The 57,671-nt window shown below is 50.1% G+C and carries 53 protein-coding genes and 2 pseudogenes (2 of these 55 only partly in view); 15 read left to right on the top strand and 40 right to left on the bottom strand.

Features of this window, described 5'->3' with window-relative positions; all coding sequences use genetic code 11:
* The 4 genes from bioA to LQ901_RS05905 all read left to right on the top strand — a co-directional run.
* Window positions 1–373, top strand: partial view of an adenosylmethionine--8-amino-7-oxononanoate transaminase gene (gene bioA, locus LQ901_RS05920; protein ID WP_233672387.1) — the 3' end only. 926 nt of this gene lie to the left of the window's left edge; the window shows 373 of its 1,299 coding nt (coding positions 927–1,299); its start codon lies off the left edge, out of view; its stop codon occupies window positions 371–373.
* Window positions 374–1,235: 862 nt separating this feature from the next.
* Complete coding sequence (locus LQ901_RS05915; protein WP_233672039.1) at window positions 1,236–3,218, top strand: SDR family oxidoreductase; 1,983 nt, start codon at window positions 1,236–1,238, stop codon at window positions 3,216–3,218.
* Between the two features lie 91 nt (window positions 3,219–3,309).
* A complete protein-coding gene (locus LQ901_RS05910) occupies window positions 3,310–3,810 on the top strand; it encodes a DUF2505 domain-containing protein (protein ID WP_039044754.1) in 501 nt (166 codons plus the stop codon).
* Between the two features lie 2 nt (window positions 3,811–3,812).
* Window positions 3,813–4,493 (top strand): TetR/AcrR family transcriptional regulator, encoded by a 681-nt coding sequence (locus LQ901_RS05905; RefSeq protein ID WP_233672038.1) that lies wholly within the window; start codon window positions 3,813–3,815, stop codon window positions 4,491–4,493.
* On the opposite strand, the gene LQ901_RS05900 is transcribed toward LQ901_RS05905, so the two are convergent.
* The 5 genes from LQ901_RS05900 to LQ901_RS05880 form a co-directional block, all read right to left on the bottom strand.
* Window positions 4,445–5,392 carry an alpha/beta hydrolase gene (locus LQ901_RS05900; protein WP_064977764.1) on the bottom strand — a complete coding sequence of 316 codons (948 nt, stop codon included), beginning with the start codon at window positions 5,390–5,392 and terminating at the stop codon, window positions 4,445–4,447. The two genes, LQ901_RS05905 and LQ901_RS05900, sit on opposite strands and share 49 nt — an antisense overlap.
* Before the next feature lie 24 nt (window positions 5,393–5,416).
* Entirely contained in the window at window positions 5,417–6,847 is a 1,431-nt protein-coding gene (locus LQ901_RS05895; RefSeq protein ID WP_010863679.1) for a wax ester/triacylglycerol synthase family O-acyltransferase, read from the bottom strand.
* 300 nt (window positions 6,848–7,147) lie between these two features.
* A complete protein-coding gene (locus LQ901_RS05890; RefSeq protein WP_010863680.1) occupies window positions 7,148–7,507 on the bottom strand; it encodes a phasin family protein in 360 nt (119 codons plus the stop codon).
* Window positions 7,508–7,559: 52 nt separating this feature from the next.
* Window positions 7,560–8,075 carry a phasin family protein gene (locus LQ901_RS05885; protein ID WP_112866191.1) on the bottom strand — a complete coding sequence of 172 codons (516 nt, stop codon included), beginning with the start codon at window positions 8,073–8,075 and terminating at the stop codon, window positions 7,560–7,562.
* Window positions 8,076–8,336: 261 nt separating this feature from the next.
* The gene (locus tag LQ901_RS05880; protein ID WP_036769771.1) at window positions 8,337–8,618 is read right to left on the bottom strand and encodes a polyhydroxyalkanoic acid system family protein; all 282 of its coding nucleotides are present in this window, start codon (window positions 8,616–8,618) and stop codon (window positions 8,337–8,339) included.
* A gap of 195 nt (window positions 8,619–8,813) precedes the next feature.
* On the opposite strand from LQ901_RS05880, the gene LQ901_RS05875 reads away from it, so the two are divergent.
* Window positions 8,814–9,626 carry an SDR family oxidoreductase gene (locus LQ901_RS05875; protein ID WP_233672037.1) on the top strand — a complete coding sequence of 271 codons (813 nt, stop codon included), beginning with the start codon at window positions 8,814–8,816 and terminating at the stop codon, window positions 9,624–9,626.
* Between the two features lie 89 nt (window positions 9,627–9,715).
* On the opposite strand, the gene LQ901_RS05870 is transcribed toward LQ901_RS05875, so the two are convergent.
* From LQ901_RS05870 to LQ901_RS05855, 4 genes are all read right to left on the bottom strand, one after another.
* On the bottom strand, window positions 9,716–10,138 hold the full coding sequence (locus LQ901_RS05870; RefSeq protein WP_010863684.1) for a Myosin-1: 423 nt from the start codon (window positions 10,136–10,138) through the stop codon (window positions 9,716–9,718).
* 515 nt (window positions 10,139–10,653) lie between these two features.
* Window positions 10,654–11,121 carry an anaerobic ribonucleoside-triphosphate reductase-activating protein gene (gene nrdG / locus LQ901_RS05865; RefSeq protein ID WP_152137002.1) on the bottom strand — a complete coding sequence of 156 codons (468 nt, stop codon included), beginning with the start codon at window positions 11,119–11,121 and terminating at the stop codon, window positions 10,654–10,656.
* Between the two features lie 219 nt (window positions 11,122–11,340).
* Window positions 11,341–13,461 carry an anaerobic ribonucleoside-triphosphate reductase gene (gene nrdD / locus LQ901_RS05860; protein WP_233672036.1) on the bottom strand — a complete coding sequence of 707 codons (2,121 nt, stop codon included), beginning with the start codon at window positions 13,459–13,461 and terminating at the stop codon, window positions 11,341–11,343.
* A gap of 702 nt (window positions 13,462–14,163) precedes the next feature.
* A complete protein-coding gene (locus LQ901_RS05855; RefSeq protein WP_152137003.1) occupies window positions 14,164–14,781 on the bottom strand; it encodes a rhomboid family intramembrane serine protease in 618 nt (205 codons plus the stop codon).
* 216 nt (window positions 14,782–14,997) lie between these two features.
* On the opposite strand from LQ901_RS05855, the gene LQ901_RS05850 reads away from it, so the two are divergent.
* Together LQ901_RS05850 and tatA are read left to right on the top strand one after the other, a co-directional pair.
* Entirely contained in the window at window positions 14,998–16,911 is a 1,914-nt protein-coding gene (locus LQ901_RS05850) for a methyl-accepting chemotaxis protein (protein ID WP_178088373.1), read from the top strand.
* Window positions 16,912–17,100: 189 nt separating this feature from the next.
* Entirely contained in the window at window positions 17,101–17,325 is a 225-nt protein-coding gene (gene tatA, locus LQ901_RS05845) for a twin-arginine translocase TatA/TatE family subunit (RefSeq protein WP_039044757.1), read from the top strand.
* A 454-nt stretch (window positions 17,326–17,779) separates the two neighbouring features.
* Here the strand turns inward: tatA and hypE are convergent, their stop codons facing one another.
* From hypE to hypF, 15 genes and pseudogenes are all read right to left on the bottom strand, one after another.
* Window positions 17,780–18,805 carry a hydrogenase expression/formation protein HypE gene (gene hypE, locus LQ901_RS05840; RefSeq protein WP_152136241.1) on the bottom strand — a complete coding sequence of 342 codons (1,026 nt, stop codon included), beginning with the start codon at window positions 18,803–18,805 and terminating at the stop codon, window positions 17,780–17,782.
* Window positions 18,806–18,850: 45 nt separating this feature from the next.
* A complete protein-coding gene (hypD, locus tag LQ901_RS05835; protein WP_152136292.1) occupies window positions 18,851–19,963 on the bottom strand; it encodes a hydrogenase formation protein HypD in 1,113 nt (370 codons plus the stop codon).
* 5 nt (window positions 19,964–19,968) lie between these two features.
* Entirely contained in the window at window positions 19,969–20,271 is a 303-nt protein-coding gene (hybG, locus tag LQ901_RS05830; protein WP_233672035.1) for a hydrogenase maturation factor HybG, read from the bottom strand.
* Window positions 20,262–21,551: a hydrogenase nickel incorporation protein HypB gene (gene hypB / locus LQ901_RS05825; protein ID WP_233672034.1), complete on the bottom strand. Its 1,290-nt coding sequence runs from the start codon at window positions 21,549–21,551 to the stop codon at window positions 20,262–20,264. The genes hybG and hypB overlap by 10 nt, the downstream gene beginning before the upstream one ends.
* Before the next feature lie 2 nt (window positions 21,552–21,553).
* Complete coding sequence (gene hypA / locus LQ901_RS05820; protein ID WP_010863695.1) at window positions 21,554–21,895, bottom strand: hydrogenase maturation nickel metallochaperone HypA; 342 nt, start codon at window positions 21,893–21,895, stop codon at window positions 21,554–21,556.
* A gap of 114 nt (window positions 21,896–22,009) precedes the next feature.
* Window positions 22,010–23,146 (bottom strand): hypothetical protein, encoded by a 1,137-nt coding sequence (locus LQ901_RS05815; protein ID WP_152137005.1) that lies wholly within the window; start codon window positions 23,144–23,146, stop codon window positions 22,010–22,012.
* A 20-nt stretch (window positions 23,147–23,166) separates the two neighbouring features.
* Window positions 23,167–23,784: a hydrogenase-2 assembly chaperone gene (gene hybE / locus LQ901_RS05810; RefSeq protein WP_152137006.1), complete on the bottom strand. Its 618-nt coding sequence runs from the start codon at window positions 23,782–23,784 to the stop codon at window positions 23,167–23,169.
* Complete coding sequence (locus LQ901_RS05805) at window positions 23,781–24,071, bottom strand: HypC/HybG/HupF family hydrogenase formation chaperone (RefSeq protein ID WP_064977776.1); 291 nt, start codon at window positions 24,069–24,071, stop codon at window positions 23,781–23,783. Before LQ901_RS05805 ends, hybE begins: the two co-directional genes overlap by 4 nt.
* 92 nt (window positions 24,072–24,163) lie before the next feature.
* Window positions 24,164–24,646: pseudogene (locus LQ901_RS05800) on the bottom strand (HyaD/HybD family hydrogenase maturation endopeptidase); the annotation flags it as partial.
* On the bottom strand, window positions 24,646–26,349 hold the full coding sequence (gene hybC / locus LQ901_RS05795; RefSeq protein WP_039044763.1) for a hydrogenase 2 large subunit: 1,704 nt from the start codon (window positions 26,347–26,349) through the stop codon (window positions 24,646–24,648). The gene hybC and the pseudogene LQ901_RS05800, both read right to left, overlap by 1 nt.
* On the bottom strand, window positions 26,346–27,539 hold the full coding sequence (hybB, locus tag LQ901_RS05790; protein ID WP_010863701.1) for a Ni/Fe-hydrogenase cytochrome b subunit: 1,194 nt from the start codon (window positions 27,537–27,539) through the stop codon (window positions 26,346–26,348). The genes hybC and hybB overlap by 4 nt, the downstream gene beginning before the upstream one ends.
* Window positions 27,526–28,548: a hydrogenase 2 operon protein HybA gene (gene hybA, locus LQ901_RS05785; protein WP_010863702.1), complete on the bottom strand. Its 1,023-nt coding sequence runs from the start codon at window positions 28,546–28,548 to the stop codon at window positions 27,526–27,528. Before hybA ends, hybB begins: the two co-directional genes overlap by 14 nt.
* Before the next feature lie 4 nt (window positions 28,549–28,552).
* The gene (gene hybO, locus LQ901_RS05780) at window positions 28,553–29,698 is read right to left on the bottom strand and encodes a hydrogenase 2 small subunit (protein ID WP_010863703.1); all 1,146 of its coding nucleotides are present in this window, start codon (window positions 29,696–29,698) and stop codon (window positions 28,553–28,555) included.
* 235 nt (window positions 29,699–29,933) lie between these two features.
* A complete protein-coding gene (locus tag LQ901_RS16760; protein ID WP_255698529.1) occupies window positions 29,934–31,139 on the bottom strand; it encodes a hypothetical protein in 1,206 nt (401 codons plus the stop codon).
* A gap of 222 nt (window positions 31,140–31,361) precedes the next feature.
* Window positions 31,362–32,777 (bottom strand): annotated as a pseudogene (gene hypF / locus LQ901_RS16755) (carbamoyltransferase HypF); the annotation flags it as partial.
* 372 nt (window positions 32,778–33,149) lie between these two features.
* Here hypF and LQ901_RS05770 point away from each other — a divergent pair.
* The 5 genes from LQ901_RS05770 (at window position 33,150) to LQ901_RS05750 (ending at window position 35,793) form a co-directional block, all read left to right on the top strand.
* Window positions 33,150–33,335 carry a hypothetical protein gene (locus LQ901_RS05770; RefSeq protein ID WP_010863705.1) on the top strand — a complete coding sequence of 62 codons (186 nt, stop codon included), beginning with the start codon at window positions 33,150–33,152 and terminating at the stop codon, window positions 33,333–33,335.
* Between the two features lie 273 nt (window positions 33,336–33,608).
* Window positions 33,609–33,818, top strand: coding sequence for a hypothetical protein (locus LQ901_RS05765; RefSeq protein ID WP_010863706.1), 210 nt, complete (start codon window positions 33,609–33,611; stop codon window positions 33,816–33,818).
* A gap of 206 nt (window positions 33,819–34,024) precedes the next feature.
* On the top strand, window positions 34,025–34,528 hold the full coding sequence (locus LQ901_RS05760) for a YbhB/YbcL family Raf kinase inhibitor-like protein (RefSeq protein ID WP_064977778.1): 504 nt from the start codon (window positions 34,025–34,027) through the stop codon (window positions 34,526–34,528).
* Window positions 34,529–34,596: 68 nt separating this feature from the next.
* Window positions 34,597–34,848 (top strand): hypothetical protein, encoded by a 252-nt coding sequence (locus LQ901_RS05755; RefSeq protein WP_010863708.1) that lies wholly within the window; start codon window positions 34,597–34,599, stop codon window positions 34,846–34,848.
* 273 nt (window positions 34,849–35,121) lie between these two features.
* Window positions 35,122–35,793, top strand: a complete 672-nt coding sequence (locus tag LQ901_RS05750; RefSeq protein WP_010863709.1) for a YfdX family protein — start codon at window positions 35,122–35,124, stop codon at window positions 35,791–35,793.
* A 195-nt stretch (window positions 35,794–35,988) separates the two neighbouring features.
* On the opposite strand, the gene LQ901_RS05745 is transcribed toward LQ901_RS05750, so the two are convergent.
* From LQ901_RS05745 to LQ901_RS05735, 3 genes are all read right to left on the bottom strand, one after another.
* Window positions 35,989–36,249, bottom strand: a complete 261-nt coding sequence (locus tag LQ901_RS05745) for a hypothetical protein (protein ID WP_064977779.1) — start codon at window positions 36,247–36,249, stop codon at window positions 35,989–35,991.
* A gap of 217 nt (window positions 36,250–36,466) precedes the next feature.
* On the bottom strand, window positions 36,467–36,748 hold the full coding sequence (ppiC, locus tag LQ901_RS05740; protein ID WP_010863710.1) for a peptidylprolyl isomerase PpiC: 282 nt from the start codon (window positions 36,746–36,748) through the stop codon (window positions 36,467–36,469).
* Between the two features lie 208 nt (window positions 36,749–36,956).
* Entirely contained in the window at window positions 36,957–37,307 is a 351-nt protein-coding gene (locus tag LQ901_RS05735) for a YcgJ family protein (RefSeq protein WP_152136238.1), read from the bottom strand.
* 229 nt (window positions 37,308–37,536) lie between these two features.
* On the opposite strand from LQ901_RS05735, the gene LQ901_RS05730 reads away from it, so the two are divergent.
* Complete coding sequence (locus LQ901_RS05730) at window positions 37,537–37,731, top strand: hypothetical protein (RefSeq protein WP_047706874.1); 195 nt, start codon at window positions 37,537–37,539, stop codon at window positions 37,729–37,731.
* Between the two features lie 341 nt (window positions 37,732–38,072).
* Window positions 38,073–39,713 (top strand): methyl-accepting chemotaxis protein, encoded by a 1,641-nt coding sequence (locus LQ901_RS05725; protein ID WP_152136237.1) that lies wholly within the window; start codon window positions 38,073–38,075, stop codon window positions 39,711–39,713.
* A 102-nt stretch (window positions 39,714–39,815) separates the two neighbouring features.
* Here LQ901_RS05725 and LQ901_RS05720 read toward each other — a convergent pair whose 3' ends face one another.
* From LQ901_RS05720 to LQ901_RS05705, 3 genes are all read right to left on the bottom strand, one after another.
* Window positions 39,816–41,351, bottom strand: coding sequence for an EAL domain-containing protein (locus tag LQ901_RS05720; RefSeq protein ID WP_233672386.1), 1,536 nt, complete (start codon window positions 41,349–41,351; stop codon window positions 39,816–39,818).
* Between the two features lie 350 nt (window positions 41,352–41,701).
* Window positions 41,702–43,150, bottom strand: a complete 1,449-nt coding sequence (locus LQ901_RS16825) for a chitinase (RefSeq protein ID WP_010863714.1) — start codon at window positions 43,148–43,150, stop codon at window positions 41,702–41,704.
* A 269-nt stretch (window positions 43,151–43,419) separates the two neighbouring features.
* Entirely contained in the window at window positions 43,420–44,067 is a 648-nt protein-coding gene (locus LQ901_RS05705; RefSeq protein ID WP_152137009.1) for a CatB-related O-acetyltransferase, read from the bottom strand.
* A gap of 290 nt (window positions 44,068–44,357) precedes the next feature.
* On the opposite strand from LQ901_RS05705, the gene LQ901_RS05700 reads away from it, so the two are divergent.
* Window positions 44,358–44,834: an ecotin gene (locus LQ901_RS05700; RefSeq protein WP_039044769.1), complete on the top strand. Its 477-nt coding sequence runs from the start codon at window positions 44,358–44,360 to the stop codon at window positions 44,832–44,834.
* Between the two features lie 129 nt (window positions 44,835–44,963).
* Here LQ901_RS05700 and treC read toward each other — a convergent pair whose 3' ends face one another.
* The 10 genes from treC to LQ901_RS05650 form a co-directional block, all read right to left on the bottom strand.
* Complete coding sequence (gene treC / locus LQ901_RS05695; protein WP_152137010.1) at window positions 44,964–46,676, bottom strand: alpha,alpha-phosphotrehalase; 1,713 nt, start codon at window positions 46,674–46,676, stop codon at window positions 44,964–44,966.
* A gap of 75 nt (window positions 46,677–46,751) precedes the next feature.
* Entirely contained in the window at window positions 46,752–48,176 is a 1,425-nt protein-coding gene (treB, locus tag LQ901_RS05690) for a PTS trehalose transporter subunit IIBC (RefSeq protein WP_064977786.1), read from the bottom strand.
* A gap of 164 nt (window positions 48,177–48,340) precedes the next feature.
* Window positions 48,341–49,288 (bottom strand): trehalose operon repressor TreR, encoded by a 948-nt coding sequence (gene treR, locus LQ901_RS05685; RefSeq protein WP_064977787.1) that lies wholly within the window; start codon window positions 49,286–49,288, stop codon window positions 48,341–48,343.
* A 136-nt stretch (window positions 49,289–49,424) separates the two neighbouring features.
* Window positions 49,425–50,147, bottom strand: a complete 723-nt coding sequence (locus LQ901_RS05680; RefSeq protein ID WP_064977788.1) for a class I SAM-dependent methyltransferase — start codon at window positions 50,145–50,147, stop codon at window positions 49,425–49,427.
* A gap of 154 nt (window positions 50,148–50,301) precedes the next feature.
* The gene (locus LQ901_RS05675; RefSeq protein WP_152136232.1) at window positions 50,302–50,658 is read right to left on the bottom strand and encodes a hypothetical protein; all 357 of its coding nucleotides are present in this window, start codon (window positions 50,656–50,658) and stop codon (window positions 50,302–50,304) included.
* A 458-nt stretch (window positions 50,659–51,116) separates the two neighbouring features.
* Complete coding sequence (locus tag LQ901_RS05670) at window positions 51,117–52,772, bottom strand: FUSC family protein (protein ID WP_064977790.1); 1,656 nt, start codon at window positions 52,770–52,772, stop codon at window positions 51,117–51,119.
* 11 nt (window positions 52,773–52,783) lie between these two features.
* Window positions 52,784–53,773: an HlyD family secretion protein gene (locus tag LQ901_RS05665; protein ID WP_064977791.1), complete on the bottom strand. Its 990-nt coding sequence runs from the start codon at window positions 53,771–53,773 to the stop codon at window positions 52,784–52,786.
* A 9-nt stretch (window positions 53,774–53,782) separates the two neighbouring features.
* Window positions 53,783–53,959, bottom strand: a complete 177-nt coding sequence (locus LQ901_RS05660) for a DUF1656 domain-containing protein (protein ID WP_230400770.1) — start codon at window positions 53,957–53,959, stop codon at window positions 53,783–53,785.
* Between the two features lie 425 nt (window positions 53,960–54,384).
* Complete coding sequence (locus LQ901_RS05655; protein ID WP_064977792.1) at window positions 54,385–55,407, bottom strand: Gfo/Idh/MocA family protein; 1,023 nt, start codon at window positions 55,405–55,407, stop codon at window positions 54,385–54,387.
* Between the two features lie 251 nt (window positions 55,408–55,658).
* Window positions 55,659–57,671 carry the 3' portion of a cation-transporting P-type ATPase gene (locus tag LQ901_RS05650; protein ID WP_064978476.1) on the bottom strand. The gene runs 672 nt beyond the window's last position, so the window shows 2,013 of its 2,685 coding nt (coding positions 673–2,685); its start codon lies off the right edge, out of view; its stop codon occupies window positions 55,659–55,661.

Below are 57,671 nucleotides of genomic sequence, written 5' to 3'. Positions count from 1 at the left end.
TTGTTTCATGCACGGGCCAACCTTTATGGCTAACCCGCTCGCCTGCGCCGTTGCATCGGCAAGTCTGGCGTTACTGACCAGCGGCAGCTGGCAAGCGGATGTGCAGCGTATCGAAGCGGTGATCAAGGCCGATTTGCAGCCGTTAAGCACACATCATGCGGTTGCGGATGTGCGAGTGCTCGGCGCGATCGGTGTGGTGGAGATGCGCCAACCGGTGAACATGGCGCGGTTACAGGCCGAATTTGTGCGCCTCGGGGTGTGGATCCGTCCGTTTGGGCGCTTAATCTATGTGATGCCACCCTACATGTCACCGACAGAAGATGTGCACCGTTTAACTGCGGCTATACATGCGGTGATTGAGCAAGGCCTCTGAGGCCATCAACCGCAAGCCCTTTTTCTACAGCAGCAAATACGGCACGTATCTAATACGTAGCAGTATTCGCTGTTTACAGTTGTTAACCACTTGAAATTTCGGTCTTAAAACTTAGCCTTTAAAATAGAAGAGTTGATATCGAGGCGTTTGAGGTTTAACCGTGAGTACTTCGGTTGCTTGGGTATTGATGTTTAGATATTGGGGGTCTTGTAGCACGCAATATATAGCATCACATATTTATCCCCGCTTATGCTCGGCTCGAATTAAAAATAAAGCTCACACAACTGACTGAAATGCATGTTTATTTCACTTTCACTACCAATAACACCAGCACATATTCTTTTTAATTATAACACTCTCAGCGATTAATTTTAAATCGCACATTTATAGAATGTAATGCGCGCATTTCCCCTCGGGTTCATTTATCAGATCTTAAGTCTTTCACTTTCGTTTTACGCATATGCACGCAAGGCATATTCATACAGAATAATTCGCTTTAAAAAATCCGTTTTAGCAAAAACAACAGGTCATACCAGCTTACTGACGTGTATTTATTCTAAAAACAACAATTACAAGATAACTATTTCAGACTCATCACTTTATGTCGCTGTTTAAAATATCTTTTTCGCATTTCTTGACGGCTATCAATTGCCTTTATTCTAGAATGCGATGTAACATCAAAATAACATCAGCATTCCTGAATATTATTTTTGGTGGCTGACTGTTATGCCGGTAAAGAGGTATTCAGGCGTTCTGAATCTTCCCACACAACCTGCTCAGACAGGTCATAACAGCCCGGTCATGCTGAGTAATTAATGGAAGGACTTCCATTCAAATAGCCTGGTATTCTAAGGAGAGAAGCATGGGTTACTTTATTACCGGCGCTACAGGTTTTATCGGCCGTTTTTTGCTGGAAAAACTTGCTCACCGTAACGGTAATTTATATTGTCTGGTGCGTTCGGAAGCGGCAGCAGAAAAATTACAGCAAACCGCCGCTAATCTGAATATCGCCCCTGAACGCATCCACGCGGTCTATGGCGATATCACTGAGCCACTCTTGGGTTTGAGCGCCGAACAGGTGCAAGTGCTGCAGGGAAAAATCACCCATTTCTTCCATCTCGCTGCGCTGTACGATCTAGATGCCAAAACCGAAGTTCAGATTGACGCCAATGTGGCCGGCACTCGTAACGCAATTGCCTGCGCCGAGAAACTCAAAGCCGGTTGCTTCCACCATACCAGTTCGATTGCTGCGGCTGGCCTGTACCGTGGCTGCTTTGATGAAACCATGTTTGATCAAGCCGAACATCTAGACTCACCCTATTTTCTGACCAAACATCTGGCCGAGCGAGCTGTGCGCGAAGAGTGCCGTATTCCGTGGCGAATTTATCGCCCTGGGATTGTGGTTGGCCACTCCAAAACCGGTGAAGCAGACCGCGTTAACGGGCCCTATTTCTTCTTCAAGTTCTTGCAGCGGATCCGCAATGCCCTGCCCAGCTGGATGCCGTTACTCGGCATCGAAGGCGGACGCATCAATATTGTGCCGGTCGATTTCGTGGTTAATGCCATGGATCATCTGGCGCACCTGCCAGACTTAGACGGCCAATGTTTCCACCTGACCGACAGCCGCCCATTCCGCACCGGTGAAGTGCTGAATATTTTCTCCGAAGCCGGACACGGGCCGAAAATGGTGCTGCGTTTTAACTCGCGCCTGTTCAATCTGATCCCCGGTCATCTGATGGGGATGCTGTGTAACTATCCACCCGTACAGCGCATTAGCCATTTGCTGCTGGCGGAGTACGGCATTCCTGCCTCGGCGTTATCGCTGATTAACTACCCAACCCGCTTCGATAACCGCCGTACACAAAAGCTGCTGGAGCCTGCGGGGATCCGATGTCCTTCTCTGGATAGCTACGCACCGCAAATCTGGGATTATTGGGAGCGTAACCTCGACCCCGATCTGTTTATCGACCAAATTCTGCACGAACAGCTGCACAACAAAGTGGTGCTGCTCACCGGCGGTAGCTCAGGAATTGGTTTGGCAACCGCCATTCGGTTAGCGCCAACCGGAGCCCATCTATTACTGGTGGCACGTAAAGCCGAACAGTTAGAGGAAGCTCGTGCCGCCGTAGAGCAAGCGGGTGGCCGCGCGACTTGCTATATCTGCGATTTGTCCGATTCTGCCGCCTGTGATGTGCTGATCCAGCGTATTCACGAAGAGCATCATAAAGTGGATGTGCTGATTAACAACGCGGGACGTTCGATTCGTCGCTCAGTGGCCGACTCTTATGATCGTTTCCACGATTTTGAGCGCACCATGGCGATTAACTACTTTGGTGCGCTCCGTTTGATTCTCGGCTGCCTGCCGAAAATGGATGAGCAGCGCAATGGCCACATTATCAACATTTCCTCGATTGGCGTACTGACCAACTCGCCGCGCTTTAGTGCTTATGTGGCATCGAAAGCGGCGCTGGAGTCGTTCTGCCGCTGCGCAGCATCCGAGTATTCCGATCGTGGAGTGCGTTTTACCACCATTAACATGCCACTGGTGAAAACGCCGATGATTGCGCCAACACGGATTTACGACACCGTGCCGACCCTCACGCCAGAAGATGCGGCCAACATGGTGGTCGATGCCATCGTACACAAGCCAAAACGCATCGCGACCAAACTGGGCATTTTTGGCGCGGTCATCCACTCGCTGTCGCCGCGGATGGCGGAAGTGATCATGAACATCGCGTTTCGCATGTTCCCAGATTCTGCCGATAAAGGCGGCGAATTGCCCGATAAAAATCAGCAACAAGAGATGATCGCCTTTGCCGCTATGCTACGTGGTATTCATTTCTGATGGCCGGGAAACCGGCCTTCAAAGGACCTGAACAGACTGAGTAAAACAACAATCAGTAAAAAACTCTCTGTAAAACAATAAGGAACAGAACATGAAACTGAACGAAACCCATGTTTATGCCTGCTCACCAGAACAGCTACTGCCATACTTTACTGATCCCGAGCGTGTCGTCGCCAAATATCAGGGGCTGAAAGCAGACAAAGTACGCGTCATGGACCACGAAGTTGACGGTGACAGTGTCACTATCGCCACCAGCCGTGACATGAAAAACAACGCCCCAGCAATGCTGCGTAGCGTGCTGGGGGACAGCAATCGCCTACAGCAATATGAACAGTGGCAACTGCAGGAAAACCATTACCAGTGCCGCATCAAAGTAGAGTTAGTGGGAATTCCGGTTTCCATCGAAGGCACCTTGCTGATCACGCCAACTGCCGAAGGCTGTCAGAACCAAATTGCGCTGGATATCAGCTGTGGGATCCCATTTATTGGCGGCAAAGTCACCGACTATATCGTGCGCGATTGCCGTGCCTTGATGCAATCTGAATATCGCTATCTGCAACAGCAGATCAGTGCTGATATCACCACGGCCTGATTATGGGGACTCGTGAGCGCATTTTGGATCACAGTCTGCTGCTGTTCAACCAGCGCGGTGTTGCTTGGGTGACTACCCTCGATATCGCTACGGAAATGAACATCAGCCCCGGTAATCTCTATTACCATTACCACGGCAAAGAAGAGCTGGTGTTGCCACTGTTAGCTGAATTTCAGTTGGCCATTGATCGGCTCAATCGCAACATCAGTAGCGATGTGCAAACGCTGGATGACTGCCTCCCCTTGCTTTACACGTTGCTTGGGGTGTGCCGTCATTACCGCTTTATCTTGCGGGACCAAAACTTTTTTCTGCAAGAGGGTGCTGGCGTATCGGCTCACTTACCGCGCAAATGGCGACGCGTTCTGCGCAGTTTGCAGGAGTTTAGTCATCATTTGATTGCACGATTTGGCCCATATTTACACGAGGATGAACAGCAATTATTGGCGGATAATCTGGTGTTGATGGGGCTAAGTTGGTTGTGTTTTGAGCCGCATCTGACTCATCACACCGTCACCGACATGAGCAAAAACGCCCAGCCAGAAGCCCGCAGCCCAGCACAGAGCGAATGGTTAGCGGAAGATGAAGAGATGCTGATTCAAACTGGGATCAGACGGCTGACCGCCGTGCTGACCCCTTATCTTTCTTTGTCAGCCGCTCGCGCATGCTCGGCAGACGCTCGTTGAAGGTGTGCGGCAGCAAATGCCGCGCACCGATTCATCGCCTCTTGAGACTCAGGTAGCAACTGAAATAGCGGGAACACATGCGGCATTCCCGGCCAAACGGTTAAATCCACCACCCCACGCTGTTCACGCACGCGCGCCGCTACGCGCACTGAGTCATCCATCAATATTTCCAGTGAGCCGACATGAATCATCATCGGTGCTAACTGATGCAAATCAGCATACACCGGCGAAATCAGCGGCTCACAAGGCAATTTTCCCTGCAAATAGCTATTTCGCATCAGCAATAACGAGCCTAAATCGAAAAATGGGTCTTCGTTACGCATGAAAAACGCCGAAGGGCTATTAAGCGCCATATCAGTTGCGGGTGAGAACAAGATCCCACACGCCGGCTGCGCCATATTGTGCTCACGAATTTGCAGCAAGGTAGTCAGCACCAAATTTCCGCCCGCGGAATCCCCGGCCAAAATAATTTGGGATGGCAAAATCCCCTGCTCAAGCAAGCCGCGGTAAACCTGAAAACAGTCTTCAACTGCTGCCGGATAAGGAAACTCGGGGGATAAGCGGTAATCCACCATGATGCCGCGCGCATGGCAGACTTCCGCCAGTTTACCGAGTAACGAGAAATGCAATGCCGAGGCTTTCAGACAAAAACCGCCACCGTGGAAAAACAGCAACACGGTTTGCCCGACCGGCTGACCAGTGGTGATCCAGTCACAAGGCACCCCGTTAATGGTATCAGGGATCGCCTCTAACGAGGCTGGACTAGACACATAATGGCTCATGTTATCTAGCCCACTGATCACCGCCCGCAGCTCGGCCACGTTATCGCAGCGTTGCAGGCGGGCACGCATTGCCTGTGCCAGCAGTTTATTCAGCGCTTTCGAACTCCAGCTTGGCATGTTCACTCCTTGGTGAGCGGTTTATCACTCGACAGGAAACTCCACCGCCTTTTGCCGGACCACTTTGGCCACTTCACTTAAGGTCGCCTGCTCCAGCGCCGCCAGCGATTCTTTCAGGTATTGCCCAATCACATCAAAGCCCGGTAGCGAACGCCGGCAACACACGAAGCCAAAATTGAGATGACCGGCATAACTGAGCAAGGTGATGTTCAGGGTTTGCCCCGGTAACAGCAGCGACAGCGGATAGACATCCTCCACCTTGGCACCGCAGAAATAGAGGGTTTCCTTCACCCCTGGCACGTTAGAGATCAGCATGTTGGTGGCAGGCGGCAAGTAGTGATTGAGCCCTAACCGGCCTGACAGCAACGAGAGCGCATTGACCAAAATCGCATACTGATAATAAGCGTCTGGGTGCAGCTCTAAGGCCTGATACTTGATGCCTTCGGTCGAGTTACGCACGGAGTGCAAACGGCGCAGCGGCGGATCATCACTGCGCCCCATCTCGACCAATCCGAGGGTCATTTTATTGGTGACACCCGTTTCATTACCGGCACCATGTCGCAAATTGAGCGGCATCAATGCCACCAGCGGTTTTTGCTCTTTCCAGTTATGCGCCTGCAGATAACGATGCAGCGCCATATCGCACACCGTCAGCACCACATCATTCATGGTAACGCCGGTGAGTTTGGCAATTTGGTTAAAGCGATGCTGCGGTAAACTAACCAAAGTCACCCGCCGAGCCCGCTCTGGACTGAGGTTAAACGGCGTATGCGGCGCGGTAAACGGCATTTTCAGCCCCAATCCGCTGCCGGCATTGGCGCGTAAAAATCCGGAGCACAGCTTGAGCAACCCCAGTGATGCTTTGGATTGCTTCAGCCATAAATCAGGGTTAAGCAGGCTTTGCAACAGCGCCTGTTTATGTTGCTGACGTTCGGTGACATCCGGTTGTTCGGTAGTCGCCCAGAACGGAACAAATTCAGTTTGTGTCGGATCAGTTTGACAGCTACGCATAAACAATTTGGACGCACGAACACCGTCGGCCAACGAATGATGCAGCTTGAACAGTACCGCCACTTTGCCATCTTTCAGGCCATCAATAATCCAGACTTCCCATAAGGGACGACTGCGATCCAGCACGTAGCTATGTATACGGGATACCAGCTCCAACAGCTGATAATGATCGCCGGGCTCAGGCAAGCTGGAGCGCCGGATATGGTAGGACAGATCCACATATTTCGCGGCCTGCCAACGGGGTAAGTGTGTCAGCCCCAGATCTAAAACCCGGTCAAACGGGCTTTGCACCGGCCCACCACGTAGCATTGATTGGTGAAGATGAGCCGCATAATCCGATTGTTCAGCCGGAGGGCTGACAATCATCAGACCTGAAATGTGCAAGGGCGTAGTATTGTTTTCAAACACGACAAAACCCAAGTCGAGTAATGAGAGTGTCGCCATGAAAAAGCCTCCTTTACTGCCTGTACTGCGCGTACTGCTGTAGTCCTGTAGATGACTGGGTTTTCGCCCTGTAGGCTCGTACCTGAGCCGCTACCCTTTCACGTCTTGTACTTTGATACTTCTCTTAGTGCTAATTTTAGTGCTTTTGTTGGTGCTTAGTGTGCTGATGAGCAGCATGTGTGGCGCGACATTAACCTTGAATAACCTTGAATAAATGGGTATTTAACCCACTAAAACCACGTTCAGGTTAAACCGCTGTCACGCCACCAATCATGCGTCGATCAGGCTGGAACATCGGCATTATTTACGCGCCGCCGCCAGTTTCTCTACACGCTCGGTCAATGCCGCCAGTTTGTCATCCAAAGATGTTAACTGGGCAGGATCAACCCCGCTCAGACGGGTAAACAGATTCTGTACCCGCTGTTCGACCGCCACACTGCTGGCGAGCGTGTCATCCACTTGCTGGCGTGTTTTCTGCTCAACATCACGCCCTAAATCGACCAACTTCTCAAACATGCTTTCGGCTTTACCGTCCAGAGACTGCGCCTCCTGTAAGCTCATGCTGTAAACGCCCAGCCCAGCTAACCAGATATTACGGGCCAACAGGTCATCCTCAGCATCAGACTCAGCCGGAGCATTGTGTGCAACATAGTGTTCCATGATAACCTCCTGTGCAGAACCTGCGCCGGGCAGGCCGGTACACGCTCAGACCTTATTTCACCGGGGTTTCTGGTACTTTACCAACTACGCGCTTGGCTGCCGCCGTTTTAGCATCAGCATGCTCTTCTTTCACGGTCTCTTTCACTGCCTCTTTGGCTGGCTCTTTCTCCGCTTTCACATCAGCGGTTTCCTGCGCAGCCTGCTGAGCTTCCAGCGCGGCGATCACTTCAGTCAGACGATCCAATTTCTCTTCCATACCTTGCAGTACAGACACTTCCAGACCGGTAAAACGCTGCACTTGGTAATGCAGTTGCTGCTGCATCGCACTGCGAGTTTGCTCTGCGGTTTTCTCCACACGCTCTTTGGTCTGAGCTTCAACTTCGCGGCCGCGGAAAACCAGCTCGTCAAACATGCAACGCCCTTTCTCAGACAGCGACGTGACTTCTTGCATGCTCTTCGCATAGGCACCTAAACCTGCCAGCCAGATTTTACGGGCAACCGCTTCCTGCTCATTGGCATTGCCTGCTTCGTCTTTGGCAAAACCGATATTTAAAATACGCTTTAACATACACGCCTCCTAATGACTGCCTTTATTCCCGTTGTACTGGTCAGAGCTCTTGCTCTGATTTAAGCGTACGCAAGTCAATTAGAAGAAACATTCTAAACAGGCCGAAAAAGCATGATCTGCATCAAAATATGTCGCATTCATCGTCAGATGAAAAATATTGGCGAAATTACAGTGAAAAACGTGAAATCAAGAGCCGTTTTAACCATTTCGCCAATATTGATAGCGCAGAGCTTAGCGTTAATGAACCTCGCATTAACCAACCTAGCGCGAATTAAAACAGGCCTCTAATTGCTGCTCTATCCCACGTTGAATGCTGTCAGCAAACGGTAAATAAAACAGCCCCAAGCGAATATTGATCACAACCGAATCATCGGACAACTTGAGGTAACCCGATGCGCCCGGATGACGAAATATCAGATCCTGCTCACGCCATTGCCAGCTAATCTGATATTTACCGGCAATTTCTTCGGCCACGGTCTGGCTGATATTTCTGGCTTTTTCCATCCCCAGGCTATGTGTTCTTTTTATGTATATAGCACTCATTTTATTCCTTCATGAGTTATATCAGATTAATTATGGTGGACTTTATATAAACAAGGTAATCGTTTTTTGACTAAGATTGATATTAACACTATAAAAGTTTAACTGAAGACGCGAGACTGAGAATACACGTCAGGATCAATATTTTAATATTGGTGTCGGCTGAATCGAGACATCCTTTTTCAAAAGGAGAAAGGTATGGATATTCGCAATAAGGTGGTGTTAATCACAGGGGCAGCGCGCGGCTTAGGGTTACTGTTTGCCCGTAAAGCAGCCGCCCACGGCGCAAAACTGGTGCTGTGGGATATCAATGAGGCCGCCCTTAACGCGACCGCCGATGATTTTGCTGCAGAAGGCCACACTGTACTGCATCATGTGGTGGATGTGAGTAATCTCAATGCGATACAAGCATCGGCGCAAGATGTGATTAACCAATTTGGTGGCGTTGATATTCTGTTCAACAATGCGGGGATCATTGTCGGTAAACCATTCTGGGAGCACTCGCACCGCGAAATTAACCAAACCTTGGCGATCAACACCAATGCCTTGATGCATATCTGCCGTGAGTTTCTATCCGGCATGCTCGAAAAAGGCGAAGGCCGGATCGTCAATATTGCCTCTGCGGCTGGGATGGTTTCCAATCCGAAAATGTCTGTGTATTGCGGCAGTAAGTGGGCGGTGATTGGTTGGTCAGATTCGGTGCGACTAGAGCTGGAAATGGCTGGCTACCGCAATATCAAAGTCACGACCGTAACCCCAAGCTATATCGATACCGGAATGTTTGCCGGTGTGAAAGCGCCACTGCTCACTCCGATTCAAAAGCCGGAGGCAGTGGTCGAGAAAGTGTGGGCCGGCATGCTGCGCGGTGATGCGTTTGTCCGCACGCCGGGTATTGTTAACCTGTTGCCGGTGATCAAAGGTCTGTTGCCACGGGCAGCGTTTGACCTTATCTGTGGACATGGCATGGGGATTTACCGCAGCATGGATAAATTCTCCGGCCATAAAACCTGATAATAGCCCGCCAACGCAAGCCAGCTACTCACAGGGGATAACGTCTCTCCTGTGAGTCACTGTGCTCATTATATTCTTCCGACTCGACCTTACTCTTCCAGCTCAACGCTGCTGACGGGGAGCCAACCGCTTTCGCCCAACTGGTTTTCCGCCCAGTACCAGCCATCACATTCGGCCAAAATAAACAGGCGCTCGCAGCAAGTGGTGGTCAGTTCACGGGCAAAATAGTCGACCGTGGTTGATGATATGCCCTCACTTTCCGGTTGTGGGTACAGGAAACTGTCGTGGATCCACCCTTCTTCACCGGTTTCAACGGCGCGCACGCGCCACCACTGAATCGACTGTGGATCTGGATACAGACAGAACACGGCTTCATCGGCGGTCAAGCGCAGCGGTTGTGGATCACGAAGTAAATGCGGCACCGTTACGCGCGCGGATAAACGTTGTCCGGTCAGTGACATATCGGTACCGGTGTATGACGGTGTGACTCTGTTTGGTGTGGCCAAGTCCATCTTTCTCTCCTCCATCATGTCTGCCGAGAGCGCACAAATCCGCGCGCCTAAAAGTCGGCGAAGAGCCTATCCCAGTCAATGTCACTCGCACTGCCAGCTTCATTAGCAACTTGATTAGCTACCAACACGAACACCCCGTTCGTGAGAATTTCGACCATTCGGTCAACGCTAAAATGACAAGTAAAATCGCCCTAATGGGATAGCCTCTAAGACTAATCATCACTGGGATTATCGCTACCCGCTGTACATAAAGCATCCAGCGGCTAGGCATTCCGGCAAGAAAAAGACAAAATTGGAACTGGTATCAAAAGGTGGGGCGTCGGAGGGTGCAACAGAGAAAGTAGAGGGCACAGAGCACGGTAAGAACAGAGGCGGGTTAAGATACGCCCAACCTCTGCTTTAGTCATGAAGACGAGCACGCTTAGAACCGGCGGCAAGCTATAAGCGCCGCACGCCCGTTATTGATAAGCGTGATCGATGTTTGCTATATCACGCTAATGCCGGCTTTAGGCAGATTACAATTTGAAGCGGTGAATAATCTGGTTGGCACTGCCACGCCAGACCAAACCAGGATCAGCTTGCTCTTGCACGAACTTACCATCAACCAAAGCATCGATATACGGGATCACCGCTTGCTGCTCGGGAGTTAATTCTGCCAGCGTGTAACCGGTCCACAGCCAGATATCTTTACCCAGACACTCCGCTTTCACCCGCTTAACCAGCGCCAAAATTGCCGAGACGTTGGCCGGATGCAATGGGTCACCACCCGACAATGACAAACCACGACGACGAATACGCGGATCGTTCAGATCGGCGATGATCTGATCTTCCATCGCCTGCGTAAACGGATGACCAGAATCCGTGCGCCAAGTTGATTGGTTGTAGCAACCGCGACACTGGTGCTCACAGCCAGACACAAACAGCGTGCAGCGAGTGCCTGGGCCGTTAACCACGTCCACGGGATAATATTGATGGTAGTTCACGTTACTCTTTTAACCTTTGCCGATTGAATTTGCCGTTGATGCCCAGCGCTCGGCACTGTTGGCGGCCTTCCGATGGCAAAAATAACACCGGGATACCCTGCCCAACGGGCAATGCATCACCGGTGTTGATATTGAATTGACCACTACGACAATTTTTACTGCTTTTTCCGCTATCGCCGTTTTTGGCGATAGAAGGAGTGTGTCGCGGCAGTCTGTCGATTACAGGTGCTTAACCCGACGCTTCACTTCTTCTTGCTTGCCGTGGTTGAACGGACGCGCATCAGGGCTGCCCAAATAACCACACACGCGGCGAGTTACAGACACTTTGGTCGGCTCATGGTTGCCACAGCGTGGGCAGGTAAAGCCCTTACTGGTACATTCAAACTCACCGGTGAAACCACACTCGTAGCACTCATCGATTGGCGTGTTGGTACCGTAATACGGTACGCGGCTATAGCTGTAATCCCACACATCTTCCAACGCTTCAACGTTGTGCTGCATGTTCGGATATTCTCCGTAGCAAATAAAACCGCCGTTGGCGATGGCCGGATATGGCATTTCAAAATCCAGCTTGTCGTACGGGTTCACCTGCTTTTCGACATCCAAGTGGAAGCTGTTAGTGTAGTAACCTTTGTCAGTCACGCCATCCACCACGCCGAAATCTTTGGTGTCAATTTTACAGAAACGGCTGCACAGGTTCTCACTCGGGGTGCTGTACAGGCTAAAGCCGTAGCCCGTTTCTTTTTTCCATGCATCAGTGGCATCACGCAGACGCTGTACGATAGCGATGGCTTTGGCGCGCAGCGCTTCGGAGTCGTACACGTGGGTTTCGGTGCCATACAGCGCATTAATAGTTTCATGCAGACCGATATAACCCAAAGACACCGAAGCACGACCGTTTTTGAAGATCTCGCTAACGCTGTCATCGGCCTTCAGGCGTACGCCACATGCCCCTTCCATATACAGGATTGGTGCAACACGGGCTTTAACCCCTTCCAGACGGCTGATGCGAGTCTGCAGTGCTTTTTTCGCCAGATCCAGACGATCATCCAACAGACTGAAGAACGCCTCTTCGTCATTACCCGCCTCCAACGCAATGCGCGGCAGGTTCAGACTGACCACACCCAAGTTGTTACGACCATCATGGATCAGCTCGCCATCTTCTTCATAAGTACCGAGGAAGCTACGGCAACCCATTGGGGTCTTAAACGAACCGGTGACTTTCACAACTTGATCGTAGTTCAGGATATCTGGGTACATGCGCTTCGTTGCACACTCCAGCGCCAACTGCTTGATATCGTAGTTTGGATCGCCTTTTTTGTGGTTCAGGCCATCTTTTACCGCAAACACCAGTTTCGGGAACACCGCCGTCTTGCACTTTTTGCCCAGACCGGCAATTCGGTTTTTCAGGATCGACTGCTGGATCAAGCGGGATTCCCAAGAGGTGCCCAGACCAAAACCGAAAGTCACAAACGGCGTTTGACCGTTCGCGGTGTGCAGCGTGTTGACTTCATACTCCAGAGATTGGAATGCGTCATAACACTCTTTTTCGGTACGCGCTGAGGCAAAGGCTTCTGGATCAGTAATACCCCACTCAACCGCAACAGCATGATGCTTGTCATAGCTAGCTTTGACATACGGTGCCAGAATTTCATCGATACGGTTGATGGTAGTACCACCATAAATATGGCTCGCTACCTGCGCGATGATCTGCGCGGTTACCGCCGTGGCGGTAGAAATCGATTTTGGCGTATCAATCTCGGCGTTACCCATCTTGAAGCCGTGGGTCAGCATGCCTTTGAGATCGATCAGCATACAGTTGAACATTGGGAAGAACGGGGAGTAATCCAGATCGTGGTAATGCAGCTCGCCACGCTCGTGCGCCTGCGCCACATCACGCGGCAGCAAATGTTGCAGGGCGTAATGTTTTGCAACAATCCCCGCCAGCAAATCACGCTGAGTTGGGATCACCTTGCTGTCTTTGTTAGCGTTTTCGTTCAGCAGCGCGGCGTTGCTCTGCTCAATCAGGCCACGAATTTCGTTGTTCAGACGGCTGGATTTCTCACGCGCGATATCGCGATCATGGCGATACTCAATGTAGGCACGAGCCACCGCTTTATGGGGACCGGACATCAGTTGGTTTTCAACCACATTCTGGATGGTCCGAATGTCAACTTCGGTCATACCTTGCAGGGAATCTTCTACAGCTTGTGCAACGGCTTCAGCATAAGCGGGTTCCATAGCCTCCACAGTGCGAGCAGCACTGAGAACAGCATTCTTAATCAAATTTCCGTCGAACGGTACACGGCACCCGTCACGCTTAATCACAACCGGCTTCACTGAGATTCCTCCGCTAGGCGCTATCACTAACCAAACCACTAAATATTGATTGTATGATAGCACGACATACAAGATGTGGTGTATTAGGCGAGATCAGCCACAATATTGTATTGATCTAGATCAAGTTTTTTCAGCGACCGATTCTTTCACATTCAAATTATCGATCCCTGTCTGAAAGTTCTTTCGGCGCCCTTATCAGATTCAAATTCTCTTGTTAACTGCTTTCTTAAGAAAAAAACACTGATTACTTTTTCACCAGCGCGAAGGCAAAACAGGCATAAAAAAACCCGCCAATAAGGCGGGTTGACTGATGAGAAAATTAACGTTGTATGAACTTACTTAGCCGCATCACTGTGCTCTTCGTGCGGATGACGTTTTTCCCGTTTTTCAGCTCTGCGTTCTTGTAGAGTTTTCTGCGGCTTTTTCTTCTGTTCGTGACTCATAATAACTCTCCAATGTTGTGGTACGCCTTCTATTTACGCCCTCTTCACTGAGGAAAGCAACCGAACAGCAGACTCGCTATGGCAACTAAAGCTTACGTTTGCCGGAAAGTATGTATGAGTTAAATTCCGTTACATCTACATACATTTAGGCCACTTTACAACACAGTGCACGTAGCGTTTGCTTCCCCGATTTTTCCCTCCTTTCTATACACAGACACAACAATAATTCATGATTTAGCGTACACCTCAAGTGTAGGTGTTACTGCACCGCACGCGCTTCACTCTCACGCTTTTTATGCCTGCGCGCACAAAAGTAGGCATACAAACCACCTACCAGTGCACCGGATAGATGCCCTTCAACGCTGACATGCCATTGCCCAGACAGTTGACCAGGAATTAGCCCTTGCCACATCACGGCGTACAGCACCAATACCACGGCCCCAATAGCCAAGGCTTTAAAGCTGCGATGCATTAAGGCATACACCAGCAGATAGGACCACAAACCGTAAATCACACCGCTCAAGCCAATATGGTAAGCCGGACGACCAATACACCAGAGCAACAGGCCACTACCAAACCAAACCACCAACAGCAACAAGATGTATTCGCGGCTGCCGTAACGGCTGGCCAGCCATGAAAGCAGTGTAAACGGCAGCAGATTCGCCCACAGGTGAGCCCAAGAGCCATGCAGAAGCGGTGCGAGCAGCAGTGGCATGAATAACGGCTCACTGCGCGGTAGCAGGCCATAGCGGGTTAATGCACCTGCGCCTAAGTAGTTAAACATAAACAGCACGATACAAAGCACATCAATAATCAGGATCAGCCCGATTACCGGTGGTATTTTTTTCAACCAAGACTGTTCTTTGATCTCCTGCATCCGCGTTACCTCTCACAGTTAATTATTCAGCGATTTAGATTCGGTAACCTGCAGATTTTATTGAACATCATGCAAAAATATCATCAGTGCATATCGTTAGATCACAGGTTATTGTCATATAAAATTTATCAGTTTTATAAATTTGGAATCGCGTCGACATAAGGTAGATGTAAAAAAGTATGAATTTTCCCGCTACCCTTAATCGAGATGTACTCCATGCTTTTCAGTATAAAAAATATTCCCTTTCGGATCTCCGTTATCCTACCGGCAGCATTAGTCGGGCTACTTACCGTCAGTATGATTGTCGGTTTTTTTAGTTACCAGTCCCACCAGCAAACTATCTTGACCGCGCAAATCGAGCAGGATGAAAAAACTAACCAGCAATCTATCGATCTGAACATTAAAATTTGGCAAGCCCGTCTGGCGCTGTTGAACTCGATTGCCAAACTGCGCGATCTGAATGCCGCTAAAAATGCTGAAAATGCGTTAGATGCCATGCTGAAATCTGCTGACCAATATCAACCGGTCACCGATGCCGGCTACAAACTGAAAAGCGTGCTGAGCGATTACAACAAAGCGGCGCGCAGCATGGTGCAATATCACTATACGATTGATGATCAGGTGCGTTACGGCGTCACCGGCTCAGGGGCCAAATTCGATGATTATCTGGTGTATGTCTCTTCCGCCCAGTTTGGCCATGAGTATCGTAATATTTTGATTGATGCGATGACCGATATCGCCAAAACGCGGATCTATTTCAACTCTTTCCAAACAGGTCTGCGTGTTGGTGAATTGGATAAATCCATCAACTTCCTGACCTCTGCCCTGAAAAAACTGACGCCATACAGCCGCTACGATAAACGAACCGAAGAGATCGTGACGCTGGCAACCCGCTATGAAACCGCCCTGAAAAATATCCGTAATGGCATTGATGCTTATATGCAAGCGGACAAGGATACCGACAGCCTAGGCGCGGAGATCAACCAGAATCTGGTTGCGATGTCGCAGTTTATTGGTGAGCGCGGCTACATGGTCGCCGAGAAGAATCTGGAGCAGCAGCAGAGCATGTCACTGCTCCGTCTGGTACTGGTGACGTTGTTCAGCGTGATCGGTGTTGCGCTGGCGTGGCTGGTCAGCAGTCAGCTGACGCAACAACTGCAACAGCTATTAGCAACGGCGCACAAAATCTCTAGCAAGAATCTGGCGGAGCCGCACATCGACAAAAGCCGCAATGAACTGGGCATGTTAGCGCGTGAAATCGAGCAGATGCGTTTGAATCTGCACCATATCATCACCGATATCGCCACCAGCACTTCGCAGCTCAGTAGCGCCGCTGAAGAAGTGAGCGCGGTATCTTTGCAGTCCAACTCTGGGATGCAAAATCAGCAAGATCAACTGGGACAACTGGCCACCGCCATGAACCAGATGCAATCGACGGCCAATGATATGTCGCGCAATGCCGAAGAAGCGGCGAATGCGGTGAAAAATGCTGCCTCAGAAGCGGAATCGGGCCGTAATATCATCAAAGCGACCATCGAAACTATCGAGCAAGTGTCTGTGGATGTTCAGCAAGCCGGTCAAGTCGTGCATGAGCTGGAACAAGAAAGCTCGCGCATCGGTGTGGTGATTGATGTGATCCGCGGAATTGCCGATCAGACCAACTTGCTGGCGCTGAATGCGGCCATCGAAGCGGCGCGTGCCGGTGAACAAGGTCGTGGCTTTGCGGTGGTTGCTGATGAAGTGCGTACTCTCGCCCATCGCACCCAAGAGTCCACCACCGAGATCAATGCGATCATTGAAAATCTGCAGCAAAAAGCCAACGCCGCGGAAAGCGCAATGGTCACCAGCTCAACGCGGATGAATGAAGGCGTGATGCAGGTGCAAAACTCTGGCAATATCATTAATCGGATGAGCGAAAATATTCTGCTCATTAATGACATGAACACCCAAATTGCCAGCGCCACGGAAGAGCAAAATGCCGTATCTGAAGGGCTGAATATTAATATCAGCAATATTAATGACGTCAGCTTTGAGATTGTGGAAGGATCGAATCAAACCGCTAAAGCCTGTGAAGATTTAAGTGCCTTGGCCAATAATCTGCAGAAACTGACCCTGCAATTTAGAATTTAATGCTACCTGCTTAAAATCTAAATTAGGTGGTCGTTATTTTATTGCGCAGGTAACAGCACGATAAAAATTAACGACCACCTTTTTCACGCCATTAAAGATATGAAACAATTGGCAGTCTAAAAAGGGTTTGCGGTAACGATTCATTCGTGGCTATTATCGGGACGGTTTATTTAACCGGAGATAATAATCATGGGATTAAGCGGAATCGGAATTCAGGAGCTCTTACTGATCGGCCTGATTGTCGTATTGGTGTTCGGCACCAAAAACCTGCGTAATGTGGGTCGTGATCTGGGCGGTGCGGTACGCGATTTCAAACGTGCACTGAGTGGTCAGAACGAGAACAGCGCACATATGGAGATGCCAGGGTTAAACGAGCAAAAACCTGCCTCACCGGATAATAAATCTTCCTCTTGAACGTTATGTTCTCTCCATCATTGTCGGTATCACGGTGATGGCAATTGCCACCATTTGATAATGAGCCGCAATCACTGCAGCGCCAGTATTATTGATAACTATTATTAATAACTACTGACGCTATTTACTTTAGCGTTATATCTAGTTGATTCTCTTCGCCCTATCCATTTCCGTTTTACTTTTTTCGCTGTTATCCTTCCTCTGTTTTATTTGTCTTACAGCTTCCTCTCCCTTTTGATATTGCTCTATCTTGATATCTATCTTGAAATTTCTTTTGTTTGTTTTTTAGGGATTTCACTTTGCGTTACCGAGTAAACAAGTCATGAACGAATTGCGTACATGAAAAAGCCGCCGTTTTATCACAAACAGCGGCTTATCCCTTTATCTCTATTTTTTATCTCTGCTTTCGCTTTGTTTTAGTTTTACTTTAGCGTTTTCTTTAACTGTTAGGACGTTAGCAAATACGCGGTAATGGCTCGCTGTGCGGCAAATCGAGCAGACGCGCTGCGCCAAACGCACCCATTACTTTCACTTGCCGATTTTCGGTAACTGAGCCAATACAGGTGGCATGACGACCCAACGGATGGGCACGCAAGCACTCCAGCACAGCTTCTTCGGCCTCTTCGGCCACAATCAGCACCAGTTTCCCTTCATTGGCAAAATTGAGCGGATCGAGCCCCAACAGCTCGCAGACGCCGCGCACCACCGGTTGTACCGGTAATACCGATTCGGCAATCATCATGCCGCAATCGCTGGCTTGGGCAAACTCGTGCAACACCGCAGTCACGCCGCCACGGGTCGCATCGCGCAAGGTACGAACCCCCGCGATCGGATGCAGCGCGGCAATCATGCCATTGAGCGGCGCACAATCACTTTGCAGATCGGCATCCAGCCCCATTTGCTCACGCAAATTCAAGATGGTGGCACCGTGGTCGCCCAAAGTACCGCTCACAATAATTCGATCGCCAACGCGAATTTGGTCACAGCCCCACTGCACCGATGGAGGGATCACGCCAATACCCGCGGTATTGATGAAAATCTTATCGGCAGCGCCACGATGCACCACTTTGGTATCGCCCGTGACAATCTGTACGCCCGCTTCTGCAGCAGCAGCGGCCATCGAGCGAACCACACGCTCTAAATCTGTCAGTGGCAGCCCCTCTTCGAGAATAAAGCCACAAGAGAGGTATTTCGGGATAGCGCCGCCGACGGCAACATCGTTCACCGTACCACAGACGGCCAGTTTACCGATGTCTCCCCCGGGGAAGAAAATCGGGTCGACCACGAAGCTGTCAGTGCTGAACGCTAGCCGATCGCCGGTTGCGGCCAGTTCAGCGAGCGGGATCCGCGCCTGATCTTCTTGGCGTGTGAGCATCGGGTTAGCAAAAGCCTGCATAAACAGATCGCGGATCAGGGTTTGCATCGCTTCGCCACCACTGCCGTGAGCCAGTGTTACCACGTCTTGGCGCTGTGTACTCATGGTTATCTCGATTTGTTGTTTATCACTTAAAAAAGGTTCTGATTATCATGCCTGACGGCGGTATTGGTAGTAGGCGGCGCACGCCCCTTCCGAAGACACCATCAGCGCACCAAATGCGTTTTGTGGATTACAACCGCTGCCAAACAGTGGGCAATCTGCCGGTTTGCATCGGCCAGTCAGCACATCGCCACAACGGGCGCGTGGGTCATCAGCGGCCGCGCCAACCTGTGGCTGGAAGATCCGCTCGGCATCAAAATCGGCGTAGGCGTCACTTAACATCACGCCAGAGTGCTCAATTTCCCCCAGACCCCGCCACTCGCTGCTTGGGCGCAGGATAAAGACGTCATCCATCGCGCCAAGCGCCAGATTGTTGCCTGCGTCTGGCACGATACGTCGGTATTGGTTATCGACCCGCGCCACGCCTTCAGCCACTTGCTCCACCAGCATTAAGATCGACTGCAAGATATCTAACGGCTCAAAACCGGTGATCACCAACGGTTTAGCGAACTCATCGCAAATAAAACGGTACGGCTCGGCACCGATCACCATGCTGACATGGCCCGGCGCGAGGAAGCCATCAATGCGCACGTCCGGTTGTTGCAGCAAAGTTCGCAACGTCGGGATGATGGTGATGTGCTGGCAGAAGATGCTGAAGTTACTCAATCCCTCTCGACGTGCTTGCTGCACTGTCAGCGCGGTACTTGGCATGGTAGTTTCAAAGCCGAGAGCAAAAAAGACCACGTGCTTATGGGGATTATCGCGTGCGATAGCCAATGCATCGAGTGGCGAATACACGATACGGATATCCGCGCCACGGGTTTTGGCGTCGCGCAGTGCACCACGCCGCCCAGGGACGCGCATGGCATCGCCGAAGGTGCAGAAAATCACGTTATCGCGCTCGGCGATATCGATACAAGCATCAATACGCGCCATCGGCAGCACGCACACCGGACAGCCCGGCCCGTGCACAAACTCGATGCTGTCAGGCAGGATCTGATCCAAACCGAACTTGAAGATGGCATGGGTATGGCCGCCGCACACTTCCATCAGTTGCAGCGGCTTTTGTGCATTGTAAGGCAGCGTTTGCATTACGCTCTGAATGCGCGCCAGCAAACTGGTTGCCAGCGCCGGATCGCGAAATTCATCGACAAACTTCATCGCATTCATGACGCGCTCTCCGCTTTCTGCGCTGCTTGACCATTCAGCGCACCAAAGTCATCCACTTCGTGACCGAGCGCCTGCATGCTGTGCAGCGCATCGAGGGTCGCCTGCGCCTCTTGCTCATCGAGCAAACTCATGGCAAACCCCACATGCACCAATACCCACTGACCAATCAGATCAGCCGGAGCGCCGGTACATACCAGCGCAGCATTCACTTCACGTTTGACGCCGCACACATCCACCACGGCGGTCACGCTAACTTCATCACGAATGGCGACAATTTGCCCCGGAATGCCTAGGCACATACCTGCTCCTCCAGCCAGCCCAGCCATTCGTCCATGCCGTCACCGCTACGCGCGGAAACTTGAATCACGCGGATATCCGGATTGACACGACGCGCATTGGCAATACAAGCATCCACATCAAAGGTCAGATAAGGCAGCAGATCGGTTTTATTCAGCAGCATCAGAGACGCCGCAGCAAACATATCAGGGTATTTCAGCGGCTTGTCTTCCCCTTCGGTCACCGACAAAATCGCCACTTTATGGCGCTCGCCAAGATCAAAGCTGGATGGACACACCAGATTACCGACGTTCTCGATAAACAAAATGCTGCCAGACTCGGGCGCTAAACGCTCGGAAGCATCACGCACCATTTGCGCATCCAGATGACAGCCTTTGCCAGTATTAACCTGAATCGCACGCACACCGGTGGCGCGGATACGCTCAGCGTCATTACTGGTCTGCTGGTCACCTTCAATCACGGCGCACGGACGCTGCCCTTGCAAGCGGCGCAAGGTTTCCGTCAGCAATGTGGTTTTACCGGAGCCTGGGCTAGACACCAGATTCAGCGCCAGAATTTGCTGCGCGGCGAAATCTTCGCGATTGTGAGCTGCGATATGGTTGTTTTTGCCCAGAATATCTAATTCGATTTGCAGCATGCGGCGCTGGCTCATCCCCGGAGCATGGGCGCCGGCAAGACCGTGGCCATAATGCATGTCATCCCGCTCACCTTGCGGCTGCAGTGCTGGCTCTTCTGCTTCAACAGGTGCAGCATGATGATGGTGGGCGTGCTGATGGTCATGATGGTCATGATGGTCATGATGGTCATGATGGTCATGATGGTCATGATGGTCATGATGGTCATGATGGTCATGATGGTCAGCCAGTGTGACGTTGTCACCTCTTACCGGAAAGTGATAATGGTAATGGTGGTGCACATCGCCGTTATGGTGATAATGATGGTGGACAACAACACTGCCCGCATTACCACTTAGCTCACCGACCGCTGGCACGGCACTGGCTGCGGAGCTATGCGCGTGATGCACGTGCGAGTGGTGATCGTGGTGGTGCCCATGTGAATGATCATGACCGTGAGAATGCTCATGTGAATGAGCATGGGTATGACCATGACCGTGAGAATGCTCATGTGAATGAGCATGGGTATGACCATGATGGTGGCTATGACTATGTTTATGAGCATGCCCGTGCCCATGATCATGGTGATGAACATGAGAATGATGCTGTCCGTGTGCATCCCCTTCAATCCGGACTTCGCCTTCGGCGCAACCGCATGTCGTACACATGGTTATTCCACCTCTATTTCCTGAATTCGTAATGTTTCACCGTCATCCACACGCAGACGGTATCCCTGACAATGCGGACACGCCTCGCCGCGCTGATTGATCACCACGGTCTGACAGCAGTCCCAGCACCATGCCTGTGCCGGTTTGACCCGCACGTGCAGTTTACACCCTTCCGCCAGCGTGTTACGGCTAACGGCGTCAAAACAAAAGGTCAGCGCAGAAATTTCGACACACGCCAGTGCGCCGACCTCCAGCCACACGGCAGTCACACGCCGCACGCCATTTTGCGCGGCTTGCTGCTCAATTACCTGCATCGCACTTTCGCATAGCGCCATTTCATGCATGTCAGTTCTGCCTGTTTCCGATGAGTCTGCGCTGGCCGCGATTCATCGCACGACCAGCGTTAATGTTCTCGATTAAATGCGTCAATTCACAATGACGCTTTTGATTTTGTTGCCTCATGCTGTCGTATCTTTCTGTACCTCAATGGGTTCACAGACGATCTCAAAGCCAACACAAGGATCTATCGCGCGCAGCAACAATTCTGTTGCGCGTAGGGCTTGTTGCCGATCGTCGGCCGTTTGGCCATTCAGCGCCTGCTCCAGTAGTCCACCGCGGGCAAAATAACGATCGGTGGGCGCATCAATTTCCCAGCGAGCAATCTGCCAACGCGCAAATTTCGGATCGTCGTCACTGGCGGCATTCTGCACCGTGATGCGATGAGACAAACTGCCGCGCGACGCCATCGCGTGGCCACTTACTCGCCATGTACTCGGCGACATATCCGATGATTCGCCCTTCTCGCACGTAGCCGTTTGGTCTACGCCAGAGAGAACAACTTGCTCCGCCGGCTCCGCAATCAAACGCGCCATTTCCAGCCAGCGCGCGGTTAAACGGGCGGCGATGCCATTACCATAACGGCCAATCAATGCCTGAATCAGGGGATGTGCGTATTGGCGACCAAATGCCCCGCTTTCCGGCTGCGAGCAGCTTGACTGCGCGCCAAACGAAAGCAACGGCAGATAGCGGTGCAGTAATGCCGGATAGGGCGCGGTGGAGTGTTGCAACCACGCCATCCAATCCTCAAAAGAAGCCAACGAGCAAAATGCCTCGGCGCTCAAGCCACACAGATGAGTAAATGCGGTTTCCCAACCTTGTCGATCGGGGTGACGTAAGACGCGGGTATCAGCCAAAAAGGGCATCGCATCGCCATCAAGCGCTAACAGTTGCCAGTTTTGCCACGCATGTTCACGCATCCATTCAGCCGCCAGCTGTTCAGTTGACGGACTTTGTATCTGCGCCGGAAGTAAAACGAGGGATGGTTGCGCTAACGCGGCAAAGGCTTGCGCGGCGGCTGTTTGCTGCGCAATCGGACACAACGAGAGCAAATGTGGCAGACGCTGCCACGCCGTTTCGATAGGCAAACCAGCCAGTGCGCGCCCAGCATCTGGCCGCACGCAGCTGACCTGCGCCGCCAGCGCTACACGCCCTTGCGCCAGTGGTGATAGTTGCAATTGCACACGCACACCGCCGGTAAACGGCAGTGTGTTTGCTGTTGGTTGCACGGTAATGGGCTTAGGTTGTTGATCCGGCATCACTCAAGTCCACTTACTGCTTACTGAGGCTGCGGCTCTGCGGCGTAGCGACGGCCACTGAGCAAGGCGCGACGCGACAAATTCTGCGGCGCATTCACATCCGTCACCGGAATAGCCAAGACCTGACGGGAAACATCCGTTGCCAGTTGCAGAGCTTGATCAGCAGACATAGCAGGATCCAGCGGCGACATCAGCGAGCAGGACAAATACTGCCCGATAGCCTCAATTTCACTGACGTGAAATACCGCATTGCCAAACGGTAGACGCAAGCCCAAACGTTCACCCAGCGGGCGCGAATCCCAGACTTGGTCAGGCCCCGGTAATACCAGAATGCTCAGCATCCAAGGCGTTAGCATGACCCCAACCCACTGCCCTTCGTAGCACTGAAAACCCAGCGCGCGAACCGGCACTTGTGCGCGGAAAAAAGGCAGCGTCTGCATCTCGCCTTGTGCAATCTCGCTGAACGTCTGCTCCAACAACTCTGCCGGATTGGTGGCAAAACCCAGCCACTCACGTGCAGGAGTTGGCGCTGGAGTCACTGGCGCTACATCAGGAAACAAACCCAGTTCTTGATTCAAATCGATATCACTGAGTCCGAACGCTTGCGCTTCTTGGCGCAGCAAGGTGTCGAGATTCATTTCGACACCTCCGAATAGCGCATGGCGGAGGGCAAATCGGCATCTGCAATCAAATCATCCGGCAGATCGCCATTTAACAGCGCCTGCATCGCCGACAGCGATGCTTCAGCATCTTCGGCGCTCATGCGACTCGCCGCAAAACCGCCGACTTGAACCAACAAGTAATCGCCAACGTTGACCGGTTCATCCAGCAACAGCAGGCTCACTTCTCGCTGCTGGCCGAAACTGTCCACACAGGCCAGTTGACCATTCACGGATAACACCCGGCTGGGAATACCGATACACATCAGAGAACTCCTTGTCTGTCTGATTGACTATCTACCTGACAGTCTGAAAAAGCTTCAGAATCAATCAGCTGTTGGTTACGGTTAAGCGGAACATCTTTAGGTGTTACTGTAACCCCACTCTCCGCCAATGCCCCGCACAAACCCATCACAACCTGATCCAGTTTGTTACTAACCGTGTCGGTGAGGCCAATGCGTGGCTCGACAGACTCCGGCACCACCCCGATCAGAGTCAGACGTTGCGGAAACTCGTCGGTCAGTTTGAGGGCTGACAACACATCGGACAGCCCCAACTGATGCGGAGAAATTTTGCGACTAAACAGTGTCGGCACCTCTTCACCGCGCAGCGTCACCACCGTGCCCGGCGCATCACCAGTCAGCACGGCATCGGCAATGATCAGGTGTTCACGATCGGCCATATCCCCAATCAGCTCCATGCCACAGGTGCCGCCATCCAACACATCAACCTGCGGCGGCAGATGGAAGCGCTGCTCCAGCGCTTCCACCGCCCGGACACCAATGGCTTCATCCGACAACAACAAATTGCCGATGCCAAGCACCAGTACCGGATTTTGCATCACAGCACCTTCACTTCGGTCACTTGCTGGCCGCGGGTATCCACAATGTGTACCGCACAAGACATGCAAGGGTCAAACGAGTGCACCGTGCGCACCACTTCCAGTGGTTTTTCCGGATCAGCCACCGGTGTGCCTACCAGCGCCGCTTCATACGGCCCCGGCTCGTCATTTTGGTTGCGTGGACCGGAGTTCCAAGTGGAAGGTACGACCGCCTGATAGTTAGCAATTTTGCCGTTTTTAATCACAATCCAGTGCGACAGCATGCCGCGTGGCGCTTCTTCAAAACCCACACCGCGCAGCTCAGTATCAGCCGGAATATTAGGTTTGATATAGGCCACGTAATCACCGCGACCGATGTTGTCGATCAGCGCTTGCCACTGGTGCGCCAGCGTGTCTTTCATCACCGCACAGCGTACTGCACGCGCCAACACGCGGCCCATAGTGGACGGCATCTCTTGCGGCGTCAGAGTGTTACCACTGAGTTTCTGATACAGACCCAGCACAGTATCCATATGCTGTTTGGTGCCTTCATGACCAGCAGCCAGCATACAGAGCACGTTCGCCAGCGGCCCCACTTCCACGGTTTCGCCGTAGAACGTTGGCGCTTTCACCCACGAATATTTACCGTCTTCGTTCCAGCCGGTGTAGTTCGGCCGCGTCTTGCCCTGCCACGGGTGCAGAGGTTCGTTATCGCGATACCAGGCATGCTTGCTACTTTCGGCGATCCCGTCGATCAGGAACTGATCTTTATGCGAATCAATGGCGCGGAAGGTGCTCATGTCGCCATTTTTAATGTAACCGCCCGGCAGCAGGAAACTGCCGCCTTGGTTATCGGTCGGCAATTCTGGCACTGACAGATAGTTGGTCACCCCACGGCCCGATTGCAGCCATTCTGGGTAGAAGCTGGCGATAATCGCCGCATCCGGCATGTAGACCTGCTCGATAAAGCCGTTTAAGCGATCGATAAAGGTCTTCAGGTACATCAGGCGTTCCATGTTCAGCACGCCGATACCATCCAGATTAATTGGGTTGGCAACACCACCTACGGCCAAGTTTTGGATATGCGGGCTCTTACCGCCCAGCAAAGCCACCACGCGGCTCGCATCGCGCTGATACTCCAACGCCTGCATGTAGTGCGCCACCGCAATCAGGTTAACTTCTGGCGGCAACTTCATGGTTGGGTGACCCCAGTAACCGTTGGCGAAAATCCCCAACTGGCCACTGTCCACCAGCGCGCGGATCTTGTTCTGTACCTTGGTCAGCTCTTGTGGGCTGTTCAGCTGCCAGCTCGATACGCCGTTCAGCATTTGCGAAGCCTTCACCGGATCGGCTTGCAGCGCCGAGGTGATATCCACCCAATCCAGCGCCGACAGCTGATAAAAGTGCACCACGTGGTCATGAATGTTACTGGCCGCCAGAATAATGTTGCGGATGTACTGCGCGTTCACTGGCACATTCAAGTTCAATGCACTTTCCACCGCTCGCACCGAACCAATGGCGTGGATGTTGGTACACACCCCGCAGATCCGCTGCATAATCATCCACGCATCGCGCGGATCACGGCCTTGCACAATCTCTTCCATGCCACGCCACATGGTGCCGGATGACCAAGCTTTCACCACTTTGCCGTTGGCAATTTCACAGTCAATACGCAGGTGGCCTTCAATCCGAGTAACCGGATCGATAGTAATACGCTGGCTCATTCTTTACCTCGAACATCATGGCTGGCCTGATAATCCTGGTGTACACGCTCAAGTGACGGCAGGACTGGCAAAATACGGATTAACAACAGGTAGGCGCACACTTCAATGGCGATAAAGCCCACCGAAATCAAAATTTCTTCCGTGGTTGGGAAATAGTGGTATCCCTCACCCGGATTGAATGCGATCAGGGAATAATTCAACCGCCACAGCGCTGAACCGAGCAGCATGCTAAGCGCGCCCAAAAACAGCAGACGAGAATCATTACGGGTGGTATCCCAATGGAACACCAGTAACGGGAAAATCATCAGGGCAATTTCAGCCCAGAACAGCAGCGCATAGTGATCAAACTGACCGAGATAATTCACTTTGCCGTTGATGACAATCTCCGCAAACCGCAGCGCGATAAACAAGATCAGGAAAATATCGATCACTTTGGTCAAGCGATAGAACAGCGCCTTTTCATTCGGCCCTTTCCCCGCTAAGCCTGCCTGCACCAATGAGCCTTCAAACACCACGATGGAAAAACCCATGATGAAGGCGGTCAACAGTGAGAACACCGGCAGCATTTCATAGCTTTGCCATAGCGGATGGATCTTATGGCCGGCAGCAATCATCAATGAACCCATGGAGGACTGGTGCATAGTCGGCAGCAGCGCACCGAGTGCGATAATGGCAAACATGATTTTGTTCAGCCATTTCAGCTGCACTTTCCAACCAAAGCGCTCTAACACCGCAGGCGCGAACTCCAACACCAGAACCCCGATATACACCGTCATACAGGCAGCGGTTTCAAACAACACCGAGTTCACGTTGAAGTGACCGGGGATGTAGAAATACGGCAGGTTCCAGTAACGGCCCACGTCAATGGTGATCGACAGGCCACCCAAGGCATAACCGAACAAACTGGCCAGCAGTGCCGGTCGCACCAACGGGTGATATTCCCCGCGGTTAAACACATACACCGCCCACGCCAGCGCCCAGCCGCCACAGGCAAAGCCGGTACCGATCAACAGGTCAAAGGAGATCCACAAGCCCCACGGATAACCGCCGTTCAATCCAGACACGGAGGCTAAGCCCAAAAACAGACGCTTGAGGATAATTACCCCACACAGAACAGCAAACGGGGCAAAGAACAGCACCGGCCAGCTGACCAGACGCCCACCCAGTGGTTTAGCATCAGCGTGTGCCATGATCATCATCCTTCTTATCGGTTTCTTCGCGATGATGAGTTTTATGCTCATCATGATGCTCGGATTTTTTGGTACTGCGGCGGGTCAACATGGCCAAACCAGCAAACGCGGCGATCGGCAACACCATCCCTTTGTACAACGTATGTTGTACTGTTTCAGAGCGAGAGCCGGTGGAGCGTTCATCGAGCTTCGGCAAGTTCAGGTTTTCGTATGGCACTGCGGCCAACGTCAGCACCTGCGTGCCACCGCCTTCTTTTTCGCCGTAGACATGGTCTTGGTAATGCGGGATCGCTTTTTCATAGCGATCATTGCTGTTCACTGTCTGGCGCGGATAGGCATACATCTCGCCCGCTTTCATCGCCAAACGCTTTTTAGCTTCCGCCAGCAGCTCTTCACGGGTACCAAAGATCACCGCGCCCGCCGGACACACTTCCACGCAGCCCGGCAGCAAACCTTGATTCAAACGCTCAACGCCGTTTTGGTTGCACAGCTGACACTTGTGAATTTGGCCTAACGGATCGTCGTACTGGAATTTCGGTACACTAAACGGACAGGCAATCATGCAATAACGACAACCGGTGCACACGCTCGGGTCGTAATGGACAATGCCGGTTTTCGGATCTTTACGCAGCGCCTGCACCGGACACACCGATACGCAGTTCGGGTCAACACAATGCATGCACTGCTTTTTGATGTAGGCATAGCCGTTTTCGACTTGGTCTTTGTGCTTACCATCACCGCTGCTCCACACCTGAATGATGTTATTGGTGTAGGCATCGAGCTTGTCATTGTTCGACCACGTCTGTTCCCCTTTCGGGTTCAGCTCAGAATGGTTGACCTCCTGACACTTGTACACGCAGGCCTGACAGCCCACGCACAAGGTGGAGTCATACAGCATCCCCAGTGAACCGGGGATCGGTTTAAGATTTTCCCGCGCCACGGCACAAGGGGAAAGCCCGCCAGCCACCGCGCCCGCAGCAGCCAGCTTGAGGAAATTACGTCTATCCACGGCATCACTCCTTGTGTGAGTCTGCGTCGTGCTGCCGCGCTTCTGCTTCGCGTTTTTGTCGCTGCTGGCGACCCAGCTCACGCACAGTCATCAAACTAACACCCGCGACCAAACCGGCCACGCCACCGATGATCCCCGCCGCCGTTGGTGAAACATCCCCACCTTGGCGGTTATTCAGATCCGGTTTTTGTGAACGCGGAGTCTGGTTTTCCACGTTTGCCAGTTGGTGAATGCCTTTGGTAAAGCCCACTCCCTGCTCATTACAGCCGTAGCAAGGGTGACCAATACCGACCGGCCAGATACCGCCGCCGATGTCACAAAACTCCAACGTCGAGCAATTACCGTAGGTTTCTGGACCTTTACAGCCAAGGTGATACAAGCACCAGCCATTACGATGGCCTTCGTCGCCAAACTCTTTGGCAAAACGGCCAGCATCAAAGTGTGGACGACGCTCGCAGTGTTCGTGGATCAAACGGCCATAGGCAAACGTTGGTCGACCTTCCGCATCCAACTTCGGTGCCGAGTTGAAGGTGATCAGGTGTACCACCGTGGCCAAGAAGTTCTGCGGATTCGGTGGGCAGCCCGGAATATTAATCACTGGCTTGCCACCCAGCGCCTCAGACAGGCTCACTGCGCCGGTTGGGTTGCCGCCGGTGACAGGCACCCCGCCCCATGAGGCACACGAGCCAATGGCGATCACTGCCGCGGCATTTTCCGCAGCCTCACGGATATGCTGCACAATCGGCTTACCCGCCACCATGCAGTACACACCATCATCTTTCAGTGGAATCGAGCCATCGACCACCAGCACATAACGGCCTTTGTATTTCTCCATCGCGTGGTGTTTGTTTTCTTCCACCTGATGGCCGAAAGCCGCCGACAATACCTCGTGATACTCCAACGAAATGGTATCCAGCAGCAGGTTTTCCAGTGTCGGGTGCGTGGCACGCAGCAGCGACTCCGTACAACCGGTACACTCTTGTGCGCCAATCCAAATAACGGGAGGACGTGCAGGGTCAGAGACCGCCGCGGCAATTTTAGTAGCGGCATTTGCCGACAGCCCCATACTGGCCGCCAGACCCGTACACAGCTTCATAAAATCACGACGACTCACACCCAAACGGTCAAGAAACGAATTATTCATAGCCATTGCTTTTGGTTCTTTTTTAATTATACCAATTTGATGAAAAGTTTAATTTCCCTCTTTTCATCCCCGTTTTGGCAACCGCGGTAATAGTATTAACAGCGGATAGATCAGACATTTGATCCATATCAATGATTTGTAACACGAAGAATTATTTTTTAATTTATTTGAATAGACACGTTTCAGCCTGAGCGACATGAAAAGAAAGGAATAAAAATATTCACCGTTTTTTTACCTTAACTCAGAGTGGATTTAATATTCTCGCTGCCGCAATCACGGCTTGACCTAAAGATAACCCACCATCTCCAGCAGGAATAATTCGCGGAGTCAATACCTCCAAATGGTTTAATTTTTTTAACAGCAATACGCGTAAAAGGCGGTTGTGTAATACGCCGCCGGACAATACGACCTTCGCGATACCTAACCGAGATGCATAATAATTAACCATCTCTGCTAAGCCATTGGCTAATACCACGTGAAAAGCAAAGGCTTTATCACTATCCGTCGCGCGGTAATTCAACCAAGAATGCCAAAATGCGGCTAAATCCAGTGATGATTTGGGTAAGTCTTTCGCTTGCGGGAAATAATTAACAGGACGAATGTCAACGATTCCCTTACTATTTTTATCATCACTATATTTGTGTGATGATATTGATTGTTCCGTACCCACAACGTTTAATTGATTGCGTGCCGAGCGCGCCTCACTGAACAATAACGGCATCTGCAGAGGGAAATCATGGTCAAGCGCCGATGACAAAAAGTCACCTTGCTCATGCTCCTGCGCTAAGGCTTGCCATGCCAGAGACTCCAAGCGGCACGCGGCCTCTCCTTCAAACGAAACCGCATCGGTACAGATCCCCAATGCAGCCGCAACCGCATCAAACAAGCGACCACACGATGAAGCCGGAGGACAATTAATCTCTCGCTCGATCGCATGACACAATAAACCGGTGGCATAGGGCTGTAATATTTTACCCAATTCGGTATTTTGCCAATCCGGCACTGCCGCATGACATTGAGCTAACAAATTACGCCACGGTTCACGCGCCGCTTTATCACCACCGGGTAATGGCGTGGCAGGAATACCACCTAAATGAACAAACGTTGTATAATCTGCCAGCAAACATTCCCCACCCCATAACGCATTATTTTCTCCCATACCGATCCCATCTAATGCCAGACCCAGTATCGGAGAATGATTTCGCGCTAATCCATATTCTGCCATCACAGCAGCAATATGTGCGTGGTGGTGCATAACCGGAATAATTTTCTTTGCACTGTATAATTTTTCCGCATTACGACGACTGAAATAACCGGAATGAGAATCGGTCGCAATAATTTGCGGTACAACATTATAAATCTCACAGAAAAATGCTGTTGAGCGATTTACTTGTTGCGCCAAATCCGGATCGGATAAATCACCAAAGTGCGGACTTAATACCGCCATACTTTTCGGCCATGATTTATTTTCAATATTGCTATCTATATCACTCGCCATATCAGCAGCGATATGATTGCCGATATTGTTGCCAATTTTACTTTTAGTCTCGCTGACACCCGAATTGCGTAACTCGGTATTTACATGTGCCAGGTTTACACGTGTCAGGGTCAGTGACTCAGGACTTATTTTATTATCATCCTGATTTATCGCTATTGACTCAGCCATATTAGCGGGGATCAAACAAAAGGTATTTTTCAGATCCGCGCCGGTAGCCAAAATCGCCGGTAGCGGAGCAAAGCCATCCGGCAGTAGTAACGGATCGGGCACATATCCGCGCGCCCGACGCAGCATCTCAGTGCCCTCAGGAGTGGCGCGCAGCAACGAATCATCGGCGCGCTGCACGATGTCGCGGTTATGCAGCAACCACCCATCAGCGATATGACGCAAATCCTGCAGAGCTTCGGCATTACTCAGCGCCGGTGGCTTGCCAGACGCATTACCGGACGTCATCACCAACGGACGCCCTACTGCATCCAGCAGCAGATGTTGCAACGGGCTCGACGGCAGCATCACCCCCACTTCGCCTAAGTGCGGCGCAATATTGTCAGCCAGCGGTGTGGGTTCGGCGTCAGAAAACCTCTCCGCGCACAGCTCATCTGCGCTCGCGCGCTTTGGCACCAGCACGATCGGTGCAGCCGCGGAGGTTAGCGCTGACACCGCATGCTCACGACAGCGCAAAGCCGCCAATTCCGGTTCTAACTCCAACAGCGCAAAGCGCGGTTGCTCAGCGGAAAAATCCGCGCACACATCAAGCCAGTCTAGCGATGGCAACATCACCGCCAGCGGTTTACCCGGGCGATGCTTACGCATTCGCAAACGCGCGACAGCCTCAGCATTGGTCGCATCACAAGCTAAGTGAAAACCGCCCAATCCGCGCACCGCGACGATCTCGCCACGCAATAACGCCTGCGCTGCCTGCACAATCACCGGCTGCGAATCGGTATGGCCTTGCGCAAACAGGTCGTCAATTCGAGGCAAAGAAAGTGACTCATCAAAAAAGGACGCATCAACCCAGCGAATTTGCGGCCCACACTGTGGACACGCATTGGGCTGGGCGTGAAAACGCCGATCAGCCGGATCGTCATACTCACGCTGACAAATAGGACACATCGGGAACGCCGCCATCGCGGTAAACGGACGGTCATACGGCATACTGCGGATGATGGTAAAACGTGGGCCGCAATGGGTACAATTGATGAACGGGTAGCCAAACCGACGATCTGCTGGGTCGCGCATCTCCGCCAGGCATGCCGGACAAGTCGCAGCATCAGGGACGATTTGCGTCGCCATTTGCCCACCGGCGGTGGCGGTAATGGTGAAAGTCTGCGGCACGCTACTCGGCTGCCATGCCGCCACTTCCAACGCCTGAATCTGCGCCAATGGTGGACAGCGAGCATAGAGTAAGTCAGTAAACTGGCGAAATGCAGCGCAATCCTCAGTAACTTCCGCCAGATGGATCAGCACCCCTTCCGCATCGTTACGCACATCACCGGTTAATCCGAGCTCATGGGCTATCTGCCACACGTAAGGACGAAATCCGACGCCCTGCACTTTTCCTCGCACTCGGATTCTGATCCCGGTCATAACTGCTGTCTCACTATCCTGATCTACTTCTTTTGGTATTTTCTACGTTGCCGTTGACGCCCGCGTTCTTCTTGGGAGCGGAAAGACCTCACACTTTGTGCTGCATTCTAAGCTGGTCAGCTGCTTTGCCTAGTAACCTCGTCACACAATCTGATTTCATTGTGTTTTTAATCCCGATAAAAGGTAATGAAATGTATCGTTGTGGATTTTCTAGGCGTTTTTAAATATCACAACGAATCGGCATAGCTAATCATTCCCTTGTCGAGGCGCTCACGCTCATCGCGCCTAAGAATTATTCACCAAAGCAATAACATAATGTGCTATTCTCCGCCGCATTGAGACCATATAAATCATACTTATATCGGAGTTTGCATGCTGAATAAGAAAAAAGGCACGATCAGTTTGTCGGCCATCGCATTGATTTGGGTTGTTTTTGTCAGCGCTGCGCTGTCAACCAATCTGACCGGCGGCCACCAGCGCCCTAACTGGGTGACTTACGCATTTTTAGGTAATGTTGTTGCCACTTCGTTACTGGCCAGCTGGGCGCGCGAAGACTGATCATCGCCGCTTATACGGTAAAGATTCAGTACGAATGCAGTACGGGTGACTAACGCCTGTACTGCTATTTTTTCAGGGTGTTTCACTGTTTTTCCGCTCACGCTTTCCCTTACAACTTTATTTTTTCTCCCCCCTTTCCTCCGCCCGCGTTTCATGACATAACACAAACCATTAACAAGCATGCTGCAAAACGCGCATAAGCTCTGTATCAACAACGTGTATTAAACACACACATCAACACTCAACACAGTTCGCTCGGACAAGGAGCACAAGATGAACACTCCATCTACCTATGGCATCGCCACACTGCATCGTCACGTTGTGTTAGGTGGCTGCATTATTGCCGCACTCTGGGTAGCATTTATTACCGCCGCGTTGATGAACAACCTGACCGCGTCATCGCGCCCAGAGTGGCTGACGTGGTTTTATCTGGGTAACGTGGCCGTTACCGCGCTGATTGCACTTTTTATGAGAAAAGACTGACGGTTAGCGAAAAATCTGCCCGTCAGATTTATGCACAGACTCACATAACCCGACACAATATTGTATTCGCTCCCCGAATACGCCTCGACTAAGCTAAACAGACATTAACACCGCGGCTCGTACGCCTCCTGCGCTGAAGTGAACATCAGCAATGAAAACAGGAGCACGGCGAGCCGAGTGGTATACCAACGCATGAAGGTGATGTTATGTCTGTACACTCCTCAGCCTTTACTTTGTCCAGTCCTGATTTTGAGGATGGCGACTATATCCACTTACGTCATGTCATGACCGGTGAGCCCTATCAGGGAGACAACCTGTCGCCAGCGCTGCAATGGGATCATGTCCCTGAAGGCACGCAGAGCTTTGCCGTCACTGTGTATGACCCCGATGCGCCAACCGGCAGTGGGTGGTGGCACTGGTTAGTCTTCAACTTACCGGCAGATACCCGCGGTTTGCCGCGTGGCGTTCTATCTGATGGCACACGGTTACCGGCCGGCGCGGTACAAAGTATCACTGACTTCGGTGTGCCGGGTTACGGCGGCCCACGTCCACCCAAAGGCCACGGTGCGCATCGCTATCAATTTACTGTTTTCGCACTCAAAGTACCGACTCTGGATTTGCCAGCAGACACAATGCCAGCTAAAGTCGGCTTTATGCTCAATGCCAATGCACTGGGTACAGCCAAGATTACCGCCCTGTTCCGGGGCTAATCGGGATAACTAACGATAACAATGGATTTATCCTGAAAAAGGATAACGGCACGTTTAAAGGAGACGCTATGAGCGCGGAACAAGTCATCAGTATTGCCAATACCACATTGGAGCAGTTGGAGCATGCTTGGAAAGAGCTGCACAATGCCAATCTGACTGAGGTGCGTAAGCAAGAACTTATCGCACATTGTAAGGATGTACTGGCGCTCTGGAATGCCGTCAATACCGATGTCTCCTTATCTGACAACCCGGTACTGGTGCAAACCGTCAGCAAAATCACCGATCGCCAAGCTGAGCTGAGCAAACAGTTCGGTCTGTGATCGAGTCGCTTCTGTCGGCATACGCTGACAGACGTACGCTTAGTAAACCGAAACCTGCTGCAGGTTTCGGTTTTTTTATTCCGCTACCCCATCAAGTTTAATAAGCACCATTCCCTTTCCCTCCATTGGGCAATTGAAAACTGCCTATATCAGAAATACTTACAAACACTTTGTGACGGCGACTTTGATTTCTCTGCTATAGGCTAATTCATGTGCTCAAAACGGACAGACACAGGTGCCTGTCGTTTTCTGATTTACTATGGAGTGAATGTCATGAAACATCTTTTATCTGCTGTAGCCCTGTCTGTTGCTCTGATCTCTGGTGGCGCTGTTGCCGCTGAACAACCTGCCACCGCCACTGTTGCTGCAACCCAACAGCAGCAAAAAGATCTGCTGCAAGTGGCTCAGCAAGGTTATAACGCCATGATGAACGTTCAGCATGCACGTGCTGCACTGTTCAACGGCCAACCAGATCAAGCACAAAAATTAGCGAAGGAAGCGCAAAAACTGCTTTCTTCCGACAGCACTGACTGGAGCAAGTTTGTTAAAGCAAACAAAACCGCCCCACTGGCCGGTGATAACTATGTGATCATCAATGCCAGCATGTCAGTGGCAGAAGATTTCATCTCAACCCCAGCTAAACAAAAAGCCATCAGCCAAGCTAACGAAAAAATCAAAGCAGGTGATCGCCAAGGCGCGTTGGAAACTCTGCGTTTAGCCGGTATCGGCATTGTGGAAAACCAAGCGCTGATGCCACTGAAACAAACTCAGCAAAACGTAGCCAAAGCGCTGGATCTGATGAAGCACAGCAAATACTACGAAGCGAACTTGGCTCTGAAAGCTGCTGAAGATGGCATCATTATCGATTCTGAAAGTGTCATCGGTACCCCAGCCGCCGCGCCTGCAGCAGCTGCGCACGCAGCAACACCGGCAGCCGCGAAATAATCGCGTTTGCATCTGAGAATCACGAGTGAGAATCGCTTCCTATCATGACACTGTCTCGACTTTCTCGATAAAAGGGATGATAGAGATAAGAAAGAGGATAGAAAAAGTGACGTTGTCACTGATATCTCGCTAAACAAGTCTCGAAACCGGCGTCCAGTACGCCGGTTTTTTATGCTGTATGTCGCGCCGCCAGACTTAATGAAAAATCACCATGCCCAGCCACGTTAACGCTAAGGCCAACGCGCCACTATGCACACCTAAGCGTGACCAATTGCGAGCCAGAAATGCATCCAACACACCCAGCATCGCCATCCCTACCGTCAACGGTGATCCTAACATCACCACCAGCGACAGCATCAATGCAACGCCATCAGACTCACCCACTGTTGCGATGACACTGGCAAACGCCACAGTGAACAGCACATACCAGCCCACCATAATGGAATACCACGGCATGTTTTCATCCTTGTTCTTGATTTATGGTTATTGATCGCATCCACCAATAGTGTGAGCGTGCACAGTAGACCCAAACGACTTGGAATTGCAGGTAGGCGGCAAGTAAAAGCATCTCCATGAGCATAGGCAAACTATGTGATTGAGATGAACGAACATAGCCAACACCGCGGCAGCCTCAAGTAAGCAGGGTATAGCAAGATTATCGTGCAGTCTGCGCTTAGCTCTTATACAACACCTTGATCAAGTGGTAGCCAAATTGGGTTTTGATTGGGCCGACTACTTGTAGCAATGGCGCGGAGAACACCGCTTTATCAAAAGCTTTAACCATCTGCCCACGCGCGAACTCGCCTAAATCGCCACCGCGTTTACCCGAAGGACAGGTCGAAAACTGGCGGGCCAACTTGCCAAAATCCGCACCATCATCGAGCTTTTTCTTCAGTGCCAGACACTCTTTTTCTGTTTTCACCAGAATATGTATTGCTGCGGCTTTATTTGCCATGGTGCTTGTTGCCTCTGCTACCTGATTAATTGCCATGATTGCACACGACACGGCCACACATACACAGCGACACATACTCATCTACGTATGCTGCATGCTGAAGCCGTGGGTAAACGCATAGCTTACCGGTGCGGCCCCGATCTTGTGAAGTTTTAGCAGTAAAAATCAACCTTTCTTACTCACTATTACTACTCGTCATGAGCCATAGCTAAAGATGCGACGAGGAAAACAACACGGCTTGGTAATACTCCCCTTTACCTACAATCTCAGATTCACAATATTGCGCGGAAAAATGGCAGGTAACCTGATTACTCAAATACACGGTAGCGCTCGCGGTTGCCTGTGGCCCTAAACGTTCTAACTCAACGCGCTCAACATCGAAAAACTGCGCAGTCAACTCAGGGGAAAAACCTGCAGCGTTATAACACTTGCCCAAGCCTTTATCGCACACCACGCCGTCTACCGGCGAATAAACCCATGTTTTATAAGCCAGCAGCGCCCCTTGTACAGGTACACTAAGCACCATACACACACAAATGACTAACAAAAATGGATTCATCGTCAGCTCCTGCTCAGGTCTCAACAACGTATCAATCGCCTATGCTGATTGACCTTAGCGAGCGTGTATGACATTACGATAACAGTGCGGTAATGCACTGATGAATAGGCGCGGTGCAACCAAGAAGAGAAAAAGATTGCCATGCACCAAATACATGACCATGGTCAGTATTCCAAGACAATACTCAAGGTAGGTTTATCTCATGCTGTCATGAGGGAGTCTCAACTGCATGAAAAAGCAAATACAACATTTGGTCTGGCAACCCTACATTTGCCAATTGACCACCGTAGATATCGCGCAAGGCATTGCATTGAGCAGTTTACGAGGACAAAAACTACGCTCAGCTGATATTACTCGTGCCTGTTTTATTGCTGACAAAATCATCAGCACCCTCACCTACAATTTGAATCGGAATGTTTCCTGACGCAGTAAATAGATAGGCCGTCTACAATTCGTGCAGAGTTTACATTGCTAGTTAAGTACTTTTTATATCGCCGCAAGATAACCAATCGTCACGTACAATCATTTCCATGAAATACTTTGAAAAAGTATGACATAAGAAGAAATCAATAAAAATTCTTTCTTACCAACTTAGCCAATCACCAAGACAATTCACTTTCCACAAATAAACAGCCGCTCCTATACTCATCGGTCATAAGCAACTAAGCATAAAGTTGCACAAAAAAGATACACCAATAGAACCCAGAATGAATTAATTATTTCACTACTAATATAACGCGACTCTTACATAGAACGGTTTCAGGAATGATTGATTTATCGATAAAGAAAAAACTGCTGCTCTCTTTTTCTGTGTTATGCCTGCTAATGAGTTTAACTGGCTTATACTCACTCTCTAAGATCAAGCAACTTCATGGCAACATTGACCTGCTGTCCAACACCTCAATCCCCGTAATTATTCACGCGAATGATATAAATAAACAAGCGACTGACAGCCGCCGCTATATCCTTGCGCTGTTTGCTAAACGCGACAGTAACGAGCAATTAGACAAGTACGCGCGCATGTTGTCTGACACGCAACAAAAGATGACCACGCTGCTGGCAAATTACGAATCACGTTTTAAATCACCGCAAGAGCAACAGATCATCACCAAGATCCGATCTTTGTGGGCGCAGTACTGTGAAGAAAATGAACAGGTTCAGCGCTACATCAAAAGTGGTGCCATTGACTTGGCGATGCAAAGCCTCAATACCGGCTCGGCTATCTATGATCAGCTTAATCAGCAAACGCAAGCGCTCACCAATCTAAGCCTGAATAATGCCGCTCGCGCTGAAAGCGAATCCAATACGGCATTTTCCGCGGCACAAATTGGGATTATTACTTGCCTGATTGTGTCGGCTATTTTTGTGTTTATTTTGGCCAGCCTGCTGACCAAGAGCATCACCAAGCCGCTGTTCATGATTTTAGAACAAGCTCGGCAAATTGCTGACGGCAACCTCGCCCGCTCACAATTTAGTGAATACATTGAGTCCGGTAAATTATCCCGTGATGAGCTGGGCGAGCTGGGTATCTCGATTCAAAAAATGAAAGAAGGTCTGCATGCACTGGTGAGTGACATCATGACCTCTACATCGCAAGTCAGCAGTGCCGTTGAACAGGTGAATGCGATTGCCCAGCACTCTGCCGATGGCATGCAGATCCAGCAAAACGAAATTACCCAGCTGGCGACGGCAATGAATGAAATGCAAGCTACCGTGCAAGATGTATCCATGAATACTACGCACGCCGCAACCGCCGCCAATGATGCAACTCGACAGTCCATTTCGGGTAATCAGATTGTGCACGAGGCGGTGCAGAATATTCAGGAAGTCTCGCAGCAAATCGAACATGCTAGCCAGATTGTGCAGCAGCTGGAGCAAGACAGCGCCAGTATTAGCGTGGTGCTGGACGTGATCCGCAATATCGCCGACCAAACCAACCTGTTGGCACTGAACGCGGCCATCGAAGCGGCGCGTGCTGGCGAACAAGGACGTGGCTTTGCTGTGGTCGCCGACGAAGTGCGGACTTTAGCGCAGAAAACGCAAGATTCGACGACCCAAATCAATCAAATCATCGAGTCATTGCAAAAGCGGGCGACCGAAGCCGGTCAAGCAATGCAGTCCAGCTGCCAGCAAGCCTATGTGTGCGTGGAGCACGCCACCCGTGCCGGTGAGTCTATTCAAGAGATTAACGCCGAAATCAGCAAGATCTCTGATATGAGCTCGCAAATCGCAACCGCAACCGAAGAGCAATCGGCCGTGGCCAATGAGCTGAATAAGAATATTGTTAACATCAACACGGCATCAACTGAGGTCGCCGAAGGTGCGGTACAAACCGTGCAGGCTTGCGTGAGCCTGGCGCAGCTGGCGCAACAGCTCAATCTGATGACGGAGAAGTTTAAGCTGTAACGCTGAGTTCATTCTTCCGATCCCCAAGCACAATGCTTCTCGCATGGCCAGATAGATACTGTTGCTATCTGGCCATGCGCTGCAAAATGTGGTGATAGATTATTAGCTGTTTTGGCGCGCTTGATATTCAGCTACCCAGCGGGTAAATGCATAAGCCGGTAGCGGACGAGAATAGAAAAAGCCTTGGATATTATAGATGCCTTTTGAAACTAAGTAGTCAACTTGCGCTTGGGTTTCAACGCCTTCGGCCACCGGATCCATCCCCGCCTCTTTTGCAAAGGCAATGATTGAATCAAGAACGCCTTTTTTCACGTCATTGGTTCCGATGGTATCAACGAACATCTTATCAATTTTAATCTCGTCTACCCCCAATTTTTGGATATAGGAAAAACCGCCGTACCCAGTACCAAAATCATCCAATTTAAAACGGTATCCCAAGGTTTTGACTTTGGAGATCTCTTCTGCCGCAACCGCAAAATCACTGACCCGCATACGCTCGGTGATCTCAAAACGTAATTTTGAATTGTAATGCCAGCGGTGTTTTTTCAGCATCCGGAACAAAGAACCATTCTCGATTTGCTCCGGCACAATATTAACACTCACCCACAAAGATTCTGGGAATAGACTCAAATCGGCAATGATCTTCTCAATCACTTGTTCGGTTATATCCAAAATCATGCCATGTTGCTCTGCATGCTCAATAAATCCGCCAGGGGAGATCATCTCACCTTTGTGATACCAGCGTAGTAATGCCTCAGCCCCTATCACCTGCCCTGTTTTCGCATTTACTATCGGCTGATAGTAGGGAAAGAATTCATTTTTCTGTAAGCCATACAGCAGCAACTCTGACATTGAGCTTTGATGATGCGTCAGAATCCAAAAAATAAAGGTACCTGCAGAAAGTGCTACTAACATGAAAAGCGCAGCATAAAGCCACAACTTCCCATTGGCATAAGCCACCAGCTCTTTCCCCGCTAATAGCTTATACACCACTTTCCCATTAGAGATACTGGACACCAAAACCTCACCTTCGGGGCGATTTTTGATATCCAAATTTCCTTTTGGAGAAAACAACGTTGTCTCTGCCGGTGCGATGTTAAGATATTCAATGTAAAAACAATTTTTACACGGTGACTGTAATTGCTCATGAGTCCATGCACTATTGAGAACCCAGTAGATAAAATTGCCATTCACATTGATGAAGGTCACCACTTCACCGCCGGTATTTGTAATATCGTGCGTTGTCGTAAAACCTACGTCATAGCCATAAAACTTGTAGGCATAGGTTTTGGGTTCACTCGGCGATAAAATACTCAGATCGGAGCCTAAACTAGAACAGCCGCCCCCATCTTTCAGCTCAATACCTTGTACACGAAACTGACTATTATAAAGATTCAAGTCTCGCAAAATTTGAACATCGTGCTTGCCACAATCGAATTGAATATTGGTTATTTCATTTTTCATGACATGCCGGATAGCATCACTACGCTCATTGGCCGCATAGTAGAAGCCCTCAAGCTTTGATTGTAACAAGCGCTGCGCTAAAAAATGCTCAAACAATGAGGGAATCGAAAGCCCGATCCCAAGCACGCTAAGCACAAAGATAAAGTAGAGGGCCCATTCCCTTTTAATTCTCATCAAGTAAAGCCCTTTTGATGACTGCTTCAGTACGAACCGGATATCGAAAGATGCTCACAAACTACAGTGATCAACCCCTTTCGTTTAACAATACCCCAAAACAGTAAGTATCAAACGATTTTATAAATTGTGATGATATCACCATCAGTTTATTTCGCTCTGTAACAATACATCTTTAACATTAAGTGGGAGTGAGAGATAAATCCAGTAACCGAAATTCAGTATGCCTTTTCTAAATAGGAAAAGGCGTCGATTGACGCCTTTCATACACAATGAGCCACAACTCATTGATTATAAATCATATTGCTCAGGCCATATTCAACGTAAGTTCGATATGGCCTTGCTGTAAGTTACGCCGTCACAACCGCCCATGCGCCGCCTTTGCTAGGATCATCCCCTTGCGTCCACCACTTGGCCTGATAAATCACGCCCTTATAGCTGACTTTATCACCCGCGTTGTAGACTTTGCCTGCTTCCCAGCCAGCCACACCACCCACTGGCGGCTCACCTGGATTAACCGGCGGAGGATCTAACTTCTCGACAACTCGCACCTTCGGCCAGCTGGCGTGTGAGCCGTAGAAGTTCGTGACACACTTCTCGTAGTCACCTTTCACCAGCGCAGAATACGCCGTTTGGAACCCGACTAATTCACATTCAAACGAATAACCACCCGGACGGTCAGCATAATACTTCCAGTTACCATCCCAGTTGGTGTACAGCACATCGGTTGCCCCGTTCAGGTTCAAACTGCCGTACGGTGTTTGCTGCCAGCAGGTATTTTTCTCATCCGGCAACTGCGGAATTTGATAGTGTGCCGCCAGCCCTTCCCAATAGCGGATCCGGTTCACTGGCTGGCCTTTGTCTTTATTGTGCTCACCGCACTCAATGCCACCGTTGATAATATTGATGGTGGTGCCAAAGCCGTAGCCGATTCCGGCATCCAACTCACGCTGAGATGGCTTCCATGTCCGGTCAACCACATGCAACATTGAAGGTTTCGGTGCCTGTGGTGTCAGGAAAAACCAGATAGCCGAGGCCAAATTGAGCCAAGAATCAGCCACTCGCCCCGGTTCGTTTAGCAGCACAGAGGCTTTGCCATCGAACATGGCTTCGGAAAACGCGCCGTAGTTAAAATGGTATGACAGCTGCTTCGCGCCACGGCCAAAATAGCCTTGACCAGTAGCACAAGGCCACTTCTTGTTTTGCCAATCATTCTGACCACAGCCGGTGGTGTAACCGGTTTGCCCTTCTGACCAGCCCATCTCGCGCACATGCACCAGCGCCTGTTGCCACTCTTCTAGCGCCAGCGGGTTATCGGAAACATTATCTTTCGCGATGTGTCCGCCGGTCTCCTGAGCAAAGTGGGCAAACATGGTAATGATGGATTTTTTACAGATCGCATCCGCATTGCGGCCATCGGTATAGTCACTGCAAAACGCAGGGAATTTCCCTACTGCGCGCAAGAAGCGCACATACGTGTATTCCGGCGCCGCCATTTGAGTTAAATAGGCCCACTCATGGGCAGGGAATACGCGTTCAGCACGCTTAACGTTATCTGGATTACTGGCCAGCCCGGGCTCGATGGCATCCACAATGGTATTTGGGCGCGTTGCCAGTGACTGGGCCCAAATTGCGTACATCGGGTTAGCGGTCTTTTGCTGTTCTACGGCATTGATATCAGCGGTCGCAATCACGTAACCACCGGGAGTTTGTGGATCAGGCTGGATATTCATGGCCGCCAAGGCGGGTAACGAGCATACCGAAGCAACCAGTACCGCGGCGCGAGTCAGTCGAAACATAGGGTACGTCCTTGTATAGAGCTGCTTGTAAAGAACTACTTGTTAAGGGCTACTTGTTATGAGCTTGAGGTTGACTTAAGACTCACAACGAGTCAGTAAGACACTCCAGATCATAGGTCTCTTCTTCCTATGCTTCACAAGGAATAACCATCGGCATTGCGGTTTTGCGAAGTGATTCACCGCACTCGCCCTGCAAGATTGCAGAGCGATACATGCAAGTAAAATCGTCTTAAAATCATTATGTTAAACACAGCTTTTTTACAGCGTATTTACGATCCAAACCGTGTTTTCTGCTCGTAACAGGCCTCGGCTTCGACCAACCGCTGAATGTCAGAGGCACACAAATAAGGCTTTAACGCTGCAAATTTTTCCTCAGGCCAATCATAGATATTGAGTGCCAGTAACGTAGCGATAGTATCAGGATCAAAGCGGTATTTGACGACGCTAGCCGGTGAGCCAGTAACTACACTGTAGGGCTCCACATCGCGGGTCACCACACTGTTTGCCGCCACTATCGCGCCTTCACCAATCCGCACGCCGGGCATAATCATCGCGCGCATGCCCAACCATGCGCCATCACAGATATGTGTGTCGCCTTTGCCGACATACGAATCTACGATGGTGTCCATAAAGGGATATAAGCAAAACCAATCTGCACGATGGGTATGATTCCCGCCCATCAATATCACCACTTCCGGCGCAATGCAGACATAGTCACCAATATAGAGCTTGTCGATTTCCCACAATGAATCCCACTGCGAACTGATTTTATCGCCGTACAAATACCGCACAGCCGATGCTTCAAAGCCCGCATCCCAGCAATCACTGTAGTAGCTGTGTTTGCCTTTAATCACGATATTCGGGTTCGTGACCACTTCATGTAACAGCTGTATTTTCGACCAATGTTTTTCCTGCATAACGCCTTAATACCACGTAATTCGTTTTCTATAGCCTAATATTAAAGCAGATAAGTGCTGCTGAATTGTCCTTTTGTATAGTTTTGTATAGCTATTGGGTGAGGCGCATGCTTTTATGCTATAAATCCAAACACAGGGATAACATCGGTGAGCAGTATTTACTCTGCGCATTCACTCGTTCTTAACCTGTTTTGTCTGGTATTTGGTCAGACAGCGTTATTTTTTACAGGGAATGAAAACCGGTTACCGATCGTGGGTATCCCCTCTTCTGTTTTGTATAAGGCTTTAACATGAAAAAATTATTTTCCGCCATGGCTGTGTTACTTGCTTCTTCCATTCTGCCAGCCCATGCAGCAGACAATATGAAAGCGTTCCCGCCTGCAGAGGCCGGCCAAGTCAGACATGTTTTACAACTGCCGACTCGCAGCAATGAAGCCGACTTCAAAGTACAGCTGATTGTGGGCAAAAACGCGCAAGTGGATAAAGCGAATACCTATTTCTTCACCGGCAAAATTGAAGAACAGATTATTGATGGATGGGGTTTCCCACGCTACGTGGTGAGCAACTTAGGCCCAATGGCTGGCACGCTGATGGCGGTAGACAGCAATGCACCAAAAGTGACGCGCTTTGTTTCCTTAGGTGGTGAGCCATACCTGATCCGCTACAACAGCCGTCTGCCAATCGTGGTGTATGCACCTGAAGGGGCAGAAGTTCGCTACCGCATCTGGAGCGCCGCGCCTGACGCCACCGTGATGCCACAAGGCTAATTATGCCGCACGAGCCATGCTTCATAGCGCAAATACGTTCGCTGAACGCATGCTCCGTGATTTTAACGAGCCGGTCTAGTTTCCCTAACCAACTAGACCGGCTCTGTTGTTATCGTCTCACCCGCACACTTAGACCGATTCAATCAACCAGATCGCCGACTCATACGGGCGTAATTGACCGCTTTGTGGCTGCGTTGGGGTATCCGCATAGTTGCTGAGTAAAAGTTGGCTACGTGGCGGTATGATTGACTGCGTTTCTGACTGAGCTGGAACAGCGTTCTGCCCGCCAAGGTGACTTGGCAACACAAAATCTACCGGCTCACGATAGAAATTACTCACCACCAACAGCGTCTGCCCTTGCCACTGGCGAGTGTAAGCCCAAATTTGGCGGTGCTCAGGCAGCAACTCTTGATAGTCACCATGCGTGAAGATCGGATGCGCTTTACGCAGGCGAATCAAATCGCGGTAATGCCAGAATACCGAATCCGGATCGGCTTTCGCCGCAACCGCGTTAATCTCGGTATAGTTGACGGCAGGTTTTAACCACGGCGAACCTTGGGTAAAACCGGCATTAGCATCCGCGCTCCATTGCATTGGCGTACGCGAGTTATCACGCGAGCGCGCGGCTAAAATCGCCAAAATCTGCGCGTCATCCATCCCCTGCGCCTGTTTGATGGCAAAAATATTGTGGCTTTCCACGTCCTGATAATCATCAATTTGCTGATAACCCGGATTTGTCATGCCTAACTCTTCGCCTTGATAGATATACGGCGTGCCTTGTAATCCATGCAACGTGCTCGCCAGCATTTTGGCCGCAACTACGCGAAACTCGCCATCCTCACCAAAGCGCGACACGATGCGTGGCTGATCATGATTACACCAAAACAGTGCCGACCAACCTTGGCCGTGCATCCCAGTTTGCCAATGGTTAAAGATGCGTTTGAGTTCGAGAAAATCAAACGGCGCACACGTCCATTTATCGCCATTCGGGTAATCCACTTTCAGATGGTGGAAGTTGAACACCATCGACAGCTCGGAGCCATCTAGCGCGCCATAGCGCTGACAATGTTCCAGTGATGTAGAGGACATCTCGCCGACCGTCATCGCCTGTACTGGCACAAACACTTCGCGGCTAAGCTCCTGCAAAAATTCATGGATACGAGGCCCATCGGTGTAGAAACGGCGGCCATCACCTATCTCATCATTCGGGAACGACTGATCTTTGGATATCAGGTTAATCACATCTAACCGAAAACCATCCACGCCCTTTTGCGCCCAAAAATGGATGACCTTTTTCACCTCGGCCCGCACCGCCGGATTTTCCCAATTCAGATCCGCCTGCTCACGCGCAAACAGATGCAGATAATATTGGCCGGAGGCCGCATCCCACTCCCAAGCACTGCCACCAAATTTGGATTGCCAGTTATTCGGCACATCGCCATCCACCGGATCGCGCCAGATGTAGTAATCACGATACGGGCTATTTTTATCCGCCAGTGCCGCCCTAAACCATTCGTGCGCCGTGGATGTGTGATTGACCACGATATCCATCACAATCCGCATTCCACGGGCATGCACCGCGCTTAGCAGCGCCTCGAAATCGGCCATCGTGCCGTAGGCCGCATCGATGCGATAGTAGTCGGCAATGTCATAACCGTTATCCACTTGAGGTGACACGTACACCGGCGTGAGCCACAGCGCATCAACGCCCAAGGTTTGCAGATAATCGAGACGAGAGATTATCCCGCGTAAATCACCGGTGCCGCGCGCCCCACTATCCTGAAAACTCTTCGGATAGATTTGATAAATCACCGCGTTCTGCCACCAAGGTATTTGACTCATAACGCTTTCTCTTCAATAAGTAGCGAATTTAAATACGGTTAAAGACACCCTGCTTGGCCGCCTTTAACCATAGAATTACGACTCCGATTGCATCAGCGTACCGGCGGATTGTTTGCGCTTATACACCAGCATGGTCAACAAAATCGGCACCACCACAGCCACCAGCATGGCGACCGCGTACACCAACCAAAAACGCGGCTGGATAGATAAGATGCCCGGTAAACCGCCCACACCAATGCCGTTTGCCATCACACCGGCTAAACCGCAAATCAGCGCCGCACAACTTGAACCAATCATGGCGCACAGCATCGGGAATTTGTATTTCAAGTTAATCCCGTACATCGCCGGCTCTGTCACCCCCAGATAACCAGAGATCGCCGCCGGAACCGAGATTTCACGCTCATTGGCCTTACGGCTCATGAAAATAATGCCCACCACCGCCGAGGCCTGCGCGATATTAGAGAGCGCAATCAAAGGCCAAATCGGCGTACCGCCGATGCTTTGCATCAACTGCAAATCAATAGCGTTAGTCGTGTGGTGAATACCGGTGATCACCAGCGGCGCATAGATAAAGCCAAAGATCGCCGAGCCAATCGGCGCAAACGTGCCGGTCATTGCCGCTTTCGCTGCAAGCCCGACACCATCACCAATCCAACGCCCAAATGGGCCAATCAGGGTATGCGCCAAAATCACTGCCAGCAGCAAAGAAACAAACGGCACAATCACCAGATACAGATAGGCAGGAATAATGCGTTTGAGGTTCACCTCAATCCACGCCAACGCCACCCCAGCCAGCAAAGCGGGGATAACCTGCGCCTGATAACCAACTTTATCGATCGCAAAGAAACCAAAATCCCACACCTCTGGAATTTGCTGTCCAATGGAGTACGCATTCATTAACTGCGGCGACACCAACGTCACCCCGAGCACAATACCGAGGATCTCAGAGCCGCCCATTTTCTTCACTGCCGACCAACACACGCCAACCGGCAAGAAATGGAAAATCGCCTCACCCAGCAGCCAGAGAAACGAGTTCACTTGCGCCCAGAATGGGCTGATTTCGGTTAAGGTGTGACCATCAAACATTTTGATGTCGCCAATCACATTACGAAAACCGAGGATCAGACCGCCAGTGATAATCGCAGGCAGCAGCGGGACAAAAATTTCCGCAAGATGGGAAATCCCACGCTCCAGAAAATTCATGTTCTGACGCGCCGCCTGCTTCGCCACTTCCTTACTACCACCGCTTACGCCCAGCTCTTGTGTCAGCGCCTTGTACCAATGATCGACCTCATTACCGATCACCACCTGAAACTGCCCTGCATTGGTAAAGCAGCCCTTCACCGCAGGGATCGCTTCGATAGCCTTGCTGTCTGCCTTGGCAGGATCGACCAGTACAAAGCGCAGCCGGGTCAGACAATGGCTAACCGTGGCGATATTCTCTTTCCCACCGATCTTCTCAATCAGCTCGGCCAGATGTTGTGCATTGATTTTGGACATGGGTCTTCCCTCTGTAAGTCCACTCGTTATTGATGTGCATCGCTCTTCAGTTCCACTGCTAATAAGCATGGCTGGAAATGGGAAAAAACAAAATGGGAACGTTCCCATTTTGGAGCTATCATCACACGAAAGCGGATTTTTTACTCAGACAAGGGTGATCTGCTTCACGATACGCAACAAGGCGCAATGGTGGTGGATGGTGCACATGCCTGCTCAATTTGACCGAGCAGTTGCCGCGCAGCTTGCTCGCCCGCACCTTTGTAGCCCAAATCAATGCTCAAGGCGTTCGGGAACAAAAATGTGAGCATGCGATTATTGCCAAGGCCGGTAACTTTGACATCGCTACGGCCTTGTTCTTGCAGGTATTTTGCTGCGCCTAATGCCAAGGTGTCACTGGCGCAGACCAGAGCTTGTGTGCTGGCCGTCAGTAATTGCGCAGCCAGCCGATAGCCACTTTGTAAACTAAGATCACCGAGTGCGTAGCGCGCTGAAATGCCGCTCTGCTGACAATAGGCTAAGTACGCATCCAAACGGCGCTGACCGGTGGTCAAATCCGCCGTATCTACGCCAAGATAGGCGATGTCATGTATTCCACTGCTAACCAACTGGTTCAACATGGCGGTAACCGCGCCGGTATCATCAAAACAGACCGATGAGAACCCCGCCGCCTCTCGCGCCACCAGCACCAGCTTATGTTGGAAAGGTTGCAGCGCCGCATAATCCAGATCGTTAAAGGCAAACAGGATGATGCCGTCCACCCCACGCCGCTCGAGTACCGCCAAGTGCTCCAGAACTTTATCTGGCGCAAACATACTTTCCATCAACACGGCGTCATAGCCACGAGCATACAGCACCTCCAACATGCCGCGAACGGCTTGGTTTTCAGAGCCGGAATCCAGACGGGAAACAATGATGCCAATCACTTTCTGGCTTTGGCTACGCATGGCCTGAGCGGGTTTGCTTGGCACAAACCCGTGCTCAGCAATCACCTGTTCAACCCGTTCACGCGTCGCTGGCTTTACCAGAGGATCTTGATTGATCACCCGAGAAACCGTCGATTTGCTAACGCCACTCAGACGGGCAATATCAAGGATGGTCAGTTTTTTATCCATTGTCAGATTCAGCAATTCATAAAAGGCCAGTGATGCGATTATAGGGATGCGCGAGGACCAGTGTCAAAATAGCCCCCCGCCAGCCCCCTCACGAATTACCAATGGTTGAGACTCGCCGCTCAGACTCGCCGCCAGCCTAAACAGACGGCTGATAGGTTGAATAGTAAATATCTACCTTGATTGGATGCGAATCACCCTTGTTATTGAGCGCCTGCACCACGGTGGTAAACGTGTTGTGTGCACCAAAGCGAGCAATCAGCTGCTGGTAACGTCGCGATGAAGAAAAAAGCACATGCGCCAACTGCTCTGAAGTCATCTCGAGCGTCAGCTGCTCTTGGCGCACCTTGGTTTCATGTAATTGCACGCAACCATGAAAATTGATCGCATGATCGTAATTAGAAGGAACCGGCGTCTCCAAGATGCCAAGCGATACCATCACATCACGTAATAACACCTCAAAGTCATACACCACTATCGTGGCATTGGGCCGACATACGCGAACTAATTCTTGTACCAACGCCGATGATTTAGCGTAGGACAAAGAGCCAGCAAAACTCACGATATCTACACATCCATCAGGTAACGCAATATCTTCGCCCGTTCCTTGCAGATAGGTGATCCCCACCGACTCTGGGGCTTGTTCTAACATTGCTGCACTCGGATCGATACCGAAGGCTTGCACGCAATAAGACTTTAATGCCTGAGTGGAAAGACCGGTACCACAACCGATATCTACCCCACACGCCACCTTATGAGCTGCATAATCTGCGGGTAAGGCCGCAGCTAAGATCTGTTGATGTAATGGCGGACGGTATGCCGCATAGTGTAAAGACACCTCGTTATCGTACTGTTCGCTCACAATAATTCCCTGATATTGATGCCGACCACGCAGGTCTAATTCCGGTTATTGTCATCTCTATTATCTTTCACTGCCAGCAATAAAATTGTCTTCGCTGGCAAGCAAGGCTATACCATCAGCAATCTTGCAAGGCGTGATCGGGCGCAACAAAGCGTCATATTGCTAGGCGTAGTATCAAGATTATGTATTCAATCAGCATGTCGCACATATGATGAAAATACCGTTTATCTTGACCGCATTGACCTTCACTACCGTATTTACTACTCAGCCTGCTCTTGCTCACCATGGCGATCATTTGCCGCATCAGATCCCCTGCTCCGCTGAACAATATCCCCCTGTGCGCTGTAGAAATACCGTGCCCGACAATCAAAATATTCAGCCTAACTGCCGCCCAAATACGCCCTGTTTGCCACGGTGGCACAACACCAAGCAACACGTGAATGATGACAAATATTATCGCCACCACAGCCGCATGATGAATTATCACGACGCAGAATTCTCCGATATTCATGAGCAATATCACGCTGACTATCATGACGACAGTATCAATCCTACTGACTCCTCTGCGAAATCAGGTTAATACGCGCAGAATGGATATGACGTCGTATTTGAAATCAGTTATGGAATGAATAATAGAATGGTTCAGTTTCACCGTATATTTCGGAGGAATGTGCATGGCCGGACTGTTTTTTATTGTCAGTATCCTGCTCATGGTGCTCGGTTTTGCATGCAATTTTTGGCTAGGATGCCTTAGTCTGGTGCTCGTTTGGTATGCCAGTACACGTAAAGGTAGCGGAGACTTTCGTTGTGCTCTGCGGTGTATATTGCCCTTGATCATCACTGCCGTGATCGTTTTTCTATGTTCATTATATGAATGAACATAGAAAATGGGCGTAATAAATACGCCCAATACAAAAACAATACTTAGCTATTCTTGTTGAGTAACTCGGTTGCGAAGTAACACGAACATCACTCTCGCAGTTCTCTTTTTATCTCACCCCAACGCTGTATTCTTGTTAGCATCAAAGGGATAGACGCCACCTTATTTCGCCATTTCTGCTGCTGATTACTATCCAGCTTGTTATACATGCTAATAATAATATCAGTACGTCTTTCTAAACGTGCTAATGTCTTTGCGCGGTTATAGTTTTTATCGGTTAAAAACCGACGACGCTCTTTCACCCACCCTTCTATCTGGGCTTTCAAGCGAGTTTCGGTATCATTAACCACAAACAACGTCAACGCCGCCACGCTGATCAGTAATACGGCAGCAATAACAAAAACAAACGTCACATAACTTTCGAAATAACCATCACTAGGCACATAGTTTTTACTGTTTGAGTTAACCATGACCGCAGTGGCAAATGCCATGAAAGAGATGGCCTTCATCTGATATTTGCCGTACATTAAGAATGCAAGTGGGAAAAAGATCATCACCATTCCCAGCCAAAATGCCTCAGCATTATGCAAGTTTGGCAGCAAGAAGATGAATATCGGAAATGCGTATACGGTACCAACAGAAAATCCGATCGCATAGCTTTTAGGTGACATTCGCTCACCGTACTGACAGCTCACTAACAACACCGCGGTCAATAACATGACCACGCCGCCCCCCGGCCAACCATGACGCCACAACACCATCGCGGTAATAGAGCTGATGAAAAATAAGAATGAGCTTGTGAGTGGAGAATCCGTCCCCGCACTAAACATCCTATTCTGCCATTGCCATCTAAAACGACTCATCTCTGAGGTTGTCATGTCTTTTCTGACTAGCTCATCAAAGTCGTCTTCAATTAAACGGATCAGTGACCCATAACGACCATGTGCTTCTACCCCTAAACGCGGCAACTCTTGATGATCTTTTACCGCAATGAGGGAATTAATTACCCACTCTTTGACCGGCGCAGTTAAAGCATGCTGCATTTTTAAGGAATACAAATGACGACCTAGCTTCTCTAACGCATACACTCGATTAATCACGTTAAAATCACGCGAGTAGACCGCACGGTAATCGCTGTAATTGGAGGATAACATGGTTCGAAAAGCTGAAATTTTCTGTACGAACGCTAAAAAAACATCTACCGGATCGCCATCATCTTTATCCAAGATATCTTTTAAATTGCTCAATAGCCCATGATACTGCTTTTGCAGCGACTCAATATACTCCAATGGCCACAACGCACTAAATACAAATATAATAGTCGAACCAATAAATACACAGCCTACCCTATCAAATAAGACCGGAAATGCTTTATCTGGCTGAGACACCGACGCACTGAATACAATCACAAAACCGATGATAATCCAACGCCACATGTCCTTATAGAGAAAATTGGTCAAACTGATATAGGTGCACACACCGCCAAACAGTGCAGCCGCAAGCATAATGGTCACCGGATCTTCCGCTAACCACCACACCATAAAAAATGCCGCAACACCACCTGCAAAGTTACCGACGATCCGTTGCCACCACTTAGCCTGAATCTCACCAATAGTGCCGAGTGATACCACTAAGACACTGGTAATTGCCCATCCTGGCGAATGCATGCCTAACCGAATCGCTATATAAAATGATAATAATATAGCAATGGTTAAACGGGTGGCCTTCAAAATCTGCAATAGCATAACATCTATCCTTATTTAAGGATTTTTACTGTTGCACTCTGACCAGGAATGAAATGAGACATATCACTTTCCGAATCAAGATGAATATTCACCGGGATATTTTCAGCTAAGCGAACCCAGTCAAATACTTGTGGAAGCTGAGAGATTAACCCTGGGTTAGGTAGTTCTTTTGAATTTATCGCCGCACCAACGCTAGATACATGGCCTTTATATCCTACACCGGTATCTGACATTAAATAGACTTCGGCTTTATCACCAACGCGAATACCATCAATAACAGTTTCAGGGAATGCACCTTCAACCCACATATTCTGAGTATCCACTTCAGCTAAAACGGCGCTACCGGGATGAACGTAGTCACCTTGATTCAGGTTCACGGTCGCAATCTTGCCGTTCACAGAGGCATAAACATTAGTTCGAGACAAATCTAGTTCAGCTTTCGCTAACTTCGCTTTTGCCGCCATCAACTGAGCATTCTCTGCCCCTAAGGCTCCGCGTCGAGCAATCGCTTGTTGTAACTGAGCCTGCGCAGTTGCAACATTACCGCGACTTACGTTTAAATCTGTTTCTGATTGTTGGAAATCATTCGTCGACACAAAGCTATTTTGTTTTAAATTTTTAATTCTATTAAAGTTAGACTGCGCATAACTATACTTATCTTGCGCATTTTTCAACGTAGCTTTAGCCGAAATAATTGCAGCATCTTGCTCCAACAATTGTTGTTCTACATTAGCCAAATTTGCTTTCGCAGTTTGTACCTCAAGCAGATAATCACTATTATCGATTGAAAATAGCAACTCCCCTTTCTTTACTTGCTGATTGTGTTTAACATTAACTGAAGTGACTACACCACTGACTTGTGGTGCCACGTCAATAATATTAGCCCTTACAACACCATGACGCGTACTCAGTTGATGATTGTACTTATAAATGCCAAAAATCACGATCAAAGATGAAAATATAGCAAATAAAACTGTCCGCGAGGCTTTACTCTTAAACATTTTTACCTCTCAAAAAGATAATGTCACGACAGTCAAGATTGAATACACTGCAGCTGCATATAGCCATATAATCAATCGAGGATGCCAAAAATAATCCAGCAGTTTATATTTAGCCGCAACTCTAATTGATATCTGCGTTATAAAAAAACAGAGTACCCCAAGCACAACTAGCTTAGGGATAAACATATTCAAAACGATTACATCATTAAACAGGGACATTCAGCATTCCACTTGACCAATGCAACATCATTGACTATACGTGCTTAGTATAGCCTGACTTTTTACGATTCGATTATTTTTAATCTGGTTTTAATGCTTTGCAACAATTTCCATGCCAGAATCGCTTTCTGACAAAGAAATAATCACGCAGTGAAATAACTTCCACACATATTCAGAGAGATGGATCACATAAGACCATATCGATAGCTACAATTTCCCTATTAAATGCCAACGAGAATGTTGCAATCGCTATAGATAGAATTTGAGACATTTCATGTGCTGAAACTAAAGTGCCATACATGAAAGCGCTATGCATGACGGCACATAACCATGTATTTTCCTCCTCACCGCATCAAAGAATGACAGTGCGACATGAAAATACTGTTCTCAATCTAGTTACGCGCTAAATATGAAAATCCATGCTCGCAAAGTGCCTCTTCCATAAGAGCTATCACTGCACGCGAAGTACTGGCAGGGATTAATTCTGAGCATTGTGCGTTGTTTTGTACTAATGCAGAGACGTGCTCTATTTCATAGGCAAAGCCACCGCCTAGCATAGGGGCTTCAATCGTGAATTCTTTCCCCTGATAACAAATTTCAATGTGGCACGGATTCCACCATTTTTCGTGGATCACAATGTGCACATCGGGCCCCTTCAGTACAGCCTCACGGGGTAAATGACGCGTTATTGAGGCGCACAGCGTTCCGGATAGCGTGGCATGTTGCGCACCGGCAAAATGAAACATCACATTTTCATCCACCTCAGAGGTCGGATTATCACGGGAAATTGTCACCACCGGTTTGATCAGCGTTTTTTGCATCAATTGGCATAAATCGGCGTATAACCACAAGGCATACACGCCCACATCTAACGTTGCCCCGCCACTGAGCGCTGGATTGAATAACGGTTGCTGCGGGTCAAATTCATGGTAATTGCCAAACGAGGCTTCTATCGACGTCAGGGTAATGTGGTTGTCATGGATAAAACGCCGCAATGCCTGATAAGCCGGAAACGTCACCGTTTTCATCGCTTCCACCAGCAGCAATCCCTGACGCTGTGCTAGCGCCGACATCTCATCCCAATCTTCGGTATTGGTAAATGCCGGTTTCTCAACTAGCACATGCTTGCCGTGCGCTAAATATAACGCGACCAGACTTTTATGCAGCGGATGGATAGTCGCCACATATACCACATCAATCTCCGGATCTTGGGCTAATGCAGTATAAGTACCGTAACTTTTCGGGCTTTGGTATTGCTCTGCAAACGCGGAGGCACGCTCTAGGTCACGTGCGGCAACGGCATGTAATTCCCCGAGGGTGACATTGTGCGTTAAATCTTTAGCAAAACGATGCGCAATTTTGCCTAATCCCGCAATTCCCCAGCGCACTTTTCTGACGACGTTCCTTACTGTCATAACTCTTCCTAAGCGGTCTTAGTCCTAAGCGGTATTAGCCATTTTTTAGCACATGCGAGCATATGCAACAGCCGCGCATAGTACGCGTTTATGGCCGAGCGGTACTGTAACAGACCTCTCACTCTTATGCTTTTGCGCAGACTTTTTAATGACATAGTGAGTCTTTTTGCCACCCATAGCCCGTCATCGCAGTAAAAAAAACGCCACCAGAAATTTCTGATGGCGAATATTACCCGTACATGCGGAATGAGTTACATGCGTTTTCTGAAGATGACTTTTTCCAGCTCAACCAAGAAGAAGATGCCCAAGGCCAAAATGGCACTGATCACCCACTGGCCAAAGCTTAATGGGTAACTACCAAACCAGCGGTTCATAAACGGTAAATACACATACGCCAGTTGCAGCAGTAATAAAATGCCCACCATCAACCACGCAACTTTGTTATTAAATAGCCGTTCAAAACTTAAGCTAGAAACATTGATGTAGCGGCTATTAAACAAATAGAAGGTTTGCGCTAATACCAGCACGTTGAGAGCCATGGTTTTTGCCAGCGCATCACTTTTCCCTGCCGACAATTCAAACGCAAATACGCACATGGTCAACACACCAATCAGCGTAGAAACGATGGCGACGCGCAATAAAAATGCCGCACTGATAATCGACGAGCTAGCTTTACGTGGCGGACGACTCATTACATTTGGCTCACTGGGTTCAAACGCCAGTGCCAGCGCCAATGTCACAGCAACCACCATGTTCACCCACAAAATTTGTACGGCCGTGAGCGGCAAAGTCAGCCCCAACAAGACCGAGCACAACATAACAAAGCCTTGCGCACCGTTAGTAGGCAGGATGAAGAGCAATGATTTCTGGATATTATCGTAAATCGTCCGCCCTTCTTCGATCGCTTTTTCGATAGAAGAGAAGTTATCATCGGCCAGCACAATATCAGCCGCATCTTTGGTCGCTTCCGTGCCCTTGATGCCCATTGCGATCCCGACATCGGCCCGTTTTAACGCTGGCGCATCGTTCACGCCATCCCCAGTCATCGCCACTACCTCGCCCTGCGCTTGCAATGCCATCACCAGACGCAATTTATGCTCAGGGCTGGTGCGAGCAAAGATATCGCAGCGCTTGGCTAAACGTTGTAGCTCTTCATCATTCGCAACTTCCAACTGCTCGCCAGTCACAACTTCAATCGTGTCGGCAGCGCCAATACCCATCGCAACACCAATCGCTTTGGCCGTATCAGCGTGATCACCGGTGATCATCTTGACCCGGATCCCCGCTTTGTGACATTCATGAATGGCGGTAATTGCCTCTGGACGTGGCGGGTCAACAATACCAATTAAGCCGACAAAAACCATATCCTGCTCAAGGTCACTGATTTCTAATGTCTCTTTGCTCAGTGGCACGGCACGCATTGCCGCCGCCAAGACCCGTAACCCTTGACTGCCCAAGGCTTCAACTTGCGCATTCCAAAATGCGGCATCGATAGGCTCTGTCACTCCATTCTCGTTGAGCTCAAACTGACAGCGGGCAATCAAGCGATCTGGCGCACCTTTGAGGTAAATCTTGCGCTCTTTGGCTGGCGAATCACTGAGTGTCGCCATGAATTTATTGGCTGATTCAAAGGGAATTGCCGCTATGCGCTCATACGGCGCGGCATCAAAGCTACCTTTATTACCAAGTACGCGTAGCGCAGCTTCAGTCGGCTCACCAATGATCCGCCACTCATCATTCTCTTTAACCACGTGAGTATCATTTGCCACCGTCACCACTTCCAGCAACGCAGACAAGCCAGTTCGATCTGTTGCATTGAGGTTATTCCCATCTAAGGTGATCGCCCCTTCCGATTGGTAACCATCCCCACTCACATCATACTGACCGCAACGTGTTACCACTTTTTGCGCGGTCATTTCATTGCGGGTTAAGGTGCCGGTTTTATCCGAGCAAATGACGGTGACCGAACCTAAGGTCTCTACCGCGGTCAGCTTACGGGTTATCGCATTGCGCTGCGCCATCCGCTGCACACCAATGGCCAGCGTAATGGTCAAAATGGCAGGCAGACCTTCAGGGATTGCGGCGACCGCAAAGCCAATTGCCGCCATGAACACGTCAACCAACTCTTGGCCATGGAACAGCACACCAATCAGCAGCATCAACACCAACATGGCAACCACAACCCACGCCAACGCTCGGCTGAAGCGGTCCATCTGCTTCGTCAGTGGCGTATCCAGCGCTTCAACTTCACTGATCATCCGGCT

The organism is Plesiomonas sp. PI-19 (assembly GCF_021368255.1).
GTDB lineage: Bacteria > Pseudomonadota > Gammaproteobacteria > Enterobacterales > CAMTGL01 > Plesiomonas > Plesiomonas shigelloides.
The sequence above is the reverse complement of the archived record's forward strand: the minus strand, read 5'-3'. Positions and strand labels throughout refer to the sequence as shown.

Bases quoted from the DNA above. Each gene is read 5' to 3' on its own strand.
- LQ901_RS05915 (WP_233672039.1), top strand. From the start codon at position 1,236: ATGGGTTACTTTATTACCGGCGCTACAGGTTTTATCGGCCGTTTTTTG.
- LQ901_RS05910 (WP_039044754.1), top strand. From the start codon at position 3,310: ATGAAACTGAACGAAACCCATGTTTATGCCTGCTCACCAGAACAGCTA.
- LQ901_RS05905 (WP_233672038.1), top strand. From the start codon at position 3,813: ATGGGGACTCGTGAGCGCATTTTGGATCACAGTCTGCTGCTGTTCAAC.
- LQ901_RS05900 (WP_064977764.1), bottom strand. From the start codon at position 5,392: ATGCCAAGCTGGAGTTCGAAAGCGCTGAATAAACTGCTGGCACAGGCA.
- LQ901_RS05895 (WP_010863679.1), bottom strand. From the start codon at position 6,847: ATGGCGACACTCTCATTACTCGACTTGGGTTTTGTCGTGTTTGAAAAC.
- LQ901_RS05890 (WP_010863680.1), bottom strand. From the start codon at position 7,507: ATGGAACACTATGTTGCACACAATGCTCCGGCTGAGTCTGATGCTGAG.
- LQ901_RS05885 (WP_112866191.1), bottom strand. From the start codon at position 8,075: ATGTTAAAGCGTATTTTAAATATCGGTTTTGCCAAAGACGAAGCAGGC.
- LQ901_RS05880 (WP_036769771.1), bottom strand. From the start codon at position 8,618: ATGAGTGCTATATACATAAAAAGAACACATAGCCTGGGGATGGAAAAA.
- LQ901_RS05875 (WP_233672037.1), top strand. From the start codon at position 8,814: ATGGATATTCGCAATAAGGTGGTGTTAATCACAGGGGCAGCGCGCGGC.
- LQ901_RS05870 (WP_010863684.1), bottom strand. From the start codon at position 10,138: ATGGACTTGGCCACACCAAACAGAGTCACACCGTCATACACCGGTACC.
- LQ901_RS05855 (WP_152137003.1), bottom strand. From the start codon at position 14,781: ATGCAGGAGATCAAAGAACAGTCTTGGTTGAAAAAAATACCACCGGTA.
- LQ901_RS05850 (WP_178088373.1), top strand. From the start codon at position 14,998: ATGCTTTTCAGTATAAAAAATATTCCCTTTCGGATCTCCGTTATCCTA.
- tatA (WP_039044757.1), top strand. From the start codon at position 17,101: ATGGGATTAAGCGGAATCGGAATTCAGGAGCTCTTACTGATCGGCCTG.
- hypE (WP_152136241.1), bottom strand. From the start codon at position 18,805: ATGAGTACACAGCGCCAAGACGTGGTAACACTGGCTCACGGCAGTGGT.
- hypD (WP_152136292.1), bottom strand. From the start codon at position 19,963: ATGAAGTTTGTCGATGAATTTCGCGATCCGGCGCTGGCAACCAGTTTG.
- hybG (WP_233672035.1), bottom strand. From the start codon at position 20,271: ATGTGCCTAGGCATTCCGGGGCAAATTGTCGCCATTCGTGATGAAGTT.
- hypB (WP_233672034.1), bottom strand. From the start codon at position 21,551: ATGTGTACGACATGCGGTTGCGCCGAAGGCGAAGTCCGGATTGAAGGG.
- hypA (WP_010863695.1), bottom strand. From the start codon at position 21,895: ATGCATGAAATGGCGCTATGCGAAAGTGCGATGCAGGTAATTGAGCAG.
- LQ901_RS05815 (WP_152137005.1), bottom strand. From the start codon at position 23,146: ATGCCGGATCAACAACCTAAGCCCATTACCGTGCAACCAACAGCAAAC.
- hybE (WP_152137006.1), bottom strand. From the start codon at position 23,784: ATGAATCTCGACACCTTGCTGCGCCAAGAAGCGCAAGCGTTCGGACTC.
- LQ901_RS05805 (WP_064977776.1), bottom strand. From the start codon at position 24,071: ATGTGTATCGGTATTCCCAGCCGGGTGTTATCCGTGAATGGTCAACTG.
- hybC (WP_039044763.1), bottom strand. From the start codon at position 26,349: ATGAGCCAGCGTATTACTATCGATCCGGTTACTCGGATTGAAGGCCAC.
- hybB (WP_010863701.1), bottom strand. From the start codon at position 27,539: ATGGCACACGCTGATGCTAAACCACTGGGTGGGCGTCTGGTCAGCTGG.
- hybO (WP_010863703.1), bottom strand. From the start codon at position 29,698: ATGGCTATGAATAATTCGTTTCTTGACCGTTTGGGTGTGAGTCGTCGT.
- LQ901_RS16760 (WP_255698529.1), bottom strand. From the start codon at position 31,139: ATGGCGGTATTAAGTCCGCACTTTGGTGATTTATCCGATCCGGATTTG.
- LQ901_RS05770 (WP_010863705.1), top strand. From the start codon at position 33,150: ATGCTGAATAAGAAAAAAGGCACGATCAGTTTGTCGGCCATCGCATTG.
- LQ901_RS05765 (WP_010863706.1), top strand. From the start codon at position 33,609: ATGAACACTCCATCTACCTATGGCATCGCCACACTGCATCGTCACGTT.
- LQ901_RS05760 (WP_064977778.1), top strand. From the start codon at position 34,025: ATGTCTGTACACTCCTCAGCCTTTACTTTGTCCAGTCCTGATTTTGAG.
- LQ901_RS05755 (WP_010863708.1), top strand. From the start codon at position 34,597: ATGAGCGCGGAACAAGTCATCAGTATTGCCAATACCACATTGGAGCAG.
- LQ901_RS05750 (WP_010863709.1), top strand. From the start codon at position 35,122: ATGAAACATCTTTTATCTGCTGTAGCCCTGTCTGTTGCTCTGATCTCT.
- LQ901_RS05745 (WP_064977779.1), bottom strand. From the start codon at position 36,249: ATGCCGTGGTATTCCATTATGGTGGGCTGGTATGTGCTGTTCACTGTG.
- ppiC (WP_010863710.1), bottom strand. From the start codon at position 36,748: ATGGCAAATAAAGCCGCAGCAATACATATTCTGGTGAAAACAGAAAAA.
- LQ901_RS05735 (WP_152136238.1), bottom strand. From the start codon at position 37,307: ATGAATCCATTTTTGTTAGTCATTTGTGTGTGTATGGTGCTTAGTGTA.
- LQ901_RS05730 (WP_047706874.1), top strand. From the start codon at position 37,537: ATGAAAAAGCAAATACAACATTTGGTCTGGCAACCCTACATTTGCCAA.
- LQ901_RS05725 (WP_152136237.1), top strand. From the start codon at position 38,073: ATGATTGATTTATCGATAAAGAAAAAACTGCTGCTCTCTTTTTCTGTG.
- LQ901_RS05720 (WP_233672386.1), bottom strand. From the start codon at position 41,351: ATGAGAATTAAAAGGGAATGGGCCCTCTACTTTATCTTTGTGCTTAGC.
- LQ901_RS16825 (WP_010863714.1), bottom strand. From the start codon at position 43,150: ATGTTTCGACTGACTCGCGCCGCGGTACTGGTTGCTTCGGTATGCTCG.
- LQ901_RS05705 (WP_152137009.1), bottom strand. From the start codon at position 44,067: ATGCAGGAAAAACATTGGTCGAAAATACAGCTGTTACATGAAGTGGTC.
- LQ901_RS05700 (WP_039044769.1), top strand. From the start codon at position 44,358: ATGAAAAAATTATTTTCCGCCATGGCTGTGTTACTTGCTTCTTCCATT.
- treC (WP_152137010.1), bottom strand. From the start codon at position 46,676: ATGAGTCAAATACCTTGGTGGCAGAACGCGGTGATTTATCAAATCTAT.
- treB (WP_064977786.1), bottom strand. From the start codon at position 48,176: ATGTCCAAAATCAATGCACAACATCTGGCCGAGCTGATTGAGAAGATC.
- treR (WP_064977787.1), bottom strand. From the start codon at position 49,288: ATGGATAAAAAACTGACCATCCTTGATATTGCCCGTCTGAGTGGCGTT.
- LQ901_RS05675 (WP_152136232.1), bottom strand. From the start codon at position 50,658: ATGAATATCGGAGAATTCTGCGTCGTGATAATTCATCATGCGGCTGTG.
- LQ901_RS05670 (WP_064977790.1), bottom strand. From the start codon at position 52,772: ATGCTATTGCAGATTTTGAAGGCCACCCGTTTAACCATTGCTATATTA.
- LQ901_RS05665 (WP_064977791.1), bottom strand. From the start codon at position 53,773: ATGTTTAAGAGTAAAGCCTCGCGGACAGTTTTATTTGCTATATTTTCA.
- LQ901_RS05660 (WP_230400770.1), bottom strand. From the start codon at position 53,959: ATGTTTATCCCTAAGCTAGTTGTGCTTGGGGTACTCTGTTTTTTTATA.
- LQ901_RS05655 (WP_064977792.1), bottom strand. From the start codon at position 55,407: ATGACAGTAAGGAACGTCGTCAGAAAAGTGCGCTGGGGAATTGCGGGA.